The following is a 52,754-nucleotide window of genomic DNA, read 5'->3' as shown; positions in this document are numbered from 1 at the left end:
CTGTACGTGGGCGGTGCCCTACCCCGTGACGGCACCGCCCACGACTCCCCCCGCGGGTGCGGCGGCCATCAGCGCACCACCGTCCCGGCGCCGGCCCCGTCGGCGCGGGCCCGGTCCCGGATCTCCTCCGCGAGCGGGTCGATCGCACGCTCGGAGAAACGGCCGAACGCCCAGGCGAGCACGAACGTGAGAAGGAACTGCCCGATTCCCATGACCAGTGCCACGTTGACCGAATCGACGATCTCGATACTCATGAAACCGCGGGCGTACGCGGACAGGACCAGATAGGACAGATAGCTGAGAAGGAACGACGACACCAGCAGAACCGACTGGAGTGCGAATCTCCTTCGGAGCCTCACGAAGCGCGGATCGACCGAGATGCGCTCGAACGTGTGTGCCGTATTCGCGCGCGCACGGCGCCGACCCGCCTCCGACCTGCCCTCCCTCTCCCCGAAGGCCTCCCCCCGGCCTCCGCCGCCACGCCTTCTGTACGTGCCCTCCATGTACTCGACCACGATGCTCCCCGCTCCTCGACCGGGCCCCGATCCCCACGGCGCCCGCCATTCACCGGTGCGCCCTGACGGGCTCCCCTCACCGGATTGTCCGGAACGGATCGCCGCCACTCGGCGCTTCGTCCCGGATTGGCAACACCCTAGCCACGCCCACCACTGCGCGTTCACCGAATTCGCACATCGACTTCCGGAATTTCGGAACACCGGCCCGGGGAAACGGACGAAGAAGAGGGAAGTCGATCACGCGGCCCCATATCACCCCGACGCCATTTCGCACGGAGCCGCGGCGGATCCGGAACCGCCCCGCGCCACGGGCGACCGGAATCACAGCCGGTTCCACCCCCTCGCGGACCCGCTGGTCATCAGGGGCACACGGGTCACGCGTTGGCGCATGTGTCGCCGGTCTTCGCTAGGCTTCGGGGCGACCCCGAACCCATGACGGAACCCCGGCGTTCAGCCGGTTTCCGCGTTCGTACAGGTGTATGATTAAGGGGTCCGCACATTCACGCGATACCGAAGGGAAATCCCCGCCGTGGTCACCGAGGTCTTCACGCGCAAGTACTGCGATCCCCACGCCGTCCGCGAGGAGAAGGTCGAGGCGAGTGAGGTCATCCAGTTCGCCTGGGACGGCGCCGTCCGCGAGGTCGACGCCTGCGGCGAGTGCTTCCAGGAGCACGAGTCCCGCATGGAGCCCCTCGTCGACTACTCGCGTCCGGTGAAGAAGCGCCGCGTCACCAAGAAGTCCTCCGCCTCCTCCGCCTCCTCCACCGAGGACGCCGGGAACGGCGACGACGCCGCGGACGACGAGTAGCACCAGGAGACTTCCGGGGGACGGGCTCCCGTGCCCCAGGAGAGGCCTCATCGCGTCAACCGCGAGCGGGGGCGGCGACACCCCCAGTGGTCGCCGCCCCCGCGTCCTTGTGGCGCCCCTCCCCGGGCGCGCCCCCTCACCGCGGTCCGCGCGGCCCGAGCGCGTCGGCGCCCTCAGTCCTGCCCCATCAGCCGGGCGACCCTGCCGCCGCGCCTGGCGGGTCCGCCCGGTCCGCCCTGCAGCGCCTCGGCGACCGGCACCCGGGCGTGCACGTACGAGCCGCCCTCCCCCTGGAACCGTACGGACGCGCCGAGACCGCGCATGATCCGCATCATCCCCGCGTTGGCCAGCGTGGTCTCCGCCCGCACCTCGGCCAGGCCCCAGTCCGCGGCGATCACGGTCAGCGCGCGGGCCAGGGCGGTTCCCACCCCGCACCCCTGCCAGGCGTCCTCCACCAGGAAGGCGATCTCGCCGACCCCCGGGTCGAGGGTGTACATCAGGTGTCCGAGGGCGACGGGCTCCTCCTCGCCCCGGGGGCGCACCGCCAGGGTGAGCCCGCGCCCGGGGTCGCAGAACACCCGCAGCATGTGGGGGCTCAGCTCCGCCATCCCCGCGAAGTAGCGGTTGCGCACGGTCTCCGCCGAGCAGCGCCGGTGGAGGTCGCTCAGCGCGGGCGCGTCGATCTCGCGCACCTGGCGCAGGGACAGCCCGGCGCCCTCGGCCGTACGGATGGTCCGGTCCGTGGGGACCGGACCCGTCGAGGGCATCACCGAGCGCACCAGCGCGTCGGCCCGGCTCGACTCGGTCCAGGTGAAGGCGTGCGACCGCCGGCGCACGAGGACGCCGCGGAGCGGTCCGACGGGCACCAGCATGGTGGTGCCCGGGTCCGCGTCGGCGGTGCCCTCCACACGGGTCAGGTTGGTCCAGCGGGCCTCGTCCGCGAGCAGCAGCTCGGCCAGCGCCTCGGGAAGCCGGTTGGGGTGCGCCCGCAGCCGCGCGGTGAGCAGGAGGGCACGGGTGACGTCGTCACCGACCTCCCGCCTCTGGGCGGGGACGGCCGTGACCGTGCCGGTGGGGCAGTGCTCCCGGAGCGCGCGGACCGCGGGGCCGTGGTCGCCCGGGATGTCGACGACGAACTCGTCGACCACGCCGGACACGTCCGTGTGGAGGGAGAGCCCGACGATGTTCCCGCCGCACCGCGCGAGGGCGTCGACCACCCCGGCGAGTCCGCCCGGCCGGTCCTCGACAGCCGTCCTGATCCGCCAAAGGCTCACTGCGACCCTCCCTGGGAGAAGGTGCGCCCGCCGCCGCGGAACGACGCTGTTCCGCGACGGCGGGACGCGCACCGACGTGACTCCAGTGTGGGCGGCGAAGGTTTCGCGGACGTTAGCCGCCGGTTGAGTTCGGTGTCCGGTTCGCGGGGCGCCGGCGGCCTCCGCGTCCTACGCCGTCATCCGGCGCGGGCCCGGGTCAGGGCCGCCCGGCGACCAGTGCCCCGTCCTTCCAGACCGCCGCGACCTGCGGGACACCGGGACGGTAGGCCAGGTAGATGTGGTTGGGGGCGTCGAGCAGGGTGAGGTCCGCGCGCGCACCCGGGGCGAGGTGGCCGACGTCGGTGCGCCGCAGGGCCCGCGCGCCCCCCGCCGTCGCCGCCCACACCGCCTCGTCCGGGGTCATGCCCATGTCGCGGACGGCGAGGGCTATGCAGAAGGCCAGGCTGGAGGTGAAGCACGAACCCGGGTTGCAGTCGCCGGCCAGGGCGACGACCGCCCCGGCGTCGATGAGGGCGCGGGCGTCCGGGTAGGGCTGGCGGGTGGAGAAGTCCACACCCGGCAGCAGGGTGGCGACCGTGGGCCGCGGACGCCGGGCCGCCTCGGCCAGGGCGTCCACGTCGGCGGAGGAGAGGTGGGTGCAGTGGTCCACGGAGGCGGCGCCGAGCTCGACGCCCAGCCGGACGCCGGGCCCCTCCCCCAGCTGGTTCCCGTGCACCCGGGGCAGCAGTCCGCGCTCCATCCCGGCGGTGAGGACGCGCCGGGAGGCGTCCTCGTCGAAGGCGCCGCGCTCGCAGAAGACGTCGACCCACCTCGCGTGGGGCGCGCACGCGTCCAGCATGGGACCGGTGACCAGGTCGAGGTAGCCGTCGGGGTCGTCCGCGTACTCGGGGGCGACCACGTGCGCGCCGAGGAAGGTCACCTCGTCGGTGACCCTGGCGGCGACGGCCAGGCTGCGCTCCTCGTCGCGAATGGTGAGGCCGTACCCGGACTTGACCTCCAGGGTGGTCGTGCCCTGGGCGCGGGCCTCGCCCACGAGCCGTTCGGCCCCCACGAGCAGGTCGGCGTCGGAGGCCTCACGTGTGGCGGCGACGGTGGTGCGGATGCCGCCCGCGGAGTAGGGGCGCCCGCTCATCCGCGCGGCGAACTCGCGGCTGCGGTCCCCCGCGAACACGATGTGGGAGTGGCTGTCCACGAACCCGGGGAGGACGCAGCGCCCCGCCGCGTCGACCCTCGCGTCGGCGTCGGGCGCCTGTGCGCGGGGGCCGGCCCAGGCCACCCGGCCGCCCTCGACCACCAGGGCGGCGTCCGGGATCTCGCCCACCGCGCCACGGCCCCGGGACGGGTCGTTGGTGACCAGGGTGGCGATGTCGTCGATGAGGATGCTCTCCGGCGCGTCGGCCATCAGTGGATCTCCTTGATCACCGTGTCGAGTTCGTGCGCGGTGTCGGGCACGAGTGTGTGGACGCCGTCGCGGACGGTCCACCGGCCGTCGGCCATCACGTGGCGCACGTCGGCGGCGGAGGCGGCGAAGACCACGGCGTCGGTGGCGCGCGCCGGGTCGGCCCCGGCCAGCCGCACGCCGCCCAGGGGGACGTTGACCAGGTCGGCCCGCGCCCCGGTACACAGCGTGCCCGCGTCCGCCCAGCCCAGGGAGGCGTGCCCGTGGGCGGTGGCCGCGCGCAGGAGCGCCCCGGTGCCCAGGGTGCCGCGCCGGTGGGTGCGCAGGCGCTCGTGGAGTTCGACCGCCCGGGCCTCCTCGAACAGGTCGGTCTGGACGTGCTGGTCGGTGCCCAGGCTGAGCGGGGCGGGCAGCAGGTCGCCGGTGCGGGGCAGCCCGTCGGCCAGATCCCGCTCCGTGGTGGGGCACAGGCACACGGTGGCCCCGGAGAGCCGGACGTCCTCGACGTCGTCGTCGGTGAGGTGGGTGGCATGGACGAGGCTGGTGCGCGGGGTGAGCGCCCCCGCGTCGGACAGCACCCGGGTGGGGGTGCGGCCGTAGGCGCCCAGGCAGGCCGTGTTCTCGGCCGGCTGCTCGGACACGTGGACGTGCAGGGGCGCGGCGCGGTCGGCGGCGAACGCGGCGACGTCGGGCAGCTGCGCGGCCGGGACGGCCCGGACCGAGTGGGCTGCCGCGCCCACCAGCACGTGCTCCCCGCCCGGGGCGAACCGGGCGACCCTGTCGGCCCACCGGTCGGCGTCGCCGTCGCCGAAACGCCTCTGGGGTCCCTCCAGCGGCTGGTGGACCCCGCGGGCGTCCGGTCCGCCGGACAGGTAGCACACGTCCAGCAGGGTGATCCGGACCCCGGCGTCGGCCGCCGCCCCGGCCAGGGCCGCACCCATGGCGTTGGGGTCGGCGTAGCGGGCGCCGCCGGGGGCGTGGTGGAGGTAGTGGAACTCGCCCACACAGGTGACGCCCGCCAGGGCCATCTCGGCGTAGGCGGCCCTGGCCAGCCGCAAGTAGGTGTCGGGGTCGAGCCGGTCGGCGACGCGGTACATGGCCTCGCGCCAGGTCCAGAAGGATCCGCCGCCGGTGTGGGTGCGTCCGCGCAGCGCCCTGTGGAAGGCGTGTGAGTGGGCGTTGGCCAACCCGGGCAGGGTGAGCCCGGTGAGGGTCTCGGCGTCGGCGGGCGCCCGGGTGCCGGCGGCCACGGAGGTGATCCGCCCGTGGGAGATCTCGACGAGCACCCCGTGGGCGGGGGCCCCGTCCCCGGTGCCGGTCCACGCCCACTCGCACCACACGCGGCGCGGCGCGGGACCGCGCCCCGCGCCGGAGGGGCGGTCCGCCGCGGCTCCCCCGCCGGTCACCCTGCACCGACCGTGCGGACGGGGTCGGCGAGGAGGTCCTGGAGGACGTCGGCCAGGGCGAGCACACCGGCGTGGCAGTCGTCGGGCCGGGCGTACTCCCGCGGGGAGTGGGACACCCCGGTCGGGTTGCGCACGTACAGCATCGCGGTGGGCACGTGCGCGGCGAGCACACCCGCGTCGTGCCCGGCACCGGTGGGGAGCACCGGTACGCGCGGGTCCGGGGCCCGGGTGGCGACCACGGCGGCCAGGCGGTCGCGCAGACCGCGGGCGAACCCGACCAGGGGGGTGAGGGACTCACCGGTCATCGCGTAGCCCACGCCGTGGTCGCGTGCGGCGCCCGCCGCCGCCTCGCGGACCCCGGCCACGACGGCGTCCAGCGTCCCGGGGTCGGCGGCTCGGGCGTCCAGCCACGCGCTGACAGCGGACGGAATGGCGTTGGTCCCGTTGGGGGCGATCAGGCCCCGGGCGACGGTGGCACGGGCGCCGTGCTCCTCGGCGAGGGAACGGGCGGCCAGGATCGCGTGCGCGAACGGCAGCATGGGGTCGCTGCGGTCCTCCAGCCGCGTGGTCCCGGCGTGGTCGGCGCGACCGGTGAAGTCCATGCGCCAGCGCCCGTGCGGCCAGATCGCGCCCGCCACGCCCACCGGGTGCGCGGTGTCCTCCAGGGCGCGCCCCTGTTCGACGTGCAGCTCCACGAACACGTCCAGGTCGGCGAGCGCCCCGGGGTCGGCGCCGAGCGCCAGCGGGTCGTGCCCGGCGGCCTCCATCGCCTGCCCCCAGGTGACGCCGGACGCGTCGGTGAGGCCGCGGGCGCGTTCGGGGGAGATCTCCCCGGCGCTCAGCCTGCTGCCGAGGCAGGGGACGCCGAACCGGCCGCCCTCCTCCTCGGCGAACACCGTGACCGCCAGCGGCCGGGCCGGCGTGATCCCGCGCCGGCGCAGCTCGTCGACGGCGGCCAGCGCGGCGGCCACCCCGAGCGGCCCGTCGAAGGCTCCTCCGTCGGGTACCGAGTCCAGGTGGGACCCGGTGGCCACGGCCCCCGGCCCGGGGGTGCCCCACCAGGCCCAGAGGTTGCCGTTGCGGTCGGCGCGCACGTCGAGCCCGCGCGCGGTCGCGGCCTCCGTGAACCAGGCGCGGGCGTCGGTGTCGGCGCCGGCCCAGGTGTGGCGGTGGTAGCCGCCGCTGCCGGCGTCGCGTCCCACGGGCGCCAGGTCGGCCCACAAGCGGTCGAAGCTCACTCGCCCTCCTTCATGGGGACTCGGATGCCGTGTGCGGCGGCGACGCGCTCGGCCTCCACGTACCCGGCGTCCACGTGGCGGACGATCCCCGTGGCCGGGTCGTTGGTGAGCACCCGCTCCAGTTTGGCCGCGGCCAGTTCCGTGCCGTCGGCGACGCTGACCTGTCCCGCGTGGAGGGATCGGCCCATGCCCACGCCTCCGCCTTGGTGGACGGACACCCAGGAGGCGCCGGAGGAGGTGTTGACGAGGGCGTTGAGGAGCGGCCAGTCGGCGATGGCGTCGGAGCCGTCCCTCATGGCCTCGGTCTCGCGGTAGGGGGAGGCCACGGAGCCCGTGTCCAGGTGGTCCCGGCCGATGGCCAGCGGAGCGGAGATCTCGCCGGAGGCGACCAGCTCGTTGAACCGCTGCCCGGCGGCGGCGCGCTCGCCCTGGCCGAGCCAGCAGATGCGGGCGGGGAGCCCCTGGAAGGCGACCCGCTCCCCCGCCAGGCGGATCCACCGGGCCAGGTGCTCGTTGTCGGGGAACAGGTCGAGGACGGCCCGGTCGGTGCGCGCGATGTCGGCGGGGTCGCCGGACAGCGCCGCCCAGCGGAACGGTCCGCGGCCCTCACAGAAGAGCGGCCGGATGTAGGCGGGCACGAACCCGGGGAAGTCGAACGCCCGGGTGAACCCGCCCTCACGCGCCTCGTCGCGGATGGAGTTGCCGTAGTCGAACACCTCGGCGCCGGCGTCGAGGAAGCCGACCATGGCCTCCACGTGGGCGGCCATGGACTCGCGCGCCCGGAGGGTGAACTCCTCGGGCTTCGCGGACGCCAGGGCCTTCCAGTCGTCGACGCGGACGCCCACGGGCAGGTAGGAGAGCGGGTCGTGGGCGGAGGTCTGGTCGGTGACGATGTCGATCGGGGCGCCGCGGGCGAGCAGTTCGGGGAACACCTCGGCGGCGTTGCCGAGCACGCCGATCGACAGCGGGCGGCGCTCGTCCCGCGCCCGTACGGCGAGGTCGAGGGCGTGGTCGAGGCTGTCGGCGCGCACGTCGAGGTAGCGGTGCTCGATACGGCGGTCGATGCGGCTGCCGTCGCACTCGACCACGATCGCCACGCCCTCGTTCATGGTGACGGCGAGCGGCTGGGCGCCTCCCATTCCGCCGAGGCCCGCGGTGAGGGTGATCGTGCCGGCGAGCGTGCCGCCGCTGCCGCCGGCCGCGCCGCCGAGCTTGGCGGCGACCGCGGCGAAGGTCTCGTAGGTGCCCTGGAGGATGCCCTGGGTACCGATGTAGATCCACGAGCCGGCGGTCATCTGCCCGTACATGGTCAGGCCCCTGGCCTCCAGGCGGCGGAACTCGGGCCAGTTCGCCCAGTCCCCCACGAGGTTGCTGTTGGCGATCAGCACGCGCGGCGCCCACTCGTGCGTGCGCATGATGCCGACCGGTCGCCCGGACTGCACGAGGAGTGTCTCGTCCCCCTCCAGGTCGCGCAGGGAGGCGGTGATGCGGTCGAAGCTGCGCCAGTCCCGCGCGGCCTTGCCCGTACCGCCGTAGACCACCAGCTCCTCGGGGTGCTCGGCGACCTCGGGGTCGAGGTTGTTGTGGAACATGCGCAGGGCGGCCTCCTGGGGCCAGCCCTTCGCGGACAGGGTGGTGCCGCGTGCGGCGCGGACGGTGCGCGGGGTGCTCATGCGGGGCTCCTCGTTCGTGGTGGGCCGGCGGCCCGGGGCTGTACCCGCCCCGGGGTCAGACGAGCGTGGTGACGGACTCCGCTGCCCCGACCGCGGAGCCGTCGGCGACCATGGCCGTGGCCGCGGCGATCTCCGGGGCCAGGTGGCGGTCGGGGCCGGGGCCGTCGACCCTCTCCCGGAGGGCGCGCAGGACGGCGCCGGTGGCCGGGCCGGGCTCCAGGGGCGAACGCAGGTCCAGTGCGCGGGCGGCGGTGAGCAGCTCCACCGCGAGCACGCTGGTCAGGCCGTCCACGGCGCGACGCAGCTTGCGGGCGGCCGACCAGCCCATGGACACGTGGTCCTCCTGCATGGCGGAGCTGGGGATGGAGTCGACGCTGGCGGGCACGGCCAGGCGCTTGAGTTCGGAGACGATGGCGGCCTGCGTGTACTGGGCGATCATGTGGCCGGAGTCCACGCCGGGGTCGTCGGCGAGGAAGGCGGGCAGCCCGTGGGACCGGGACACGTCGAGCATGCGGTCGGTGCGCCGCTCCGCGATGGACGCGGTGTCGGCGACCGCGATGGCCAGGAAGTCGAGCACGTAGGCCACGGGCGCGCCGTGGAAGTTGCCGTTGGACTCGATCCGCCCGTCGTCGAGCACGACCGGGTTGTCGATGACGCTGTCGAGTTCGCGCCCGGCCACGAGGAGGGCGTGGGCGAGGGTGTCGCGGGCCGCTCCCGCCACCTGGGGGGCGCAGCGCAGCGAGTAGGCGTCCTGGACCCGGTTGCAGTCGGGGCCGCGGTGGGAGGCGACGATCGGGGAGCCGGCGAGCATGGCGCGCAGGTTGGCGGCGGAGGCGGCCTGTCCGGGGTGCGGGCGCAGCCGCTGGAGCTCGTCGGCGAACACCCGGTCGGTGCCCAGCAGTGCCTCGACGCTCATCGCGGCGGTGATGTCGGCGACCTTGAGCAGCCGTTCCAGGTCCAGGCAGGCCATGACGAGCATGCCGAGCATGCCGTCGGTGCCGTTGATGAGCGCCAGGCCCTCCTTGGCCCCCAGCTCCACCGGTCGGATCCCGGCCTCGTGCAGGGCGGTGAAGGCGGGTTTGGCCTCCCCGGCGGCGTCGTGCACGGTGCCCTCGCCCATCAGGGCGAGAGCGACGTGCGCCAGCGGCGCCAGGTCTCCGGAACAGCCCAGGCTGCCGTACTCGTGGACGACCGGGGTGATCCCGGCGTTGAGCAGGGCGGCGAGGGTCTCGACGGTGGCGGTCCCGACGCCGGTGCTGCCGGAGGCCAGGGTGCGCAGGCGCAGGAGCATGAGGGCGCGTGTGACCTCGCGCTCGACCTCGGGCCCGGTTCCCGCCGCGTGGGAGCGGATGAGCGACCGCTGGAGGCGGGCCCGCAGGTCGGGGGCGATGTGGCGTGTGGCGAGCGCGCCGAACCCCGTGCTGACCCCGTAGGCGGGGACCTCACCGCGGGCGAGGGACTCGACCCGTTCGCGGCCGTGCCTGACGGCCTTGCGGGACTCCTCGGAGAGGGTGACGCGGGCGCCGTGGCGCGCGACGTCGAGGACCTGGGCCGGGGTGAGAGGGGCACCACCGACGACGACGGAAGGGACTGGCGTGGACATGCACCCATTGGACCCCTCGGGAGGCCGCCGGTGAAGCGCTGACACGGCGGTTCCGTCTGGTATGTCAGACTGCGCGGCACCGGCCCCCTCCGCTGCGGACGGCGACGCCGGCGGGGCCGCCCCCACGCGGCCCGGCTCCTGCGGCTGCGGATGTGCTCGACCGGCGCCCGTGGGGGCCGCGTGGCACAATCGGCGCATGAGCCTCGTTCCGGCGGCGACCCGCGCCCTGCGGCTGCTCCGCTTCCTGGCGACGCGCCCCGGGCCGGTGTCGGCCGCGGCGATCGCCGCCGAGCTCGGTGTCCCGCGCTCCAGCGTCTACCAGCTGCTGGAGGCCATGGCGGAGGAGGGGTTCGTGACCCACCTCCCGGAGGAGCGCCGCTGGGGCCTCGGGGTGGCGGCCTTCGAGATCGGCTCGGCCTACCTGCGCCACGACGGCGTGGAGCGGCTGGCGCGCCCCCTCCTGCACCAGCTCACCGAGAGCACCGGTGCGACCGCCCACCTGGGCGTGCTGCACGGTGCCGACACCCTGTACCTGCTCAAGGAGCAGCCCCCGCACGCCGCGCCGCTGATCACCGGGGTGGGGGTGCGCCTCCCCGCGCACCTGACCGCGTCGGGGCGGGCGATGCTGGCGCGCCTGCCCCGTGCCCAGGTGCGTGCCCTCTACCCGGACACGGCGGCGTTCACCGACCGCACCGGGCGCGGGCCCGCCACCCCCGGGGAGCTGCGCCGGGTCCTGGAGGAGGAGCGGCGCCAGGGCTGGTCCATCGAGGACGGCCAGGTCACCGAGGGGTTCGTGTCGGTGGCCGCGGCGGCCTCGGACCACAACGGCCGCCCCGCCGCGGCGATCAGCCTGACGGTGCCCGGTGCGCGGCCCGTCACCCCGCAGGCCCTCGCGGGGAGGGCGCGCGACGCGGCCGCGGAACTGACCCGGCGGCTGGACGGGCGCGCCTCACACTAGTGCGGTGACCGGAAGGGTTCGCGGCCCCGCCCCTCACGCCATACCGGCAACGTTTCCGGTCAGCCCACCAGCGGCGGGGTCCGCACCACGACCGAGGGCAGCGGCGCGGTGCGCTCCACCATCCTCAGGATTTTCTCCTTGTGCTCCGCGGGCACCTGCACGTAGAACTGCGTGGGCGCGGCCACCGGTTCCAGTCCGAGGCTCTCGGCGGTCTCGGCCCAGCTCGGGAGCTCGGTTTCGGTGCGGTGGGTGTCCAGCACGAACTCGATGAAGTACGTCAGCCGGCGTCCACCGGTGTGCACCTCGCGGACGCGGCGGATCTCCGGCCACGCGATGAACGTCCCCTCGCCCGGGAACCACCACTTGCGCTCCTGGAGGACCGTGACGCCGTCGCTGTCGGCGCTGATGCCCTGGCGGGTGATGCGCTGGGGCAGCCCCCGTACCAGGAGGAGGTTGCTGCCGGGGCCGATGAAAAGCATGGTCAGGCCCGCGGCCGCCCACAGGGAGACCGAGCCGACGGTCGCCTCCTCGCGCAGCACGTGCCAGAGCATGGACCCCAGGACCACCAGGAAGCCCAGGGTGAGGGCGCCCGAGAAGTACGCCGCGGTCATCCACATCCGCGTGTTGGGGCCGCGCAGGCTGACGTACCGGCGCAGGTGCGATACGCCGCCGGAGGGCTGTGTCAGGTCCGAGGGGACGCCCGGCACGGGAGCGGGGACGTCCGCGTTTTCGGGGGAGGCCATCCCCCCATTCTTCCAACTCTTTCGTGTGCTCGGTGCGGCGGTACCCCTGGGGTTCCGACGGTGGCCGCGCCCGGCCAATCCCGCCAAAGTCCGGACGACCGGGGCAGCCGCCCGCTACAGTCCGGTTCATGAGGCCGAACGCGAACGAGTACGAGACCGAGCTGCGGCTCAACGGCGAGATCATCGTTCTCGACGGCATGTCCTACCAGGGTCGCACCGTGCTTCCGGAGGGGCCGGAGCAGTTCGCTCCCCTGGAGCGCTGGGCCAAGGGGGTGGCCGAGACGCTGGGAGAGCCGGTGACCTGGCGCGCCATGGAGAAGGGCGGGCTCGCCGGGCGCGGAACCGTGCAGCCCGGCCCCGGGGCTCAGAACCGCCGGGCGCTCTGAGCTCCGCACTTGGCGCACTCGAACTTGCGATCGTCGCCGAGAATCCAGTCGTGGTCCCCACCGCTAGGGCACGCTGACATCGACACCATCTCCTCAAGGGGGTTCGGGGGTGTGCGTGCCGATCACTTTATGCCTCACCAGCCACATCAGTCCCGCGATTGAGAGAGTTCGTACCCTTCTTCATGTATGAGAGGGGGTTTTCGCCACCGCGCCCCGAAAATCGGCACTCTCTGCTTTTTCGCGCACGCCTTCGGTGATGTCCGGCAGCCTGCGCGCGCGGGGGGCGTCGGCCCGCCCCCGGCCCCCGGGGAGGTCCCCGTAGATGCCGGAAGGGGCCCGTCGCGACGGGCCCCTTCCAGAAGGTCTTCGGGACCCCTAGTTCTGTGCGGCGGCCCTCATGTGGGCCTCGACCGCGGCGCGGTCGGCACGCAGCTTGGCGAGGGCCTCGTTCAGGATGAGCTTGCCCTCCTCCTCGCTGCGGCGCTCCTTCACGTACGCCAGGTGGGTCTTGTAGGGCTCGGTGCGCGGCGGTGACGGGGGGTTCGCCTTGTCCTTGCCCGCGGGGAAGCCGCAACGCGGGCAGTCCCACTCGTCGGGAACCAGAGCTTCGCTCGCGAAACTGGGCACGACCTCGTGCAGGTTCGCGCAGTAGAACGGAACCCGCACGCGCGGGGCTGCCTCGCCCCGCTCCGCCTCGCCCATCGGGCCGGCTCCGACACGGCTGCCACGGATGGCACTGCCACTACCCACGAAAAACTCCTTCAGCGAACTGGCCCACCGGATGATCGGGCGAGCTTGACTGTGGACTGGGGGCGCTCCGCGGGTCGCGGATCACATTCCCCGGTTGATCAGCAGGCCGAGGACGACGATCGAGAGGATCCACGCCACCGAGATGACGATGGTCATCCGGTCCAGGTTGCGTTCGACCACCGAGGATCCGCCGAGCGAGGACGTGACGCCACCGCCGAACATGTCGGAGAGGCCGCCGCCCTTGCCCTTGTGCAGGAGCACCAGGAGGATCAACAGCACGCTGAGAAGCATCACGAAGATGGACAGACCGAGGATCACACGCTCACCCGTAGCTCGACCCCGCAGCGGGGGGATGGAAACCTCGATCCCCCATTTCCCACCCACACCAGCGGCGGTACCGCGGCACCGGGCCTGTGCGGAGAAGGGGAAGGAGGAGACCGGGGACAATTTCGGATTTTACCGTGCCCAGGCGGCACGGGTGGGGAAACCGCGAGGCACGGAGAGCCCCACAGCGAAGTCTAGCCCGACCCGGGGACCTGTCGGGCACTCCGCCCGTCACCATTCGACATCGAAGGGTGACGGGCGGGACGGCACGAGACGATCGGCGACTACTTGTCGCCGAAGCGGATCACCTTGACGAACTCGTCGGCCTTGAGGCACGCGCCGCCGACCAGGGCGCCGTCGACGTCGTCCTTGGCCATGATGCCGGGAGCGTTGTCGCCCTTGACCGAACCGCCGTAGAGCACGCGCACGGCGCCCGCGACCTCGGGCGAGTACAGCTCCGCCAGACGGGTGCGGATCGCCGAGCACACCTCCTGGGCGTCCTCTGGGGTGGCGACCTCACCGGTGCCGATGGCCCACACCGGCTCGTACGCGACCACGATCCGCTCGGCCTGCTCCGCCGTGACCTCCTTGAGGGCGCCGTCCAGCTGGGCCAGGACGTGCTCGACCTGACGGCCCGCCTTGCGGACCTCCAGGCCCTCCCCCACGCACAGGATCGGCACGATGCCGTGCCGGTAGGCGGCCTTCACCTTGGCGTTGACCAGGGCGTCGTCCTCGTTGTGGTACTCGCGGCGCTCGGAGTGGCCGGCCAGCACGTAGGAGCAGTCCAGCTTGGCCAGCATCGAACCGGAGATCTCCCCGGTGTAGGCGCCCTTGTCGTGCGCGGAGACGTCCTGCGCGCCGTACCCGATCTTGAGCTTGTCGCCGTCGACGAGGGTCTGGACGCTGCGCAGGTCGGTGAACGGCGCGAGGACGACGACCTCGGCGTTGTCGTAGTCCTTGTCGTTCAGCCCGAACGCCAGCTTCTGGACGAGCGCGATGGCCTCCAGGTGGTTGTTGTTCATCTTCCAGTTGCCGGCGATGAGCGGCAGGCGCTTGGCCATGTTCGTTCTTCCTGTCTGGGAGAGGTCGGGGGTCGGTGGACGACCGGGGCGCCCCGGGGCTTTTCCGGGCCCCGGTCCTACCTGAGCGCGTCGATACCGGGAAGGTCCTTGCCCTCCAGGTACTCCAGGCTGGCGCCTCCGCCGGTGGAGATGTGGCCGAAGGCGGCCTCGTCGAATCCGAGCGCGCGCACGGCCGCCGCGGAGTCACCGCCGCCGACCACGGTGAACGCGCCGGAGTCGATCAGGGCCTGGGCCAGGGCACGGGTGCCGTCGGCGTAGGGCTGCATCTCGAAGACCCCCATGGGGCCGTTCCAGAACACGGTCCTGGCGTCGGCCAGCTTCCCGGCGAAGAGCTCCTGGCTCCTCGGGCCGATGTCCAGGCCCATCCGGTCGGCGGGGATGGCCTCGACGTCGACCGGGGCGTGCGGGGCGTCGGCGGCGAACTTCTCGGCGGCGACGACGTCGACGGGCAGGACGATCTCCACGCCCTCGCGCTCGGCGCGCTCCAGGTAGCCGCGCACGGTGTCGAGCTGGTCGGCCTCCAGCAGGCTGGACCCGACCTCGTAGCCCTTGGCCTTGAGGAACGTGAAGACCATCCCGCCGCCGATGAGGATGCGGTCGGCAGCGCCCAGGAGGTTGTCGATGACGCCGAGCTTGTCGGAGACCTTGGAGCCGCCCAGGACCACGGCGTAGGGGCGCTGGGGGTCCGCGGTGAGCTTGCGCAGGACCTCGACCTCGGTCAGGACGAGCCCGCCGACGGCGTGGGGGAGCTTGCCGGGGAGGTCGTAGACGCTGGCGTGCTTGCGGTGCACGGCACCGAAGGCGTCGCCGACGTACAGGTCGGCCAGGCGTGCGAAGCGGTCGGCGAGATCGCCGCGCTCGGCGTCGTCCTTGCTGGTCTCCCCCGGCTCGAAGCGCACGTTCTCCAGCAGGGCGACCTGGCCGTCCGCGAGGGAGTCGGCGGTCGCCCGGGCGGACTCGCCGGCGGTGTCGGCGGCGAAGGCCACCTCGGTGCCGAGCAGTTCGCCCAGGCGGGCGGCGACCGGGCGCAGGGAGTAGCGGGGGTCCGGGGCGCCCTTGGGGCGGCCCAGGTGGGCGGCGACGATGACGCGGGCGCCGCGCTCACGGAGCTTGTCGATGGTCGGCAGGGCCGCGCGGATGCGACCGTCGTCGGTGATGCGGTCGCCGTCCAGGGGCACGTTCAGGTCGGCCCGGACGAACACGCGTTTACCGGAGACGTCGAGGTCGTCGATCGTCCGCATGCTGGTCTCCTCGTTGGGGTGTGGGTCTGCTCTGTCCCGGACGGTGACCCGGGCGGCGCTCACGACGGCACCCCTCCGCGCGCACTGCGGGCGAAGGGGTGCCGTCTCACGCGCCGGTGGCCATGGGGCCGTGGCGTTACAGGCTGGAGCCGACCAGCTTGGCCAGGTCGGCCAGGCGGTTGGAGTAGCCCCACTCGTTGTCGTACCAGCCGAGGATCTTGACCTGGTTGCCCGCGACCAGCGTCATCTTCGAGTCGAAGGTGCAGGAGGGCGCGGTGCCGACGATGTCGGAGGAGACGATCTCGTCCTCGGTGTAGACCAGGACGTCCTTGAGGGGGCCCTCGGCGGCGGCCTTGAACGCGGCGTTGACCTCGTCCTTGGTGGCCGGGCGCTCCAGGGTGACGACCAGGTCGGTGGCGGAGCCGTCCGGGACGGGGACGCGCATGGCGATGCCGTCCAGCTTGCCGGCGAGCTCGGGGATCACCAGGGCGGTGGCCTTGGCGGCACCGGTGGTGGTCGGGATGATGTTCTGCGCGGCGGCGCGGGCGCGGCGCAGGTCCGAGTGCGGGAAGTCCAGGATGACCTGGTCGTTGGTGTACGCGTGCACCGTGGTCATCAGGCCCTGGACGATGCCGAAGCTGTCCAGGAGGACCTTCGCCATGGGCGCCACGCAGTTGGTGGTGCAGGAGGCGTTGGAGATGACGTGGTGGCTCGCGGGGTCGTACTTGTCGTCGTTGACGCCCATCACCACGGTCAGGTCCTCGCCCTTGGCGGGCGCGGAGATGATGACCTTCTTGGCACCGGCGGCGATGTGCTTCTTCGCGTCCTCGGCCTTGGTGAAGCGGCCGGTGGACTCGATGACGACGTCCACACCGAGGTCGGACCAGGGCAGCTGGGCCGGGTCGCGCTCGGCGAGGACCTTGATGTTCTTGTCGCCGACGCGGATGAAGCCGTCACCGACCTCGACGTCGCCGTCGAGGGTGCCGAGCACGGTGTCGTACTTGAGCAGGTGCGCGAGCGTCTTGGTGTCGGTGAGGTCGTTGACCGCGACGATTTCGATGTCGCTGCCGCCGGCGGCGACCGCGCGCCAGAAGTTGCGGCCGATCCGACCGAAGCCGTTGACGCCTACACGGATGGTCACGGAACCAATCTCCTCATATGTCGCACATCATTTCACCCGCGCGTTCCACACTCCGGGGAATACGGGCTGGTACAGCCCGATCCAACCGTGTTGAACAGCGTGAACGCATAACAGGTGTTCACAAAGAGCCTAGCGGAATGTCGACGGGGAGCCGTTCCGACCCCGCGTCCAGCGACCCGCCGCCCCTCGCGGGTTCGCGACCATCCTGACACCGCAAAGCCAAGAGGTCTATACCATTTTCGGAAGTTATCCGGGAGTTTTCCCAGTTAACAAAGCCGAACATCCCTGTTGCGGGCCTGTTGCTTCCCCTTGCGGCCCCGCCCGCCGGTCAGGGGACGAGCATGTCCGGAGTGAGGTTGGCCTCGGTGCCCTCGATGCCCAGGTCGCCGGCCCGCTTGTCGGCCATCGCCAGGAGCCTGCGGATGCGGCCGGCGATGGCGTCCTTGGTCAGCGGGGGCACGGACAGCTGGCCCAGCTCCTCCAGCGACGCCTGCTTGTGCGCCAGGCGCAGCTGGCCCGCGGCGACGAGGTGCTTGGGCGCCTCCTCCCCCAGGATCTCCAGGGCCCGCTCCACGCGCGCTCCGGCCGCGACCGCCGCCCGCGCGCTGCGCCGCAGGTTGGCGTCGTCGAAGTTGGCCAGGCGGTTCGCGGTCGCCCGCACCTCCCGGCGCATCCGGCGCTCCTCCCACGCCAGCACGCTCTGGTGCGCGCCCAGCAGCGTCAGCAGGGCACCGATGGAGTCGCCGTCGCGGACCACCACCCGGTCCACACCGCGCACCTCCCGCGCCTTGGCGTGCACCTTGAGGCGCCGTGCGGCGCCCACCAGCGCCAGCGCGGCCTCCGGCCCGGGGCAGGTGACCTCCAGGGACATCGACCGCCCCGGCTCGGTCAGCGAGCCGTGCGCGATGAACGCGCCCCGCCACGCCGACTCGGAGTCACAGGCCCCGCCGGCCACCACGTGCCGGGGCAGGCCGCGCACCGGGCGGCCGTTGTTGTCCACCAGGCCCGTCTGCCGGGCCAGGGACTCGCCTTCCTTGATCACCCGCACCACGTACCGGTTGCCCTTGCGCAGTCCGCTCGGGGACAGCACGACCACCTCGGACTCGTGGCCGAACACCTCCGAGATGTCCTTGCGCAGGCGCCGTGCGGCCGCACCCGTGTCGAGTTCGGCCTCGATCACGATCCGCCCGCCCACCAGGTGCAGTCCCCCGGTGAAACGCAGGATGGTGGACACCTCCGCCTTGCGGCAGCATGGCTTGAGAATGGCCAGACGGCTCAACTCATCCTTCACCACGCCGGTCATCGCCATCGCTGCGATCCTCCCCCTTGGAACAACCCGGCCCGGCACCGCGCGCTCGGTACCGGGGTGCGTCCCTCGAGGCCTGGCCACGGGGGACTTTCTCCGAGGCAGACTACGTTACGCGACGCTCGGTACCGACCCCCGGACGGCGTGTCGCCCCTTCACCCTGGCCCCGGGGCGCGGCGCTGTCTGCGTTCGTGCGGGTGTGCGGTCAATTGCCCCCCGCCCCTGGTCGGAGCGCCTCCTCCAGGTGGTCGCGCAGGACGACGGCGTGGTTGTGCTCGCTGTCCTTCGCGGCGTACAGGAGGGTGACCGGGCCGCGGCGGGCGGCGTCGAGGAGGGGTGAGAGCGCCTCCGGCCGGGAGTCCAGCTCCGCCCGGTAGCGCTCGGCGAACTCGCGGAAGCGCGCCGGGTCGTGGCCGAACCACGTGCGCAGCCCGGGGCTCGGCGCGGCCTCCTTCACCCACCGGACGCCCTCCATGGACTCCTTGCCCACCCCGCGCGGCCACAGGCGGTCCACGAGGAAGCGGGTTCCCGGCGGCGGCTCCTGTGCGTCCTGCGCTCCCCGCGCCCGCACCTCGTCGTAGACGCGTTCGAGGTACACGTTCTGATCAGCCATGACGCCGGTCTTCCCCGGTGCGTGCCGCGGCGAACCCGTCAGTCGACCAGGATCCGCTCGAAGGCCTCCGCCAGCCGCTCGGCGTCGTGGCGCGGGCTGCCGTCGGAGCACGACAGGTCACCCAGTTCCAGGCGCCCGCCCAGCTCCCTCGTGGCCGCCCGCAGCGGTGCGGCGTCCTCCACGGTGCCCCGGTCGGCCAGGACCACGTCCACCCCCAGCTTGGGGGCGTGCTCGTGCAGGACCTCCAGGTAGGTCTCGGGACGGAAGTCGTCGGTCTCGCCGCGCTGCGGCGACAGGTTGAGGGTCACCAGGCGCCGGGCACGGGTGGTGACCAGGGCGTGGGCCAGGTCGGGGACCAGCAGGTGCGGGAGCACGCTGGTGAACCACGAACCGGGGCCGAACACGATCCAGTCGGCCTCGCGCACCGCCTTGACCGCCTGCGGGCTCGCGGGCGGGCACTCGGGGATCAGGGAGATGGAGCGCACCCGGCCGCTGGTGCTGGCGCACGCCACCTGGCCGCGCACGGTCGTCAGCTCGTCGGGGCGTTCCGGGTCCACCCCCGACACCTCGGCGGCGATGTCGAGCGGCACCGACGACATCGGCAGGACGCGACCGTGGGCGCCGAGCAGCTGGCCGACCCAGTCCAGTCCGGCCACGGAGTCGCCCAGGAGTTCCCACAGGGCCACGATGAGCAGGTTGCCGACGGCGTGGCCGTGCAGATCGCCCTCCGAGCTGAACCGGTGCTGGAGCACCTGACTCCAGGTGTGGCCCCACTCGTCGTCCCCGCACAGGGCGGCGAGCGCCATGCGCAGGTCACCGGGGGGGAGGACGCCCAGCTCCTGCCGGAGCCGACCGCTGGAACCACCGTCGTCGGCGACCGTGACGACCGCCGTCACGTCGGTGGTCACCCTTCGCAGAGCGGAGAGGGAGGCGTGCAGGCCGTGCCCTCCGCCCAGCGCGACCACCCGGGGTGGGCGCTGCGCCTCCCCGTCCGGCCCGGTGCTTCTCGCCATGGCTGTGGCCTGCCCCCTCGTCCCGACTGCAGCGGACGCGCCGGACCGTGCCGCCGAGGACGGCGGGCAGCAGGTCCTCACACGCCCCCGGTCCGCCGGCGCCCCGCCCGTGTGGGGAGCGGCGCCAGCGGTGACCGGGCCAATCTAGGGGAAGACGCCCCTCTTGGCGATTCGGTTGACCCCGCCCGCCCACCCGGGCGGGCGACCGGCCCGGTTCCGGTCCCCCGGCGTCCCCTCGCACCGCGGGGGACGGCGGCCGTCCAGTCCTGTGCGTGTCGCGTCCGCCTACTCGCGGCCCACGTCGCGGTGGACGACGTGCACGTCCACCCCCTGGCCGCGCAGCCGCTCGGCGAACTGCTCGGCCATGGCCACGCTCCGGTGCCTGCCACCGGTACAGCCCACCGCGAGGGTCATGTAGTGCTTCCCCTCGCGCTGGTATCCGGCGATGGTCAGCCGGAGGACCTCGGAGTAGGCCTCCAGCATCTCCTTGGCCCCGTCCTGGGACAGGACGTAGTCGCTCACCGGCTCGTCGCGGCCGTTCATGGGCCTGAGTTCCGGCACCCAGTGGGGGTTGGGGAGGAAGCGGCAGTCGAGGACGAGGTCGGCGTCGACCGGGAGCCCGTGCTTGAACCCGAAGGACACCACGTTGGCGCGCGGCCGGGCCTCGTCGCTCTCACCGAAGAACCCGATCACCCGAGCCTTGAGCTGGTGCACGTTGAGCTGGGAGGTGTCGATGACCAGGTCCGCCTCGCCGCGGATGGCGCGCAGGGTCTCGCGCTCGCGGTCGATGCCGTTGGTCAGGCGGCCCTCGCCCTGGAGCGGGTGCGGCCTGCGCACCCCCTCGAACCGGCGTACCAGGGCGTCGTCCCCCGCCTCCAGGTAGAGCACCCGGGCGACGATGTCCCGCTTGCGCAGCTCCTCCACCGTGGACAGCAGGTCCTCGGTGAACGCCAGGGAGCGCACGTCCACGACCACCGCGACCCTGGGGACCGCTCCGTGCGTGCGTCCGGCCAGTTCGATCATGGTGGGCAGCAGACCCGGTGGCAGGTTGTCCACCACGAACCAGTCCAGGTCCTCCAGGGCCCTGGCCGCCGTGCTGCGGCCCGCACCGGACATTCCGGTGACGATGACCACCTCGGGCGGTAGCTCCCCGCCCAGTTCGACCGTCATGTGTCTCCTTTCCCGTCAGTGGTGTCTCGTGTTGTGGCCCCGTCACCCTTCCCGTCCCGTCCGGCGGGGCCGCCGGACAGGTGCGCGTGCACGGTCTCGGCCAGTCTGGGGCCGATACCGGGCACGTTCGCCATCTCCTCGACCGAGGCCGAGGCAAGTCGTTTCACCGAGCCGAACTCCTTGATCAGGGCGGTTCTGCGCGCCGGACCCAGCCCGGGGAGTTCGTCCAGGCTGCTGCCGGTGAGCGCCTTGGCTCGCTTGTTCCGGTGGTAGGCGATGGCGAAGCGGTGCGCCTCGTCGCGCAGGCGCTGGAGCAGGTACAGGCCCTCGCCGGCGCGCGGCAGGATCACCGGGTCCTCGTCACCGGGCAACCACACCTCCTCCAGACGCTTGGCCAGACCGCACACGGCGACGTCCTCGATGCCGAGCTCGTCCAGCGCGCGGCGCGCCGCCTCGGCCTGGGGCCGGGCCCCGTCCACCACCACCAGGTTAGGCGGGTAGGCGAACTTACCGGGTGAAGGCTCGTCGTCGGTCCGGTGACCGCCGTGGTCGCCGGTCTCGCCCATACGGGCGACCTCGCCGCTCCTGGAGCTCTCCTCCAGGTAGCGGCGGAACCGCCGTCGGACGACCTCGTACATGGCGGCGACGTCGTGCTGCTCGCGGTCGCCCTCGCCGCTGCCCCGGATGGAGAAGCGGCGGTACTCGGACTTGCGGGCCAGCCCGTCCTCGAACACCACCATGGAGGCCACCACGTGTTCGCCCTGGAGGTTGGAGATGTCGTAGCACTCGATGCGCAGCGGGGCCTCGGCCAGGCCGAGGGCGTCCTGGATCTCGTTGAGGGCGCGGCTGCGGGTGCTCAGGTCCCCCGCCCGGTGGGTCTTGTGCCGGGCGAGCGCCTCCCGGGCGTTCTTCTCGACCGTCTCCATGAGGGACTTCTTGTCGCCCCGCTGGGGCACCCTCAGGTCCACGGAGGAGCCGCGGTGCTCCGACAGCCAGGCGGCCAGCGCCTCGGGGTCCGCGGGCTCGTGGGAGACCAGGACCTCGCGCGGGACGGCGGTACCGGTGCCCGCGCTCTCGTCGGTGCCGTCGGCGGCCCCGTAGAGCTGCCCGAGGAAGGTCCGCATCAGCTCCGCGGGCCCGGCGTCGGTCACCTTGTCCACCACGTAGCCGCGCCGGCCCCGGATACGGCCGCCGCGGACGTGGAAGATCTGCGCCGCCGCCTCCAGCGGGTCGTCGGCCATGGCGATGACGTCGCAGTCGGTGGAGTCGGGCAGGACGACCGCCTGCTTCTCCAGGGCTGCGCGCAGGGCCTCGATGTCGTCGCGGATGCGGGCCGCGCGCTCGTACTCCATCTCCCCGGCGGCCTCCCTCATCCGCCCCTCCAGTTCGCGGATGAAGCGTCCGGTGTCCCCGGCGAGGAAGGAGCAGAAGTCGTCGGCGAGTTCGCGGTGCTCCTCCGGGGTCGCCTTTCCCACACACGGCGCGACGCACTTGCCGATGTAGCCGAGCAGGCAGGGGCGGCCGCTGTTGCGGGCGCCGCGGAACACCCCCGCCGAGCAGGTGCGCACCGGGAAGACCCGCAGCAGCAGGTCGACGGTCTCGCGGATGGCCCAGGCATGGGAGTAGGGGCCGAAGTAGCGCACCCCCTTGCGTTTGGCACCGCGCATGACCTGGACGCGGGGGAACTCCTCGTTGAGGGTGACCGCCAGGTAGGGGTAGCTCTTGTCGTCGCGGTACTTGACGTTGAACCGGGGGCTGTACTGCTTGATCCAGGAGTACTCCAGCTGGAGCGCCTCCACCTCGGTGCCGACGATCGTCCAGTCGACGTCGGCGGCGGTGGAGACCATCTGCTGGGTGCGCGGGTGCAGTCCGGCGAAGTCCCGGAAGTAGGAGGAGAGCCGGGAGCGGAGGTTCTTGGCCTTGCCGACGTAGATGACCTGCCCCGACGCGTCCCTGAACCGGTACACGCCCGGCGAGGTCGGGATGGATCCGGGTGCGGGACGCAGGTGAGGAGTCACAGCCATACCCCCATTCTGATAGGTCGGGGGGACAGACGGCCACTCGTGACCCGTCCGTCGCCGCCGTGGCGAGGTTCACGCCGGCCCGTAGGGCCCCCGGTGTTCCCGCAGCGGGCGGGTTCCGCGCGCGGTCCCGGCCCCGAAGGTCTGCTCCATGTCATGCAAACGTCACGATTGCGCATCTGCATGGTCTAGGTTGGGCGGGTACAGACGAACTTCCGGACATGAACGACAAGGAGGACCCCCGTCGTGGACCCCTCCCAATGGATCGCGATCGGTATCGCCGTCACCCTCGCGCTGCTGCTGGTGTTCGCCGTCAGGTGGGTACTCAAGAACAAGCTGGCCAAGGCCTGGCGCGTCGCGGACTACGTGGTCGCGCGGACCGCCTTCTCCGGCTACACGGCGGCCGCGGTGGTCGGCGCCAACCTCGCGCTGCCCGAGGAGTCGGACGTGCCCTGGAGCACGTACCAGGTCATCGAGCACGCGATGCAGATCCTCATGATCGGGTCGCTGACCGCGCTGGGCATCAGCCTGGCGCACGCCGTCACCGACATGGTCCTCGCGCGCCTGTCGGTCGCCAACGGTGACGCCGACCGCAAGGCCAGGCGCCTGCAGACCCAGGTGCGGCTGCTGCGCAGGGTCATCACCTCGGTCATCGTGGTCCTGGCCATCGCGTCGATCCTCTTCACGTTCGACTCCGTGCGGGCACTGGGCGCCGGACTCCTGGCCTCCGCGGGCATCATCGGCATCGTCGCCGGTGTCGCGGCCCAGTCGACCCTGAGCAACCTGTTCGCCGGGCTCCAGCTCGCCTTCAGCGACGCGCTGCGCATCGGCGACGTGGTCGTGGTCGAGGGTGAGTGGGGACGGATCGAGGAGCTGAGCCTGGTCAACGTCACCATCAAGATCTGGGACGAGCGCCGCCTGGTCGTGCCGGTCGCCAACTTCACCACGACCAGCTTCGAGAACTGGACCAAGCAGGGCACGGCGATCACCGCCAAGGTCATGCTCCCCCTGGACTGGGAGGTCCCGATCGCGGAACTGCGCGAGGAGGCCGGGCGCCTGATCACGTCCAGCAGGAACTGGGACGGCCGCAGCTGGTCGTGCCAGGTCGTGGACGTCACCGCGACCGGTGACGTGATGGTGCGCGTGGTGGCGACCGCCGCCGACACGGGAGCCCAGTGGGACATCGCCTGCGAGATCCGCGAGCACCTGATCGGGTGGCTGGTCGCGCACTACCCGGAGTCCCTGCCGCGCAGCCGCACCGAGTTCGTCTCCGGCGACGACGACGTCTCGTACGCCACGCAGTTCCCCACCTCGGCGTTCCGGCGCCGTGAGCCGAACGGCGTCACCGGCCCTCCCGGAGGCGACCCCGGCGAGGCCTGAGCCGACGCGGACGGCGCCCGGAGCGATGTGCTCCGGGCGCCGTCGCGTGCGCGGTACCGTGCGCCCCGCCGGAGGCGCTCCCTCCGGGCCCGGTCAGTCCAGGATGATGTCCCCGCCGTCGATGGTGACGGTGAACCCCTCCAGCGGCTCCTGAGCCGGTCCGGTGACCACCTCGCCGGTGGAGATGTCGAACTCGCTGCCGTGGCACAGGCACCGGATGACGTCGTCGACCTCCTGGACCGTGCAGCCCCCGTGCGTGCACGAGGCGCTGAACGCCCGGTAGTCGTCCTTCTCGGGCTGGGTCACCACCAGTTTGCTGTTGTGGAAGACCGCTCCCGCACCCTCGGGGACGTCACTGGTCTGGCCGACCACGTGGCCGCGGCGCACGTCCTGCGGCCGGGGCGGTTCGCCGCCGCAGGCGCTCACGGCCGTGACGGCCGCCGCCGCTCCCGCCGTTCCGAGCAGGCCCCGCCTGCTCACCCCGCACCCGCACGTCCTCTTACCGGCCACGACCGAACGCTCCCTCACCTGCGCGAAAAGTATGCACTACACAATGTAGTAGGCGTGGAGGGGTGCCCTGCTCCGGGGCCCCTCCGGGAGGCGCCGGGCTACACGGGTGGGCGGTGTGCCTGCGGCTCGGCGACGTCGAGCACCACGGTGCCCGCGATCTTGTCGTGCAGGCCCTGGCGGTTGGGCCTGTTCCAGGCGGCCATGCCGCCGGTGAGCACGGCCATGACGATGACCAGCAGCCACCAGAACCAGTCGAAGGTGAACAGCAGCAGGTACAGGAACAGGAAGGGCAGCGCCAGCAGGGCCGCGCGTACCGTCAGCGCCGACAGGCGCACGGGGCCCAGGCTGCCCGTGCCGGCGACCGGCGCCACCTTCAGGCCGAGTCTGCGCTTGCCCAGGGTCTGGCGCCAGCGGGAGAGGGCGAAGGTCTCGTAGCCGGTGTAGAGCACGAACCAGATCACCGACAGGAAGACCGGGTACCGGCCCTGGATGCCCTGGGTCGACCCGTTGGAGACCTCCTGGACGCCGACCCAGGCCAGGGTCACGAACAGGGCCAGGAGCAGGGCCGGCAGGGCGACCAGGACGAGGTCGAAGAGCCTGGCCAGGACCCGGGTCCGCCAACCCGCCAGCGGGTACAGCTGCTGCGGTCCCGCCGCGGCCGGGGGCTCCGCGCGTCCGTCCCCGTACACGGCGGTCGCGGCGGGATCGACTGGGGCGCCCCGGTGGCCGAACCCGTACACCTCGTGGTGGGGCGGGGCCGGGTGGCCCTCCGGCTGCGGTCCCCCGGTGGGGTCGGGACGTGGAGGGGGAGCGTACATGGCGGTGGCCGACCTCCTGGCGGTCAAGGGGGCGCGCGGGGCGGGGCGCTGCGCGACAAGACGCGCGGACATGCCCGACCTTACCGGCGACACCTGCCGTGAACGAGCCGCCCCGGTGGGGGCGGGCCCTCCCCGGACGCGAGGGGCCCGCCCCCACCGCCAGGACCCGAGCGGGTTCACAGCGTGGGACGGGCCCCTTCGGCGCTCGGATGTCAGAGCATCTTGGCGAGGAACCGGCCGGTGTAGGACTCGGCGACCGCCGCGATCTCCTCCGGGGTGCCCTCCGCGATCACGGTGCCGCCGCCCGCACCGCCCTCGGGTCCCATGTCGATGACATGGTCGGCGGTCTTGATGACGTCGAGGTTGTGCTCGATGACGATCACCGTGTTGCCGGTGTCGGCCAGCCGGTTGAGCACGCCCAGCAGCTTGCGGATGTCCTCGAAGTGCAGACCCGTGGTCGGCTCGTCCAGCACGTAGACCGTGCGGCCGGTGGAGCGGCGCTGGAGCTCGGCCGCGAGCTTGACGCGCTGCGCCTCACCGCCCGACAGGGTCGTGGCGGGCTGCCCGAGCCGGACGTACCCCAGGCCGACGTCGTCCAGGGTCTGGAGGTGGCGGCGGATGGCGTTGATCGGCTCGAAGAACTCCAGGGCCTCGGAGATGGGCATGTTGAGCACCTCCGAGATGCTCTTGCCCTTGTAGTGCACCTGGAGGGTCTCCCGGTTGTACCGGGCCCCGTGGCAGACCTCGCAGGGCACGTAGACGTCGGGCAGGAACTGCATCTCGATCTTGAGCGTGCCGTCACCGGCGCAGGCCTCGCAGCGCCCGCCCTTGACGTTGAAGGAGAACCGGCCCGGCTGGTAGCCGCGCGTCTTGGCGTCGGTGGTCTGCGCGAACAGCTTGCGGATGTGGTCGAAGACCCCGGAGTACGTGGCCGGGTTGGAGCGCGGGGTGCGGCCGATCGGGCTCTGGTCGACGTGCACGACCTTGTCGACCTTGTTCACGCCGTTGACCCGCAGGTGACGGCCGGGCACGTCGCGCGCCCCGTTGAGCTCCTTGGCCAGCGCCTTGTACAGGATCTCGTTGACCAGGGTGGACTTGCCCGAACCGGACACTCCCGTGACGGCGGTGAACACCCCCAGCGGGAAGGCGACGTCGATGCCGTGGAGGTTGTTCTCCCTGGCGCCCTTGACCACCAGTTCGTGCCCCCTGGTGAGGGGCCGCCGCCCTTCCGGGAGCGCGATGGCGCGTCGGCCCGACAGGTACTCGCCGGTCAGCGACTTCTCGGAGGTGAGGAGTTCGTCCACGCTCCCGGACACCACGACGTGGCCGCCGTGCTCGCCCGCACCGGGGCCGATGTCGACGACCCAGTCGGCGGCGCGGATGGTGTCCTCGTCGTGCTCGACCACGATGAGCGTGTTGCCGATGTCGCGCAGCCGCTGGAGGGTCTCCAGCAGGCGGGCGTTGTCGCGCTGGTGCAGGCCGATGGACGGCTCGTCGAGCACGTACAGCACGCCGACCAGGCCGGAGCCGATCTGTGTGGCCAGCCTGATGCGCTGGGCCTCACCGCCGGAGAGCGACCCGGACGAACGGGCCAGGCTCAGGTAGTCCAGGCCCACGTCGAGCAGGAAGCCCAGCCGTGCGTTGATCTCCTTGAGCACCTGGGCCGCGATGACCATGTCGCGGTCGGAGAGCCGGAGCCCGGCGAGGAAGTCCGCACTGTCGGTGAGCGACATCTGGGCGACCTCGGCGATGGACCGGCCGCCGACGGTCACGGCCAGTACGACCGGCTTGAGGCGGGTCCCCTCACAGGTGGGGCAGGGCACGGTGCGCATGTACCCCTCCAGCCGCTCGCGACCGTAGTCGCTCTCGGTCTCGGAGTGGCGGCGCTTCACCCAGGGGATGACGCCCTCGAAGTCGGTGTAGTAGGAGCGGTTGCGCCCGTACCTGTTGCGGTAGGTGACGTGGACCTGGGTGTCGTGCCCCTCCAGCAGCGCCTTGCGCGCGCGGCGCGGCAGCTTCTCCCAGGACGTGTCCAGGTCGAACCCGACGGCCTCGCCGACCGCGGTCAGGATGCGCTCCCAGTAACCGCTGTTGGGCCCGCCCGACCAGGGGCCGATGGCGCCCTCGGCCAACGTCCTCTCCGGGTCCGGGACCAGCAGGTCGGCGTCGACCTCCATACGGGTGCCCAGGCCCGAGCAGTCGGGGCAGGCGCCGTAGGGGGCGTTGAAGGAGAAGGAGCGGGGTTCGAGCTGCTCGAAGGACAGGTCGTCGTAGGGGCAGTACAGGTGCTCGGAGAACACCTTCTCGCGCTCGGTGTCGTCGGCGTCCAGGTCCACGAAGTCCAGGACGATGGTGCCGCCCGCGAGCTTGAGCGCCGTCTCGACGGAGTCGTTGAGGCGTCCGCGCGCCCCCTCCTTGACGGAGAGCCGGTCCACGACCACGGCGATGTCGTGCTTGTCGTAGCGGCCCAGCTTGGGAGTTTCGTCGAGGCGCACCGCCTCGCCGTCCACGACCGCGCGGGTGTAGCCCTTGGACTGGAGGTCCTTGAAGAGTTCGGTGTACTCGCCCTTGCGCCCGCGCACGACCGGGGCGAGCACCTGGAAGCGGGTGCCCTCGGTCATCTCCAGGACGCGGTCGACGATCTGCTGCGGCGTCTGCCGCGCGATCTCGCGGTGGCACTCGGGACAGTGCGGCACCCCCACACGCGCCCACAGCAGGCGCAGGTAGTCGTACACCTCGGTGATGGTGCCGACCGTGGAGCGCGGGTTGCGGCTGGTGGACTTCTGGTCGATGGACACCGCCGGGGACAGTCCCTCGATGAAGTCCACGTCCGGCTTGTCCATCTGGCCGAGGAACTGGCGCGCGTACGCCGAGAGGGACTCGACGTAGCGGCGCTGCCCCTCGGCGAAGATCGTGTCGAAGGCCAGCGAGGACTTCCCCGACCCGGACAGGCCGGTGAACACGATCATGGAGTCACGCGGCAGGTCCAGCGAGACGTCCTTGAGGTTGTGCTCTCGGGCTCCCCGGACTACCAGTTGTTCGACCATCGAGTGAGACATCCTTCGGCATAGGCGCACAGGGTGCTGACCGCGTCGGATGACAGCGGCTGACCCGTGTGTGGCTTCGCGGCGTGGCGGTCGAACGGCCCCAGGCGACCACCTCGGCCTCGGAATCGGGCCGGTGAGGGGATGCGGGAAGGGCGTAGGCCTCCCCGTCCGTCAAGACTAACGATCGCCGACGACGGTTTCTTCCACAACGGAGAAGTGGTGGTGCCCCGACGCTCCAGCGTCAGGACACCACCACTATAGACGAACAGTTGTTCGAGAAAGGTCGTTTCGCGTGAGGTCCGCGAGCGGGGCGGAGACCGCCCGCCCGGTATCAGGACCTGTCGGCCGTGACGTCCTTTTCTCCCTCGACGGCGGGCTTGTTGCGCTCGTCGATCCTGGACTTGACCAGGCTTCCGACGATGGTGATCGTCATGATGCCCAGGATCACGGTCAGCGAGGCGCCGATGCCGATGTCCACGATGTGGATGCCGTTCTCGTGCAGCGCGTGGAAGATCATCTTCACACCGATGAACAGCATGATCGCCGACAGGCCCCAGCTGATGTAGGCCAGGCGGTCCATGAGTCCGGCCAGCAGGAAGTACAGCTGGCGCAGGCCCAGCAGCGCGAAGGCGTTGGCGGTGAAGACGATGTAGGCGTCCTGGGTCAGGCCGAAGATCGCCGGGATGGAGTCGACGGCGAAGACCAGGTCGATGACGCCGATCGCGAGGATGACCAGGAGCATGGGCGTGACGTGCCGCCTGCCGTCGAGCTTCACGGTCAGCTTGGCACCGTGGTAGTCGTCACTGACCGGCCAGAAGCGCTTGACCAGGCGGACCACGGGGGTCTGCGTGAAGTCCTTCTCCTCCTCGTCGGCCTTGACGTGGTCCCGGATGATCTTGTAACCGGTGTAGATCAGGAAGGCGCCGAAGAGGTAGAAGACCTCGCTCCAGGCGTTGATGACCTGGGCGCCGAGGACGATGAAGATGCCGCGCATGATGAGCGCGATGACGATGCCGACGAGCAGGACCTCGTGCTGGTACTTCCTGGGCACGGCGAAGGAGCCCATGAGGAGGTAGAACACGAAGAGGTTGTCGATGCTCAGGCTCTTCTCGGTGACGAAGCCCGCGAAGTACTCCGCGCCGGCCGCACCACCGCCGTAGTACCAGACCCCGAAACCGAAGAGGATGGCGATACCGATGTAGAAGACCGCCCACCAGGCGGCCTGCTTGATCCCGAACTCCTGGGGACCCTTCTTCTTACTCCACGGGTGGTCGACGATGGCCAGGTCGATCACCAAAATGGCGATCATGCCACCGATCGTCGCGGCCCATACCCACAAGGGAACGTTCACGGACGGATTCTCCTCCGGTTGGTGCGCGCGAGCGGAGTGCGCACACGGCGAATTACCGGAGGTCTCTCCCGCTCACGTCCTGCGAACGTGAACCGACGGCACCGGGAGAACGACTCTGTACTCCGTGATGACGACACCGCCGCGACAGGGATACTCCCCTCACGTGAAACCAAGGATACCGGTCGTACGCACACCGTGACCCACACAGTGACGCACACAGGTCCCTGGACCAGGATGACATCTTCGGCGTCTTCGGGGAAGTCGCTGCGAGGGTGGTGTTTCCCGCTCCGCGGGGTCACACCATCCGATCCCCCGGGATACCGCCCGCCCCGGCGGCGGAACCGACGGCCCACGACGCCGCGGAACCCGTCCGTGTTCAGCGGCGCAGCACCGACTTGTACACGCAGGCGGCGGCCTCCACTGCGTCCTCCTCGCTCGGCAGGGCCAGGGCGGCCTCCCGCGAACGGGCCCTCAGGTCATCCGCCAGCACGGGGTCGTCCAGGACGCGTCCCACCGCGGCCGCGAACGCCGCCGTGTCCCCCGGCGGCACCATCAGCACCGTCCCCGAGTACAGGTCGGGGATGCCCCCCACCCGGGTGGAGACCACGGGGAGCCCCGACCGCAACGCCTCCATGATCACCAGTGACGGCCCCTCCCACTGGCTCGTCAGGCAGAACACGTCCGCCGCGGCGAGCAGGTCCGCCACGTCCGACCGGTGGCCCAGCATGCGCACGTCGGCGTCCATCTCGGCCGCCGTGTCGTGCAGGCGGCCCCACAGGGGACCGTCCCCGGCGATCGCGATCACCGGCTCGGGGGTGCGGTCGGCGATGGCGGGCGCCGCCTCCAGCAGCATGTGCAGCCCCTTCTGCTCCGCCAGACGGCCGATGGTCAGCAGGAGGGGCCGTTCGGGGAGGACCGCCAGGTCGGCACGGGTGGCCTCGCGGCCGTTCAGCGGCGCCCCGGTCTCCGGCGCGGCCACCACCGCCAGGCGGGCCTCCCTCGCCCCGAGGACGCGCATCCTGCGCACCAGGTCCCCGGACACGCCCAGCACCGCGTCCGCGCGGCGGGCCACGATCCGCTCCAGGACCGGATAGGCCAGGGCCAGTGCGCCACCGACCGGTGGCGGCGCGTTGTGGGCGGTCACCACCAGCGGGCCGGCGCCCGCCAGCGCGCACAGCGCACCGGCACGCATCCCGTGCGCGTGGACCACGTCCGCGCCTCTTGTCAGTGCGCGCAGCAGCAGCACCGATCCGGGGTCTGCCGGTGAGGGCGCCCGGCCGATGGGCACCGGGCAGAAGCGCAGGCCCGCCGAGGTGAACCCGAACTCGCGCTCGGCCGCGGCCGGTCCGAGCACCGCCACCTGGTACCCGCGGGCGCGCAGACCCGCGCCCAGTGAGCGGACGTGGCGGCCCACCCCTCCTGTGCTGGTACCGACGACCAGCGCGATCCTGGCTTTCACCGTTTCCCCCTCCTGCGTCCGAGTACGGTCCTGGCCCGGCCGGCGACGGCCCGCACCGCCGCGCGGTCCGCCAGCGCCGCGACCGCGGCGTAGACCGCCAGCCCCGCGGCACCCGCCGCGGCGGCGGCCCCCACCGCCTGCCACACACCGTCGGCGGGCAGGAGCCCGGCGACCGTGCGCCCCACCGTCCAGCCCGCGGCACCGCCGAGGGCCGCGGCGAGCACCGAGCGCGCCACCCCGGACAGGGCGCCGCGCCCGTGGGCGCGTGCCACCCCCGCGCACAGCAGGGCGGCGGCCAGCGACAGGCCGACCGTACTGGCCGCGCCCAGCCCGGCGATGGACCACCCGGAGGGCAGGAACGACACCAGGACCACCGCGCACACCATCACCACGAGCCAACCCACCACCTGGGCTGCGGCGGCCGACCTCCCGTGGTGGGAGGCGTACAGGGTCCGGCTGAACAGGGCCACCAGGCCGAATCCGACCACACCGGGAGCGTAGGCGAGCAGAGCGCGTTCCAGGGTCTGCGGGTCCTGCTGGGCGAAGACCCCGGCCACCGGGGCCGCGGCCGCAGCCAGAGCCGTGCCGACCCCGGCGGTGACCACCACGCAGGCGCGGGCACTGCCCGAGGCGAGCCTGGCGAAACCCTCTTCGTCGTGTTCGGCGTGGGCGACCGCGAGGGCGGTGAAGGCGCTGGTCGCGATGGGGACCGCGATCACCCCGTAGGGAAGGGTGAACAGGGCCCACGCATAGGTGTACAGCACGGCCGCCCCGGCGCCCCCTCCCCAGTTGGCCAGGGCCACCGACAGCAGGAGGCACACCTGCATGGCCACCAGGGGCGTCAGTGACGCCACCGCCAGGGACCGCACCCGCTCCCCCACCCCCGCGGGGAAGGTCAGGCGCGGCCGGGGCCGCACCCTCAGCCTCCCGGCGGGGCCGAGCACCGTCAGGAACAGGGCGGCAGCCCCCGCGGTGGTGCCCAGGGACAGGGTGAGCTCGGCCGCCGCGGGCAGCCCCTCGACGTCCTGGCGGTGGTCTGCGCCCAACGGGACGAACACCAGGCAGGCGGCGATCACCACCAGGCTGGACAGCAGGGGCGCCAGGGCGGGGGCCAGGAACCGGCGGTGGGACTGGAGGACGCCGTACAGGACCGAGGCCAGGCCGTAGAAGACGATCTGGGGCGCGAAGACCACGAGCATCCGGGAGGACAGGGCGAGCAGGGACCGTCCGTCGCAGCCGGCGCCCGCACCGAGCATCAGCGCCATCACCGGGGGCGCGGCGAGGGCGAGCAGGGCGGACAGGGGGACCGACAGGAGCAGGACCCAGGTGAGGAGCGCGGACGCGGTGCGGCGCACCTGCTCGTGGTCGCCGCGGGCGGCGGCCGCCGCCATGACCGGGACGACCACGGCGGTGAGCGCCCCGCCGATGACGATCTCGAAAAGGACCGCGGGGACCTGGTTCGCGGTGACGTAGGCGGTGCCCAGGCACGTGTCGCCGACCGTCTGCGAGAAGACCACGGTGCGGCCGAACCCCGCCAGTCGTGCGCCCACGGTGGCCACCGCGATGAGCGCCGCCGCGGCGCCGACACCGCTCGTCACGCCGTGGACGGCGTTGGACACCGCGGGCCCCTCACGCGTGCCTGCCCGCCCGTCACCCTCCACCGCCCCCGACCGACGGCCCCGGGCCGGAACACCTGCCCCACTGGTCGAGGCGGCGCAGGGCGGGGACCCGGTCGATGACCGCGGAGAAGCTGATGACCTCGCTGGCCAGGGTGAGGGCGGCCACCGCGCCGAACAGCGCGAGGCGTACCGCGCGCGGCGCCCGGGCGACGGCGGCGGCGCCCAGGGCGGCACCCAGGGCGTTGGCCCCCGCGTCCCCGAGCATGGAGCGTTCGGCGAGGTCGTCGGGGAGCAGCGCGGAGCAGGCGCCCACCACGGGGCCGAACAGGGGCGCCGCGGGTGAGACCAGGGCGGGCGCCGAGACGAGCAGGGCGAACTTGGCGGCCCGGCCGGGGCGCAGGTCGAACAGGTTGAGCAGGTTGGCGCCGGCCGCGATGAGGGCGCCGTCCACCAGGGTGTCCGCCGGGCTCCGGCGCAGCAGGGACGCGGCTGCGACCCCGGTGGCACCGATGCCGACCATCTTGACCAGGCCGGTCGTGACCTGGCCGCGCGCGAGTGCGGACAGGTGTCCGCGCAGGCCCCTGGCCTGGCCGTTGCCGGACAGGTCGTCGTAGGCTCCGAACGCCGCCGCCCCCGCGGCGGCCAGGGCCGAGGCGGCGCGCACACGCGGAGCCTGTCCGGGGACGAGGAAGCTGGCGGCGCACACCCCCACTGCCAGGGCGGGCCCCTCCTGGAGGGTGACGACGCGTCCCCGGAAGTTGCGGCGCAGCCAGGCTGCGGGGGCGTCCGCGCCGGAGGTCCCCGCTCGTGGGGCACCGGTCGCACGGTACACCCCCGGCCGGGCCGGACCGGCGAGGGCGCGGGCGTGCTCGGGCAGCGTCAGCACGGCGTAGGCGGCGCGGGCGGCGACGGCACCGACCGCGGCGCCGGCCAGGCCCTGGACCAGGGAGCGGACGGGCGACGGCACGGCAGGGGCTCCCCGTCCGGGCCGCCCCGCCACCGGCAGGCGCACGGCGTGCGGGAGCACCGGCGTCACTCCCCGCCCCGGACGGTGCGGCGGGACTCGTCGACACGGCCCCCCTCGTCGGACACCGCGTCCTCGGCGCTCCCGGAGGCCTGGTCCTCGACATCGCGCGCGGAGGGCAGCGGGTCGGGCAGGAAGCCGCGGACGCCCTCACCGATCCCGTACGCGCCCGCGCCCCCGGCCAGGTTCTCGGCCAGTGCCAGGACGGCGATGATGTCGCCCATGGGCCGCCCGGTCACGTCCGCGGTGGCGAACTCCGGCTCCGCCGCACGGGCCTGTGCGAGCATCCCGTCACCACGGGAGGAGGGCCCGTCACCGGCCAGGACGACGGCGCCGACCTCGCGGTGCAGTGCGGTGGTGATGGTGGTGAGCACAGCGTTGGCGGCCTCGCGGTCGGCGCCGTCGGCGGTCCCCGCCGCGGGTGCGAGCACGACCAGGGCGTCGGCGGACACGGCCGGTTCGCCCTCGACCTGGATCAGCCCGCCCTCGGAGAAGGCGTCCAGGACGGCCTCGGCGTCGTGGTCGCCGTCGCGGTCCCGCGCCGCAGCGTCCTCGCCGTCCTTCGTCTCCTCCGCGGTCCCGCCCCCGGTCCCGGCCTCCCCTGCGGCGTCGGTCTCGGCGTCGGTCTCGGTCTCGGCGTCGGCGGTCGCCAGAGCTCGTCCGAGCTCCGTCCCCGCCTTCTCGTAGGGCCCTCCGGTGAGGTCGTCGGGGTCCGGGGAGACCTGGATCGACAGCTCGTCGACGAAGGTGGCGTTCCCCGCGTCCACGAGGGCGTCGGCGAGGGCGATCCGGCCGACGACCTCGCCGCCCGCCTCCTCGACCCGTTCGGCGAGCCCGTCGGCCACCTCGTGGTTCGCTCCCGGCGAGGTCACCACGACCACGCCGAGGTCGGTGAGGCGGCCGGCGAGCATGTCCGAGGACACCGCCTCGGCCATCTCGTCGGCTCCGGCGTTGACCTTGTCCGCGACGTCGCGCTCGGAGCGCAGGTCCTCGCTCTGGCCGCGCAGGTCCGAGGTCTCGGACTGGAGGGTGTTGAGCAGCGGGTCCTGGAGCATGGTGGTCCCCAGGACCAGTCCCACGGTGAGCGCGAGGAACACCGCGACGATGGAGACCAGGTGGTAGCGGAAATCGATCACGTCAGCAGTCCCGTCAGCCAGTAGGAGAACCCGTCCCAGCGCGCCGCGAGAAAGGTGAGGTAGACCTGTCCCGCAGGTGAGCTGTAGGCGGCGACCACGATGGTGAGCAGAGATGCGGCGACCAGCCCGAGCAGCGCCCAGGGCGAGATGCGCGAGCGGTACAGGCGGCTGACGCCCTTGGCGTCCACGAGCTTTCCGCCCACGCGGAGCCTGGTCAGGAAGGTGCTCGCCATGCCGGAGCGGCCCTTGTCGAGGAACTCCTCCAGGGTGGCGTGCGTGCCCACCGCCACGATGAGGGCGGCGCCCGAGCCGTCGGCCAGCATCATCGCCACGTCCTCGCTGGTACCGGTCGCGGGGAAGACCACCGCGTCGTACCCCAGGTCCGTGAGCCGGGACAGCCCGGGGGCCCTGCCGTCCCTGTAGGCGTGCACGACGAGTTCGGCGCCGCTCGCCAGGGCCTGGTCCGACACCGAGTCGAAGTCGCCGACGATGATGTCGGGGCGGTACCCGCCCTCCATCACCGCGTCCGCGCCGCCGTCCACGGCGATGATGACCGGCCGGAACTCGCGGATGTAGGGGCGCAGGGCGGCGATGTCCTCGCGGTAGTGGTAGCCGCGCACCACGATGAGGACGTGGCGCCCCTCCATACCGGTCTCGATGTCGGGGATGCCGACACCGTCCAAAAGCAGGTCCCGCTCGTGCTGGAGGTAGGCCATGGTGTTGGCGGCGAAGGCCTCCAACTGGGTGGCGAGCCCGGCACGCGCCTCGGCCATGGCCGCGCTCACCGTCACCGTGTCCTGGAGGGTCCCGCGGGCGACCGCCTCGTCACCGCGGTACAGGGTCGCTCCCTCCAACCGGAGGCGCTCGCCGTCGCGGACCCGTGTGAAGACCTCGGGGTCGACGTCGTCGAGCAGGGGGATGCCCGCCGCGACGATCATCTCGGGCCCCTGGTTGGGATAGCGGCCGCTGATGCTCTTGGCGACGTTGAGCACCGCGGAGACCCCGCAGCCGACCAGGGCCTCGGCGCTGACCCTGTCCAGATCGACGTGGTCGATGACGGCGATGTCGCCGGGGCGGAGGCGTTTGGTCAGGTTCTTGGTGCGGCGGTCCGAGCGGACGGGCGCGACCAGCCCCGTGGGAGCGTCCGCCCGGGATCGGCGGAACCGCATGACTGTGGCGCTGAGCGCATCCGATACCTTCATCGCTGGCATACTGTCAGAACTCGGCTACGGTGAGTTATCACAGCTGGAAGATCGGCGTGTTCGGGGCAGGACCGGCGTCACCACCCCATCGGGGACGTTGACGACGGTCCTGCCCCGAGCCCGCAGGCGGACGCGCCCCGCTCGGCGGACCCGGGTTCCCCGCTCAGGCGGCGGGGTAGGCGCGCTCCGGGTCGGCGTTGGTGAGCAGCTCCTCCGCGTGGGCGCGACCCAGCTCGGAGTCCTCCAGGCCGGCGAGCATCCGCGACAGCTCACGGACCCTGCCCGGACGGTCCAACCGCACCACGCCGCTCTCCGTGACCAGGCCCTCGGTGGACTTCTCCACCACCAGGTGGGCGTCGGCGAACGCCGCGACCTGCGGAAGGTGGGTGACCACGATGACCTGGGAGCGCTGCGCGAGCCTGGCCAGACGGCGGCCGATCTCCACCGCCGCCTTGCCACCCACCCCCGCGTCGACCTCGTCGAAGACGAACGTGGGCACCGGGTCGGCTCCCGCGAACACCACCTCGATGGCCAGCATCACCCGGGAGAGCTCACCGCCCGAGGCACCCTTGTGCAGGGCCAGCGGCGGCGAACTGGGGTGCGGGGCCAACAGGACCTCGACCTCGTCGCGGCCGTACTGGCCCAACTCCTCACCCGTGGTGATCCGCACGCTCACGCGGGCGTGCGGCATGGCCAGAGCGGTCAGCTCCTCGGTCACGGCCGCACCGAACCGGTCGGCCGCCTCGGTGCGGATGCGCGTCAGTTCCGTGGCGGACCGGTCCAGACCCTCGTACAGGTCGTCGGCCTCCGCGCGCAGGGCCTCGATGCGCTCGTCGTCGTTGTCCAGGTCCGCCAGCCGCTTTCCCGCGTTCGAGGCCCAGTTCAGCACCTCGTCCGTGGTCTCGCCGTACTTGCGGGACAGCGAGGTCAGGAGCGCGCGGCGCTCCTGCACCTGGGCCAGACGACCGGGGTCGGCGTCCACGGACTCGGCGTAGGAGGCGAGCTCGGTGGCCGCGTCGGTCAGGATGTAGGACGCCTCGTCCAGACGGTCGCCGATGGCGGCCAGCTCGGTGTCGTGCTCGCGCACCGCCGCCACCGCCTGGCGGGCCGCGGACAGCAGCGCCGCCACGTCGACCTCCACGTCGGAGGCGGGGTCCCCGGCCAGGGCCTCGTGCGCGGTGGTCGCCGCCACGCGCAGGCCGTCGGCGTGCGCCAACCGGGTCTCCTCGGCCAGGAGTTCGGCGTCCTCGCCGGGCAGCGGCTCGGCCGCGGCGATCTCCTCCGCCCCGAAGCGGAGCATGTCGGCCTCCTGGGCGCGCTCACGCGCCCGTTCCACCAGCTCCTCCAGCTCGGAGGTCACCTCGCGGTGGCGGCGGTACGCCAGGGTGTACTGCTTCGCCGCCCTGGCGAGCTGCTCGCCGGCGAACCGGTCCAGCGAGGAGCGCTGCCGGTCGGTCCGCAACAGCCTCTGCTGGTCCGACTGCCCGTGCACCGCGACCAGGTCGTCGGCGAGGTAGGCGAGCAGGCTGACGGGTGCGGAGCGCCCGCCCATCGTGGCGCGCGACCGGCCCTCGGCCGACACCGCGCGGGTGAGGATGAGGACGTCGTCGTCGATGTCGCCGCCGGCCTCCAGCACACGCTCGGCCACACGGCCGCCGGCGGGAACGGTCAACCGTCCCTCCACCACCGCCCGGTCGGCTCCGGGCCGTACACGCTGGGGGTCGGCGCGCCCACCGAAGAGCAGCCCGAGCCCGGTGACGACCATGGTCTTTCCCGCGCCGGTCTCACCCGTGACGACGGTCAGCCCCGGTGACAACTCCAAAACGGCGTCGTCAATGACCCCGAGTCCCTGGATGCGGACTTCTTCGAGCACCGATCCCTCTCCTGTGGTTGACTCCACTTCCTTGCACGCGCACACGCGAACGCGGCGCCGGAACGCGCTCCGCGGTCAGTGGCCGTGCTCGACCCGCCCGCGCCAACCCGCGACCGGAAGGCCGAACTTGGCCACCAGCCGGTCGGTGAACGGTGCCCGGTGCAACCGGGCCAGCCGCACCGGGGTCGCGGCACGGGTGATCTCGATTCGCGCCCCCGCGGGCAGTTCGACCATACGTCGTCCATCACACCAGAGCACCCCGGGCGCCGTGTCCGGAAGCACCTCGAAGGCGATCGTCGCGTGCGGGCCCACGACCAGGGGCCGCGCGAACAGGGCGTGCGCGCTGAGCGGCACGACCAGGAGCGCGTCGACGTCCGGCCACACCACCGGTCCCCCCGCGGAGAACGCGTGCGCGGTGGACCCCGTAGGAGTGGCGCACACCACCCCGTCGCAGGCCCAGCGGGACAACGGCCGGCCGTCGATCTCCAGAACGGCCTCCAGGATGCGCCGCGACTCGCCCTTCTCCAGGGTGGCGTCGTTGAGCGCCCAGGAGCGCACGGACGGCGTGCCGTTGTTGCGTCCCCCGTTGAAGACCGCGACCTCCAGGGTCATGCGCTCCTCGACGTCGTAGTCGCGGTTGACGACGTTGCGCACGGTGGCGCTCAGGTCCTCGCGCTCGGCCTCGGCGAGGAAGCCCACGTGCCCCAGGTTCACACCGAGGAGCGGCGCTCCGGCGGGGCGCGCCATCTCGGCGGCCCGCAGCAGCGTGCCGTCGCCCCCGAGCACCATGACCACCTCCGCGCCCTCGGCCGCGTCGGCGGGCTCGACGACCTCGATCGGTGAGAGCACGCAGCCCGCCGCGGCCAGTTCCTCGAATTCGGCCTTGAGCATGCGCACGGTCAACCCGGCTCGACTGAGGCTCTCGTGGACCAGTTGCGCACTGCGCACGGCCGCGGGCCGACCGGTATGGGCCAGCAGGAGAACACTGCGTCCGCTGGTCATCGCCGTCCCCTTACGTTCGCTCCCCACCAGGGGAGCCCGAGTACCGACCGGGAGCGTTCGACCCGGCCGGGTCACGTTACCGGACACCTGCGACACGGTGCCATGCCCCTCAGCTCGGCCCCTCCTCCACGGCCCGGTCCAGGTCGGCCGGGTCCAGGGGCGGGGCGTCGGCGCGCAACCACAGGAAGTACTCGACGTTGCCGGAGGGGCCGGGAAGCGGGCTGGCGGTCACACCGACCACGCCCAGGCCCAGTGTGAGGGCGTGGGCCGCGACGTCGGAGACCGCCTCTGCGCGCAGTGCGGGCTCGCGGACCACTCCCCCCGCCCCGACCTTGTTCTTGCCGACCTCGAACTGGGGTTTGACCATGAGCACGAAGTCGGCGTCGGAGGTCACGCAGTCCTTGAGCGGCCCCAGGACCAGCTTCAGCGAGATGAACGACAGATCACCGACGACCAGGTCGGGCCGGGGGTCGCCGATCATCTCGGGGGTGAGCTCGCGGACGTTGACCCGCTCCATCACCCGCACCCGGTCGTTGCTGCGCAGCGCCCAGGCGAGCTGGCCGTAGCCGACGTCGACAGCGGTGACGTGGGCTGCCGTGCGGCGGAGCAGCACGTCGGTGAACCCGCCGGTGGAGGCGCCGGCGTCCAGCGCGCGGCGGTCCGTGACGTCGAGGGCGAACGCGTCGAGGGCACCGATGAGTTTGTGGGCGCCCCGGGACACGTAGGGGGGTTCGTCGGAGGGGGCCCGGACCACGATGGGCTGGTCCTGGCCGACCTGGGTCGCGGCCTTGGAGGCCACGATCCCGGCCACCTTGACGAAGCCGCCGTCGATGATCTCGGCGGCGTGGCCCCGGGAGCGTGCGTGCCCGCGTCGGACCAGTTCCGCGTCGAGCCGAGTTCGTTTTGCCATGGTTACCTACGATACCGAGGGTGAGCGGGGGGTGTTCGCGTTCTGGTCGAGCGCACCGAGTACACCGGACAGCTCCTGGTGCAGGGTGTCGAAGACCGCGACGTGCTCGGCGGTGGGACGGGAACCCAGTGCTCCCAGCCGCTCCCTGGTACTGCTGAGAGTCTGCTCGGCCAGGACCTCGGCCTGTTCCTTGGGGTCCATGGTTCTCCCGGTGATCGTGTTCGCCCGACTCTACTTCTTCGCCGCGCCCTTGCCCTTGGGGGTGCGCTTGGCGGTGGAACGTGCCCGGGTGGTCTTGGCCGGGGTCCGCGGTCTGTTCCTGGCCGCGGATCCGGCCGCCCCGGGCGCCGCGTCCTCGTCGGCGGAGTCCTCACCGGAGGAGTCCTGGGCCCCGTCCCGCGCGACGGCCCCGGCATCTGCGGGCTCCTCGGAAGCGGTGGCCTCCGCCGTGACCGCTCGGACCCGCGATGCCTCCCCTGCGGCGTCCTCGCGCGTGCGCTGGGGGGCGTCCGGGCGTCCGGCGGCGCCGCCGGACGCCCCGCCGCCCTGCTCTGCGGGCTCCGCCACCGCCCCGGCGGGTCCGGTGGCGGCCGGGGCCACCGGGGAGGGCGCCCCGTCGGGCTCCGGGGCCAGGACCCTCTCCACCGCGTGGCGGGAGGCCAGACGGCGTTCCAGCTCGGCGACCCTGCGCACCAGCCGCTCGTGCTCACCGCGCGGGACGACGTCCATCCTCTCCAGCTGACGCTCGACCTCCGCGCGGACCAGGTCCGCGATGGCGGACCGGTTCGACTGGCTGGTCGCGATCAGTTCGCCCGCCAGGGCCTGGATGCTCTGTCCCACCCGCGGCGGCGGGTCGTCGGTGCCGCCCGTCCCGGGGACGGCGGGGCCCCCGGCCCCGTTCGCCCTCAGCAGGGTCTTGGCTGCGGCGACGGCCTGCTTGCGCGAGAGTTCGGTGAGGCCATTGGCGGCATCCAGGTAGGTGCGTACCGCGTCGACGACCATGATTCACGTGCTCCTTGATGGGACCGCGGGAGAAAAGGGGAAGGGCGCAGGAAGAGGGGGTCCACTACGCAGCGGGGGCCCTCCCCACGCTACCCGCGCGGAGCCGCCGTTGACACGCGATCCCGGCAGGCCATCCCATTCGTCCCGTGGGAACCAGAAGGATTCCGGGCGCCCCCCGGTAGGGCATGATGTCGCCATGAGCAGCATCGACTCCTGTCTCGTCGGAATCGAGAAGATCAACCAGCGCATTCTCGCCGAACCCGAGGAGGAGCGCCGCAAGCACATCCGCGAGCGCTCGGTCAGCGTGGTCGTCCCCGACCTGGCGACCGCGTTCGACATGCGCCTCACCCTCGACGGCCTGGCCGACGTGGCCCACCGGTCCCTCGCCCTGCCCTCCCCGAAACCCCAAGTCCGGATCACCGTCGACAGCGACGGCCTGGTCGCGCTGGCCGAGGGCCGTCTGGACGCCACCCACGCCCTCCTCACCCGCAGGGTCAGGGTGGAGGCCGCCGTCGGCGACCTCCTGCGCATGCGCCGCCTCCTCTGACCCGCCGCGGCCGCGGACCCGACGGCCGCCCCGCGGCGGGTACCTTGCTGGGATGCCACGCCACGCTCTCGAACTGGCCCCCTTCCGCGGTCTGCGCTACACGAACCCGGACGTGGACCGGTTCATCGACGGGGACTTCGACATCTCGCGTCTCCTGGCCCCGCCCTACGACATCCCCGACGCCGAGGAGGCGCGGAAGCTCCAACGGTCCGACCCCCACAACGCGGCACGGGTCACCCTGCCCTACGCACTGGTCCGACAGGCCCCGGACAGCGCCGTGCCGCACCGCTACCGCGCCGCAGCCGACCTCCTGCACAGCTGGATCGACGACGGGGTGCTCGCGCTGGACGGCGAACCCGCCCTGTACGTGTACGAGCAGGTCACAGCGGACGGCCGGCGCCAGCGCGGGCTGGTGGGCAACCTGCGTCTGCCCGAGGACGGCGCCGGGTCGGCGGTACGCCCGCACGAGGCCGTGGCGGCCCCTCCGGTGCGCGACCGGTTCACACTGATGGGTCTGGCCCGGGCCAACCTCGAACCGATCTTCCTCGTCTACCGGGGCGGCGGCGGGGCCGCCAGCACCGCCACCGAGGCCGTGACGACGGAGGCCCCACTGGTCTCCACCCGCACCCGCGACGGCTCAGAACACCGGCTGTGGGCCGTCACCGCCCCCGCGGAACTGCGGAGGATCGCGGCCGACCTGGCCGACCGGTCCGCCCTGATCGCCGACGGGCACCACCGCTACGCCGCCTACCGGTGCCTCCACAGCGAGTACGCCGACCCGGGCTGGGCGTACGGACTGGCCCTGCTGGTGGACAGCGACACCCATCCTCCCCGGTTGGGCGCCATCCACCGGGTCCTTCCCGGGCTGGACACCGACACCGCGGTCCGGGCGGTCCGGGCGGTGGCCTCCGTGGAACCGCTCGGCGCGGCCTCACCCGACGTCCTGGCCACGATGGCGGCCAGGGCGGGGGCGGAGTCCCCCGTCCTGCTGCTGGTGTCGGCCGAAGGGAACGCCCACCTGGTGCACGGCTTCGACGCAGGGGTGTTGGAGCGGGCGATGCCCGGCCGGTCACCCGCCTGGCGCCACCTGTCCACGGCTGTCCTCCACGAGGTGCTCGTGCCCCTGTGGGAGGTGCCGGAGGAGCGGGTGCGGATGGTGCACGACGACCCCGCCGAGGCGGTCGCCGCCGCCCGTGACGAGAAGGGGACGGCCGTCGTCGTACCCGCCCTGGGTGTGGACCAGGTGTACGCGGTGGCCGACCGCGGCGAACTGACCCCGCGCAAGTCCACCTCGTTCGGCCCCAAACCGCGCACCGGCCTGGTCATGAGGGTCCTGGACTGAGCTTCCGGGCGTTGCGCCCCGACGCGGAACGCCCGGACCCGCCCGGCCGCCCGCACGGCACGGACGCGCTCAGCCCCGCGACCGGCTCCCGCGGACCCACCGGACCGCCCGCGCCGCGTACACCGCGGCGAAGGCCAGTGCGGCGGTGACCAGGAGGGCCACGGCCGTGGGTGCGGTGTAGAGGCTCTGGAACCAGGTGAGGTCACGGCCCTGGGCGAGTGCCGCCACCAACCGGTGCGGGACCGCGGCGGCGGCGATCACGGCCAGGCCGGGCACCAGCCGGATCGCGGTGCGCCGCCGGCCCCGTCCCCGAGCGGCGGCGACCCACGCCCCGGAGCCGCGCACCCCCCGGTAGGCCAGGAAGCAGGCCGACACGGTCAGGGCCACCAGAACCGCGTCCACCCCCAGCAGGACCGGCCCCATCGCCGAGGCGGGCCGGTCCCCGTCGGCCAGGGCGACCAGACCGTACGCCAGTGCGGAGGCGTCGGCGCTGCCCAGCCCGGTGTTGGCCATCACCGCGATCCCGTACCCGCTCTCCGGTAGGAGGACCTGGTGGGCCGTGTAGGTGAACTGGATGCCGCCGTGCGAGACCATCGGCGACCCGGCGGGGGTCTCGCCCGCGTCCCAGCCCAGCCCCTTCCGCTCTCCCGGCCCGACACCGCCCAGCGGGGTGTGGGTGGCGGCAACACCCTCCTGCGAGAGGATCCGCGCCCCGTTCGCACCCTTCCCGCCGTTGTTCTGCGCGACGAGCCACCGGGACATGTCCGCGGCAGTGGTGGCCATGCCGCCCGCGCCGTTGACGTAGCTCTCGGGTTCGGCGACGGGCACCGCGTGCCCCAGCACACCGATGTGGCCCGTGGCCACACCCGCGTCGAAGACCTCGCCGACGGTGTCGACGGTGACCGTGTCGTCCATGCCCAGGGGCCCGAACGTGCGCCGTTCCAGGAACTCGCCGAAGGACTGGCCGCTGACGGCCTCGACCATGCGTGCCGCCACGTGGTAGTTGGGGTTGTGGTAGTGCTCCTCGGTGCCGGGTTCCGCGGCCAGGCCGGCCCCCGCCAGCCGGGCGACCGCGCCCGCCAGGTCCTCGGGGGCGGGCTCGCTCTTCTCACGGAAGGCCGTGTCGGACATCCCCGAGGTCTGGGTGAGCAGCTGGCGCACGGTGATGTCCGCGCCGCGCGGATCGGCGGTGGTGAACTCGGGCAGCAGCTCGACCACCGGGTCGTCGAGGCCGACCTCGCCGTCCTCCACGAGCTGCATCACCGCCAGCGCGGTGAACGCCTTGCTCACCGAGGCCGCGCCCATCGGTGTGTCGGCGGTGATCGGCTCGCCCCCGGAGTCGGTGCCGTAACCCGCGACGTGCACCACCTCGGTGCCCCGGGTGACGGCGACCGCGGCCCCCGGCAGTGGCGAGGACTCCAGGTAGCCGTCCAGATAGGCGTCGACGGCAGCGGGCGTCAGCTGCCGGTCCACCGGGTCTTCCACCTCAGCGGCGGCCGGGCTTCCGACAAGGAGGATGGAGACGGCGAGCAGCGCCGCGGGGGCTCGTACGGAGAACATGGGTCCATGGTGTTGCTCCGCGCGCTCCGAAACCATGGCGCCGACCGTAGGGACGCCCTGGGGTCTTCCGCACCCGTTCCGTGGCGCCGACCCCACGGAACGCTCGACCTCCCGTGCCCGTCGGGCTCCTCCCCAGCGCCCGACCACAGACTCCGGCCCCGGCCATCCGGTGGCCGAAGAGTGTGCCGACTGCGAGCATGGCCCCTCTTCCCCCGTTCCCTCCCTGCCCGGTTCCCGAGGAGCCCACCGCCGTGGCCGTCCAGGCGCAGGCCTCCCGCCGACCGCAGACCCGTGTGTCCCTCTGACCCAGGCCCCGCCGACCGGCCCCTCCTCTGCCGGGGCGCGTGCCCGCGCCCCGGCAGAGGAGGCGGTGCGCCGCCCTCCCCGTGCGGATCCGCCCCCTTGTCCCGCGCCGCGAACGGCCGGCCCGACCCGTACGACGCTGGGCACCCCCCTTTCCGGGGGTGCGCGGTCCCGGCGGTGGAAGGTCAGGCCATAGCCTGAACACCGACCATGCCCACCGCACGGAACAGGTTCCCCGAGATGTCCCTGCTCGCCGCAGACCGTCCCCTGAACACGCTCTACGACGCGATGCTCCTGGACCTGGACGGGGTCGTGTACATCGGCCCGGACTCGGTGCCCTCGGCCCCGGAAGCGGTGGGCAAGGCGCGGGCCGCCGGTGCCAGGGTGGCGTTCGTGACCAACAACGCCGGTCGTACACCCGCCCGGATCGCGGAGCACCTCACCCAGTTGGGGGTGGCCGCGGCACCCGGGGACGTCGTGACTTCTGCCGAGGCCGCCGCCCGGCTGGTGAGCGAACGCCACCCGGCGGGATCCGACGTACTCGTGGTGGGCGACACCGGCCTGCGCCAGGCGGTCCGGAAGATGGGGCTGCGCCCCGTGACGGTGGCCTCGGAGTCGGTGGTGGCCGTGGTCCAGGGGTACGCGCGGGGCATGAGCCGCGACCTGCTCGACCAGGGGACGCTCGCGGTGTCGCGCGGTGCGTTGTACGTGGCCAGCAACGCCGACGCCACCGCCCCCACCGAGTGGGGGGTCACCCCGGCCAACGGGTCCTTCGTCCGGGTGATCGCGCACGCCACCGGGGTCGAACCCGTCATCGCGGGGAAGCCGATGCGTCCTCTGCACGAGGAGGGCATCCGCCGCACGGGCGCCCGCAACCCGCTCATCGTCGGCGACCGGCTCGACACCGACATCGAGGGGGCCACGGTGCACGGTGCCGCGAGCCTGCTGGTGCTGTCCGGGGTGACCACGCCCGCGGACGCCCTCGCGGCACCCGAACACCAGCGGCCCACCTACCTGTCGTGGGACGTGTCGGGGATGAACGACACGCACCCCGAGGTGGCGCGTGCCGGTGACCGGACCCGCTGCGGAGGGTGGACGGTGACCGTCACCGAGGGCGCACCGGCGATCGAGGGGGCGGGTGACCGGTTGGACGGCCTCCGTGCCCTGTGCGTGGCCGTGTGGGCGGACGGAACGGTGAACCCTGCCGGTCCGGCCGCACTCGGCGTTCTGGCCCATCTGGGCTGGTGAGCACGCGCGCCGCGGCCTCACCGCCCCGTCGCCTTCCGCTCGACGGCCCCCGTCCCGACCGCACGGAGCAGGGTCGCGGTCCTGGCCTCCACCTCGCAGACACTGCGCACCCCCTCGCGTCCGCGCCAGGTCCGACGGCGCAGCTCGCCGCTCATCCGGACCACGTCACCCAGCCGCCAGGCGCGGATCCCCTCGTGCAGGTCGTGGTCGAAGCTGGCACAGGTGATCGAATCGAACCCGCGCCCCGCGTACCTGGTGTCGGTCGGCCTGGCCACGCATATCCGCCAGGTGGCGACCCGGTCCCCGCTGGGAAGCTCGCGCACGAGGGGTTCTGCGGTGATCCGCCCCGCCACCACGATCTCGTTGCGGTGGTCCGCCTCGTGACGGGGACCGGGCCCGGCGGTGCCGTCCGGTGCGTCCCGGAGGCCGGGCCCGTTCGGCCCCGTCAGGGTGCGCGGGTCCGTGTCGGTGCGGGGGCGGTCGGTCGGGGGGCGGGCTGTGGCGGGCGGTCGGGCGACCGTCGTCTCCTGGCGCATGCGTCCTCCTGGGCTGGTGGGCGAGGGAACGGGCGCGACGCGGCGGAGAGCGCGGGCGACACCGAGGGTACGGCGGTCCGCGAGCGGTGGGGCGTCTGCCCTGATCTCCAGGATCACCCGCCCGCGCCCGGTAGAGAAGGCCCGGGCCCAACCTGTGGACAACTCCCGGCGACGCCCGGCGAACGCCCTCCCCCACCAGGGGCCACAGCCGGGAGGGATGACCGCCGTCCCCCTACTCCGCCCCCGATCCCACCTGTCACGACGCCCTTGTCCTAGAGTCGGATTCGGTCCGGGACAGTTCCTCCGTACCGCACGACGACCGAGGAAGCAGGGGTGCTTGCAGTGCACGACGACGTGGACGTGAGCGGTCTGCCCGAGGGGATCACCCCCCTGGGCGACGACATCTTCGCCATCGACACGATGCTCGCCGGATACCCGGGGGTCGTGTCGAGCTACCTCATCCGTTCCGAACGGCCCTGCGTCGTCGAGGTCGGAACCGCCACCTCGGCACGCGTCCTGCACGACGCCGTCGCACGCCTGGGCGTCGCACCCGCGGACCTGGCCACCATCGTCGTCACCCACATCCACCTGGACCACGCGGGCGGCACCGGTGACATGGCCGCGCTGTTCCCCAACGCCGAGATCGTCGTACACGAGCGCGGCGCCCGCCATCTGGCCGACCCGAGCCGGCTGATGGCCAGCGCCGCCCTGGTGTGGGGTGACCGGTTGGAGACCCTGTTCGGACACATGAGCCCCACCGAGGCGACGCGCATCCGCGCCGTGGGCGAAACCGGGGAGATCGACCTGGGCGGAGGCCGCCGGCTCGTGTCGCACTACGCGCCCGGTCACGCCAAACACCACATGGGCCTGGTGGACTCCCTCACCGGAGACCTCTACGTCGGCGACGCTCTGGGCGTGTACAGGCCGCTCACCGGGGACATCAGCCCCGCCACGCCACCCCCGGACTTCGACCTGGAGGCGTGCCTGCGCACCCTCCGGCTGTTCGGGGACATCGGCGCCCAGAGGCTGATGTTCTCCCACTTCGGTGCGGTCACCGCGGTTCCGGAGACCCTGGACAAGGCCGAGGCGGAACTACGGCTGTGGGTGGAGACGGTGCGCGAGGCCCACGGGAGCACGGGGGACCTCGACCACGCCATCGCCATGGTCCGGGACAAGGTGGTCTCCAGGTACCGCCCGTTCCCCGCCGACGCGCCGCCGGAGTCCGCGGCGGTCCTCGACATCCTCGCCGGTCCGGAGACCAACGTGTCCGGCATCGTGCACTGGCTGGACCGGCTCGCCCAGGAGCAGGCCGAGGCCAGGCGCAAGGCGGACGAGGAGCGCTCCTGACCCTTCGGGGGGGCGGACAAGATACGCCGGACAGGGACAACGGGCAGGTGGGGCCCGGGGGATGGTTTCGGCGACCCTCCCCCAAGGGGCCCAGACCGGCAGGCTCGCGTATCCGAGCAGCGCTGTTCGAGACCGGACCCCTGCCGAATCTTCACGGAGAGTCGCGGTCAGGGGCGTAGCGGATCCAGGGGCCACCCGCGTCTGCAGTGACTCGGGTGGTGGTCACGTCATGGAAACCCCGCGAGCGGGCGATGACGAGGGCGGGCGCCTGGAGGACGAGCTGCCGCAGGGCCGCGGTTCGTGCGGCCTGGGCCGGGATACCCGAACGTCCATCCGGCCCCGGGCCCGACTCTCTCCTCAGCCGATGATGCCGTGGTGGGCGATGACCTTGGCAGGACGGAGCCGGACGACGACCTAGCTCCGAGCGCCGGCGGTCCCGGACCCGACGGGGCGGCGGGGCCGGGGCAGGTTGTTCACCACGAGCCGGTAGGACTCGGTCACCAGTTCCCGGATCAGCTTCTTGTCGAGCGAGCCGCCGGGAGCGAGGGTGATCCAGTGTCTCTTGTTCATGTGGTAGCCCGGCGTGATGTCGGCGTGGGTCTTGCGCAGGGCTTCGGCCTCACCGGGGTCGGACTTGAGGATCACGACCGACTTGCCGGGGACCTCGGTCATCAGCATGAACACCTTGCCCTGGACCTTGAAGACCTCCCAGTCGGGTCCGAAGGGGTGCTCCAACCCGGCCTCCGCCAGGGACTCGGCGTGCTTGTGGGCCGTGTCCTGCAGAGTCTTGCCGTCCATCACCGCTCCTTTTCCTCGGGCGCTGAGGTCGCGGGTGCGCATTGTTCACGCTCGGTCGCTTCCTTCCTCTTCTACCCTAGTCGGCCGACTCACACAGGTCGTTGGACTGCGTGAACACAAGCCGATCGGTGACGCACCGTGATCGCGTGTCCGGTTGGGTCACCACAGGGCCGATCCGGAGCTCAGCGCTCATCCGCAGTGGCGTTCGCGCAGGTCAGAGAGTAGACCAATCCGGTCGTTCGGAGTGGCCCACCCGACCCGCGCCCGAGGCGACCACGGTCGGCCACTGGGGGCTCGGCCTGCTCAGGGGGCGGACCAAGTACACCGGAAAGCGGCGATGGGCTGGTCAACGGGCAGGTAGAGGACATGGGCAAGCACCCCGAGATGGACAAGGACGCCGCGGCCCGCCATCCGGAGTCGGACACGGCACAGAGCGGGTTCGACTCCCGGGAGCAGTCGGCGGCCGTCCGGCACCAGAAGGAGGACGATCAGCACGATGAAGACGACTGACCGCAGCCGGGCCGCGCACGTCCTTCGACAAACCAAGGTGCTCGGTGTCGGTCCGGGGACGCTGTACGGCCACACCCCGGACCTGAAAGAGCTGCGGGCCGCTGTGGCGGCCCGCTCCGTAGACGAGGAGCGGCCGGCGCCGGGCCCCTGACCCCGTCGTGCTCCACGACGCGGGCCCGGGCCCGCGTGATCGACGGCCGCCGAGCGGCCGCGCTGAGGCGTCAGATCCAGGTGGGCGTTTGCCCCTCGGCGTAGCGGGCGCCGAACCCGCCTGCGGGCAGGATGTGGTCGATGGCGGCCAGGTCGGCGTCGGTCAGAGTGACCTGGGCGGCGCGCGTGTTCTCCTCCACCCGCTCGGGGCTGCGGGTGCCCGGAATCGGGACGATGTGCTCTCCCTGGGCCAGAAGCCAGGCCAGGGCCACCTGGGAGACGGTGGCGTCCTTGGCCGCGGCCAACTCACGGAGCCGGTCCACCGCTTCGACGTTCTTCTCGAAGTTGCCCGGCTGCCAGCGCGGGTCGGCGTTGCGCATGTCGGTGGGGTCGTACTCCCCGGCGGGCCTGGCCGTGCCGGTGATGAACCCGCGCCCCAGCGGAGAGTAGGCCACGAAGCCGATACCCAGCTCCTCCAGGACGGGGAAGAGCCGCTCGACGTCGCGCTCGAACAGCGAGTACTCGGTCTGCAGGACCGAGACCGGCTGCACCGCGTGCGCCCGGCGGATCGTGTCGGGCCCGGCCTCGGACAGGCCGAAGTACCTCACCTTGCCGGCCTCGATCAGCTCCTCGACGGCGCCCGCGACATCCTCGATGGGCACGTCGGGGTCCACACGGTGCTGGTACAGGACGTCGATGTGGTCCACGCCCAGGTAGCGCAGGCTGTTGTCGGTGACCGTGCGGATGTTGTCGGGGCGGCTGTCGAGGGCGCCGGTGAAGTGGTCCGTGGAGAAGTCGTAGCCGAACTTGGTGGCGATCACCACCTCGTCGCGGAAATCCTTCACGGCCTGGCCGACGAGCTTCTCGTTGGAGCCGGTTCCCATGCCGTAGAGCTCGGCGGTGTCGAAGTGGGTGACGCCGAGCTCGTGGGCACGGCGGATCGAGGCGAGGCCCTGCTGTTCGTCGCCCGGCCCGTAGGCCATCGTCAGTCCCATGGTGCCGTAGCCGATCGCCGAGCTGATCAGGCCCTGACCGCCCAGTGTGCGGTGCTGCATGGCGCACTCCCTTGATCAAACCAAACTGTTCGGTTTGATTGTATGCCGCTTGGGTGATCGGGCCAAACCGGACGGTTCGGTAATCTGGGGGGATGACTCCCTCAGCCGGCGCCGATTCGACCCACGACCGCATCCTCGCCGCGGCCACGGCCGAGTTCTCCCGGCACGGGATCGCCGGGGCGCGCATCGACCGCATCGCCAAGGCCGCCCGCACCAGCAAGGAACGCGTCTACGCCTACTTCAGCAGCAAGGAGGCCCTGTACCGGGTGGCCTCCGCCCGCGAGCTCGCGGCGGTGGCCGAGGCCACCCGGTTGGATCCCACCGACCTTCCCGGCTACGCGGGCCGCGTTCACGACTACTTCGCCGCCCACCCCGACCGCTACCGCCTGATGATGTGGGGTCAGCTGGAGCTGGATCCGACGCGGACACCCAAGGACGACCCGGTGCGAGAGTCCATGGCCTACAAGATCCAACAACTGCGCCGGGCCCAGGATGAGGGACACCTGGACCCGGCCTGGGAACCCGTCGACGTTCTGGTCCTGGTCAACCAGATCGCCACGGCCTGGGCAGGCAGGACCGACCTGGGCGAGGGCACCGACCGCCAGGACCGCGACCGGTTCCTGGCACAGCGCCGGGCGGCCGCCGTGGCCGCGGTCCAGCAACTCTTCCCCGCAGCAGCGGTCAGAAGCCGCTGACCCTTTCATGTGCGGGATCGCCGGCCGGGCCCGGGTCTCCACCTGGCCGCAGGGCCTTCTCAGGCGGCCAGGCCCAGGACGGTGAAGTCGACTTCGTTCAGGGCGGGGTTGAACGCCTCAGACCCGATGCCCAGCACGTCGGTGGCACAGGTGCCGAACCGGGTGGTGTGCGGCGTCACGTCTCAGCGGAGGGTGGGGGCGCTGGTCTGCCCGTTGCCCCTTTCCGGCCTCCGCCAGATCCGCCCCCGCCTTCGGCGGTCCAGCGCCGGAAAAGGGGGTGCCGTCACGGTCGCGGTCGCCTAGCCTCGCCGCATGACGATCGCCATCCGTTCCCTCCGGCGGGCCGACATACCCCCGGTCCTCGCCCTCCTGCACCGCACCAACCCGTGTCGGGTCCTGACGGAGGAGGGCATGCTCTGGCGGCTCGACCACCCCTCGGCCGGGTTCGACGAGACCGGTCTCGTCGCCGTGGAGGAGGGCGGTGGCGTGGTCGGCCACCTCCGGTCAAGGCTCCAGCGTGCGGGGAACCCCTCTCCGACGGGGAGGATCGGCATGTCCGTCCTCGCCGCCGTCGCCGAGACCCACCTGCACACCGACGTGGCCTCCCGTCTCCTGCAGGAGTCCGAACGCCTTCTGGTCCAGCGGGGGGCGGAGGTCCTGCGGGCCGAGGCCGCGGGGGACGACGTCCAGATCGGCGGGGAGAGCTTCGCCCTCCTGCTGTCGGAACGCGGTTACCGTGCGGTCGGGAGCCACCACATCCTGGGTCTGGACCTCACAGCCGTACCGAGTGCCCCGCCCGCTCCGGCAGGGGTGGAACTGCGGCCCTTCGAGGCGTTCGTGGACGACGCCCGGCCCCTCTACGAGATCGACAGGGTGGCCACGGCGGACGAGCCAGGCGCGGACACCGACGGCCGGTTCATGCCCTACGAGGACTGGCGCTCCACCGTGTGGGCGCACCCCGTCAACGACCTCTCCCTGAGCCTGGCGATCCTGGTCGACGGCTCCCCGGTCGGCATGACCTGTTACGCGTCCGACAGGGGCACCCGGATGGAGTCGGCGATGACGGGAGTCCTCCGCGAGTACCGGGGCCGGGGCCTGGCGGGCTACGCGAAGACCGTGGCCCTGCACCTCGCGAGGGACAGGGGCATCCGGCGCGCGTACACCGGCAACCACGAGGACAACGCGCCGATGCTGGCCATCAACAGGCGGCTCGGGTACGAGCTGGTCGCCGTGGAGACCACCTACTCCAGGACCGTCGGGGGCTGAGGGCCGGGGGCTCCGGGCAATCCCAGCGCCCGCAGGAGGTGGGCGTAGACGCCGTCCGCCCAGGAGAGCTCGTCGTCGGACGGCAGAACGTCGAAGGCGCGCACACCGACGGTCTCGAAGTCCCCGGCCAGGGGCTCCAGCAGGGTCACCCGCGCATGGGTGACGACCGTGACGTGCCCGCTCGCGAGAACGTAGTGGCCCAGGGTTGCGACCTCGGCCAGGGTGGCGCCGGCCTCCTCCCTCGCCTCCCGTCGTGCGGTGTCCTCGACCGACTCACCCGGCTCGGTGTGGCCTCCGGGGAACTCCCAGCCGCGGTCCCGGTGGCGGACGAGCAGGGGTCGGTCACCGTCGTAGGTCAGGCACACCACCGAGTCGTGCGCCTCGGGGAGAACCCCCAGGC

General features: G+C 72.5%; 49 protein-coding genes. 12 read left to right on the top strand and 37 right to left on the bottom strand.

Going from position 1 to position 52,754, the window contains the following annotated elements; all coding sequences use genetic code 11:
• Positions 1-68 precede the first annotated feature (68 nt).
• The gene (locus ACFWTE_RS15870) at positions 69-515 is read right to left on the bottom strand and encodes a DUF485 domain-containing protein (protein ID WP_378780145.1); all 447 of its coding nucleotides are present in this window, start codon (positions 513-515) and stop codon (positions 69-71) included.
• 529 nt (positions 516-1,044) lie between these two features.
• Here ACFWTE_RS15870 and ACFWTE_RS15865 point away from each other — a divergent pair.
• The gene (locus tag ACFWTE_RS15865) at positions 1,045-1,323 is read left to right on the top strand and encodes a hypothetical protein (RefSeq protein WP_378780143.1); all 279 of its coding nucleotides are present in this window, start codon (positions 1,045-1,047) and stop codon (positions 1,321-1,323) included.
• 173 nt (positions 1,324-1,496) lie between these two features.
• Here ACFWTE_RS15865 and ACFWTE_RS15860 read toward each other — a convergent pair whose 3' ends face one another.
• From ACFWTE_RS15860 to hutH, 6 genes are all read right to left on the bottom strand, one after another.
• Positions 1,497-2,597, bottom strand: a complete 1,101-nt coding sequence (locus ACFWTE_RS15860) for a GNAT family N-acetyltransferase (RefSeq protein ID WP_378780142.1) — start codon at positions 2,595-2,597, stop codon at positions 1,497-1,499.
• A gap of 196 nt (positions 2,598-2,793) precedes the next feature.
• Positions 2,794-3,999, bottom strand: coding sequence for an imidazolonepropionase (gene hutI / locus ACFWTE_RS15855; RefSeq protein WP_378780140.1), 1,206 nt, complete (start codon positions 3,997-3,999; stop codon positions 2,794-2,796).
• Positions 3,999-5,402 carry a formimidoylglutamate deiminase gene (locus ACFWTE_RS15850; RefSeq protein WP_378780139.1) on the bottom strand — a complete coding sequence of 468 codons (1,404 nt, stop codon included), beginning with the start codon at positions 5,400-5,402 and terminating at the stop codon, positions 3,999-4,001. Before ACFWTE_RS15850 ends, hutI begins: the two co-directional genes overlap by 1 nt.
• On the bottom strand, positions 5,399-6,640 hold the full coding sequence (locus ACFWTE_RS15845; RefSeq protein ID WP_378780138.1) for an allantoate amidohydrolase: 1,242 nt from the start codon (positions 6,638-6,640) through the stop codon (positions 5,399-5,401). The genes ACFWTE_RS15850 and ACFWTE_RS15845 overlap by 4 nt, the downstream gene beginning before the upstream one ends.
• The gene (gene hutU / locus ACFWTE_RS15840) at positions 6,637-8,313 is read right to left on the bottom strand and encodes a urocanate hydratase (protein ID WP_378780136.1); all 1,677 of its coding nucleotides are present in this window, start codon (positions 8,311-8,313) and stop codon (positions 6,637-6,639) included. The genes ACFWTE_RS15845 and hutU overlap by 4 nt, the downstream gene beginning before the upstream one ends.
• Positions 8,314-8,368: 55 nt before the next feature.
• Positions 8,369-9,916, bottom strand: coding sequence for a histidine ammonia-lyase (hutH, locus tag ACFWTE_RS15835; RefSeq protein ID WP_378780135.1), 1,548 nt, complete (start codon positions 9,914-9,916; stop codon positions 8,369-8,371).
• A 196-nt stretch (positions 9,917-10,112) separates the two neighbouring features.
• Here hutH and ACFWTE_RS15830 point away from each other — a divergent pair, with 196 nt between their 5' ends.
• Positions 10,113-10,874, top strand: a complete 762-nt coding sequence (locus ACFWTE_RS15830; RefSeq protein WP_378780133.1) for an IclR family transcriptional regulator — start codon at positions 10,113-10,115, stop codon at positions 10,872-10,874.
• A gap of 59 nt (positions 10,875-10,933) precedes the next feature.
• On the opposite strand, the gene ACFWTE_RS15825 is transcribed toward ACFWTE_RS15830, so the two are convergent.
• Complete coding sequence (locus ACFWTE_RS15825) at positions 10,934-11,617, bottom strand: hypothetical protein (protein WP_378780132.1); 684 nt, start codon at positions 11,615-11,617, stop codon at positions 10,934-10,936.
• A 128-nt stretch (positions 11,618-11,745) separates the two neighbouring features.
• Between ACFWTE_RS15825 and ACFWTE_RS15820 the strand changes: the two genes are divergently transcribed.
• Positions 11,746-12,003 carry a hypothetical protein gene (locus tag ACFWTE_RS15820; protein ID WP_378780131.1) on the top strand — a complete coding sequence of 86 codons (258 nt, stop codon included), beginning with the start codon at positions 11,746-11,748 and terminating at the stop codon, positions 12,001-12,003.
• Positions 12,004-12,378: 375 nt separating this feature from the next.
• On the opposite strand, the gene ACFWTE_RS15815 is transcribed toward ACFWTE_RS15820, so the two are convergent.
• The 10 genes from ACFWTE_RS15815 to uvrC form a co-directional block, all read right to left on the bottom strand.
• On the bottom strand, positions 12,379-12,753 hold the full coding sequence (locus ACFWTE_RS15815) for an RNA polymerase-binding protein RbpA (RefSeq protein ID WP_267948989.1): 375 nt from the start codon (positions 12,751-12,753) through the stop codon (positions 12,379-12,381).
• Between the two features lie 81 nt (positions 12,754-12,834).
• Positions 12,835-13,071 (bottom strand): preprotein translocase subunit SecG, encoded by a 237-nt coding sequence (gene secG / locus ACFWTE_RS15810; protein WP_378780130.1) that lies wholly within the window; start codon positions 13,069-13,071, stop codon positions 12,835-12,837.
• Positions 13,072-13,361: 290 nt separating this feature from the next.
• Positions 13,362-14,138 (bottom strand): triose-phosphate isomerase, encoded by a 777-nt coding sequence (tpiA, locus tag ACFWTE_RS15805; RefSeq protein WP_378780129.1) that lies wholly within the window; start codon positions 14,136-14,138, stop codon positions 13,362-13,364.
• 77 nt (positions 14,139-14,215) lie between these two features.
• Entirely contained in the window at positions 14,216-15,400 is a 1,185-nt protein-coding gene (locus ACFWTE_RS15800; RefSeq protein WP_378780128.1) for a phosphoglycerate kinase, read from the bottom strand.
• Positions 15,401-15,536: 136 nt separating this feature from the next.
• Complete coding sequence (gap, locus tag ACFWTE_RS15795; protein WP_378780127.1) at positions 15,537-16,541, bottom strand: type I glyceraldehyde-3-phosphate dehydrogenase; 1,005 nt, start codon at positions 16,539-16,541, stop codon at positions 15,537-15,539.
• A gap of 328 nt (positions 16,542-16,869) precedes the next feature.
• On the bottom strand, positions 16,870-17,850 hold the full coding sequence (whiA, locus tag ACFWTE_RS15790; RefSeq protein WP_378780126.1) for a DNA-binding protein WhiA: 981 nt from the start codon (positions 17,848-17,850) through the stop codon (positions 16,870-16,872).
• Positions 17,851-18,052: 202 nt separating this feature from the next.
• Positions 18,053-18,460, bottom strand: coding sequence for a DUF488 domain-containing protein (locus ACFWTE_RS15785; protein ID WP_378780125.1), 408 nt, complete (start codon positions 18,458-18,460; stop codon positions 18,053-18,055).
• A 38-nt stretch (positions 18,461-18,498) separates the two neighbouring features.
• The gene (yvcK, locus tag ACFWTE_RS15780) at positions 18,499-19,473 is read right to left on the bottom strand and encodes a uridine diphosphate-N-acetylglucosamine-binding protein YvcK (RefSeq protein ID WP_378780124.1); all 975 of its coding nucleotides are present in this window, start codon (positions 19,471-19,473) and stop codon (positions 18,499-18,501) included.
• A 285-nt stretch (positions 19,474-19,758) separates the two neighbouring features.
• Positions 19,759-20,643: an RNase adapter RapZ gene (rapZ, locus tag ACFWTE_RS15775; RefSeq protein WP_378780123.1), complete on the bottom strand. Its 885-nt coding sequence runs from the start codon at positions 20,641-20,643 to the stop codon at positions 19,759-19,761.
• Positions 20,640-22,667 (bottom strand): excinuclease ABC subunit UvrC, encoded by a 2,028-nt coding sequence (gene uvrC / locus ACFWTE_RS15770; protein ID WP_378780121.1) that lies wholly within the window; start codon positions 22,665-22,667, stop codon positions 20,640-20,642. The genes rapZ and uvrC overlap by 4 nt, the downstream gene beginning before the upstream one ends.
• Positions 22,668-22,910: 243 nt before the next feature.
• On the opposite strand from uvrC, the gene ACFWTE_RS15765 reads away from it, so the two are divergent.
• Positions 22,911-24,044 (top strand): mechanosensitive ion channel family protein, encoded by a 1,134-nt coding sequence (locus ACFWTE_RS15765; protein ID WP_378780120.1) that lies wholly within the window; start codon positions 22,911-22,913, stop codon positions 24,042-24,044.
• A 93-nt stretch (positions 24,045-24,137) separates the two neighbouring features.
• Here the strand turns inward: ACFWTE_RS15765 and ACFWTE_RS15760 are convergent, their stop codons facing one another.
• From ACFWTE_RS15760 to ACFWTE_RS15695, 14 genes are all read right to left on the bottom strand, one after another.
• The gene (locus ACFWTE_RS15760; RefSeq protein ID WP_330095246.1) at positions 24,138-24,524 is read right to left on the bottom strand and encodes a Rieske (2Fe-2S) protein; all 387 of its coding nucleotides are present in this window, start codon (positions 24,522-24,524) and stop codon (positions 24,138-24,140) included.
• A gap of 128 nt (positions 24,525-24,652) precedes the next feature.
• Positions 24,653-25,444 carry an RDD family protein gene (locus tag ACFWTE_RS15755; protein WP_378780119.1) on the bottom strand — a complete coding sequence of 264 codons (792 nt, stop codon included), beginning with the start codon at positions 25,442-25,444 and terminating at the stop codon, positions 24,653-24,655.
• A gap of 140 nt (positions 25,445-25,584) precedes the next feature.
• Positions 25,585-28,419 carry an excinuclease ABC subunit UvrA gene (gene uvrA, locus ACFWTE_RS15750; protein WP_378780118.1) on the bottom strand — a complete coding sequence of 945 codons (2,835 nt, stop codon included), beginning with the start codon at positions 28,417-28,419 and terminating at the stop codon, positions 25,585-25,587.
• 331 nt (positions 28,420-28,750) lie between these two features.
• On the bottom strand, positions 28,751-29,770 hold the full coding sequence (locus ACFWTE_RS15745; protein WP_378780117.1) for a TerC family protein: 1,020 nt from the start codon (positions 29,768-29,770) through the stop codon (positions 28,751-28,753).
• Positions 29,771-30,146: 376 nt separating this feature from the next.
• On the bottom strand, positions 30,147-31,229 hold the full coding sequence (locus tag ACFWTE_RS15740; protein WP_378780116.1) for a glycosyltransferase family 4 protein: 1,083 nt from the start codon (positions 31,227-31,229) through the stop codon (positions 30,147-30,149).
• The gene (gene murJ, locus ACFWTE_RS15735) at positions 31,226-32,848 is read right to left on the bottom strand and encodes a murein biosynthesis integral membrane protein MurJ (protein ID WP_378780115.1); all 1,623 of its coding nucleotides are present in this window, start codon (positions 32,846-32,848) and stop codon (positions 31,226-31,228) included. Before murJ ends, ACFWTE_RS15740 begins: the two co-directional genes overlap by 4 nt.
• Positions 32,849-32,879: 31 nt before the next feature.
• Positions 32,880-33,815 carry a hypothetical protein gene (locus ACFWTE_RS15730; protein WP_378780114.1) on the bottom strand — a complete coding sequence of 312 codons (936 nt, stop codon included), beginning with the start codon at positions 33,813-33,815 and terminating at the stop codon, positions 32,880-32,882.
• Positions 33,816-33,880: 65 nt separating this feature from the next.
• Positions 33,881-35,008: a copper transporter gene (locus tag ACFWTE_RS15725; RefSeq protein WP_378780113.1), complete on the bottom strand. Its 1,128-nt coding sequence runs from the start codon at positions 35,006-35,008 to the stop codon at positions 33,881-33,883.
• Positions 35,005-36,177: a putative cytokinetic ring protein SteA gene (steA, locus tag ACFWTE_RS15720; RefSeq protein ID WP_378780149.1), complete on the bottom strand. Its 1,173-nt coding sequence runs from the start codon at positions 36,175-36,177 to the stop codon at positions 35,005-35,007. Before steA ends, ACFWTE_RS15725 begins: the two co-directional genes overlap by 4 nt.
• 196 nt (positions 36,178-36,373) lie before the next feature.
• On the bottom strand, positions 36,374-38,083 hold the full coding sequence (recN, locus tag ACFWTE_RS15715) for a DNA repair protein RecN (protein WP_378780111.1): 1,710 nt from the start codon (positions 38,081-38,083) through the stop codon (positions 36,374-36,376).
• A gap of 75 nt (positions 38,084-38,158) precedes the next feature.
• Entirely contained in the window at positions 38,159-39,085 is a 927-nt protein-coding gene (locus tag ACFWTE_RS15710; RefSeq protein WP_378780110.1) for an NAD kinase, read from the bottom strand.
• Positions 39,086-39,194: 109 nt separating this feature from the next.
• A complete protein-coding gene (locus ACFWTE_RS15705; RefSeq protein WP_378780109.1) occupies positions 39,195-39,995 on the bottom strand; it encodes a TlyA family RNA methyltransferase in 801 nt (266 codons plus the stop codon).
• Positions 39,996-40,001: 6 nt separating this feature from the next.
• Entirely contained in the window at positions 40,002-40,196 is a 195-nt protein-coding gene (locus ACFWTE_RS15700; RefSeq protein ID WP_378780108.1) for a hypothetical protein, read from the bottom strand.
• 30 nt (positions 40,197-40,226) lie between these two features.
• The gene (locus ACFWTE_RS15695) at positions 40,227-40,997 is read right to left on the bottom strand and encodes a membrane fusogenic activity family protein (RefSeq protein ID WP_378780107.1); all 771 of its coding nucleotides are present in this window, start codon (positions 40,995-40,997) and stop codon (positions 40,227-40,229) included.
• 196 nt (positions 40,998-41,193) lie between these two features.
• On the opposite strand from ACFWTE_RS15695, the gene ACFWTE_RS15690 reads away from it, so the two are divergent.
• Both ACFWTE_RS15690 and ACFWTE_RS15685 read left to right on the top strand, forming a co-directional pair.
• Positions 41,194-41,544, top strand: a complete 351-nt coding sequence (locus ACFWTE_RS15690; RefSeq protein WP_378780106.1) for an SCP2 sterol-binding domain-containing protein — start codon at positions 41,194-41,196, stop codon at positions 41,542-41,544.
• Positions 41,545-41,596: 52 nt separating this feature from the next.
• Positions 41,597-42,886 carry a DUF1015 family protein gene (locus ACFWTE_RS15685; RefSeq protein ID WP_378780104.1) on the top strand — a complete coding sequence of 430 codons (1,290 nt, stop codon included), beginning with the start codon at positions 41,597-41,599 and terminating at the stop codon, positions 42,884-42,886.
• A gap of 69 nt (positions 42,887-42,955) precedes the next feature.
• Here the strand turns inward: ACFWTE_RS15685 and ACFWTE_RS15680 are convergent, their stop codons facing one another.
• Positions 42,956-44,446: a serine hydrolase domain-containing protein gene (locus tag ACFWTE_RS15680; protein WP_378780103.1), complete on the bottom strand. Its 1,491-nt coding sequence runs from the start codon at positions 44,444-44,446 to the stop codon at positions 42,956-42,958.
• 543 nt (positions 44,447-44,989) lie between these two features.
• On the opposite strand from ACFWTE_RS15680, the gene ACFWTE_RS15675 reads away from it, so the two are divergent.
• On the top strand, positions 44,990-45,997 hold the full coding sequence (locus ACFWTE_RS15675) for an HAD-IIA family hydrolase (protein WP_378780148.1): 1,008 nt from the start codon (positions 44,990-44,992) through the stop codon (positions 45,995-45,997).
• Positions 45,998-46,014: 17 nt separating this feature from the next.
• Here ACFWTE_RS15675 and ACFWTE_RS15670 read toward each other — a convergent pair whose 3' ends face one another.
• On the bottom strand, positions 46,015-46,533 hold the full coding sequence (locus tag ACFWTE_RS15670) for a single-stranded DNA-binding protein (protein ID WP_378780102.1): 519 nt from the start codon (positions 46,531-46,533) through the stop codon (positions 46,015-46,017).
• Between the two features lie 342 nt (positions 46,534-46,875).
• Here ACFWTE_RS15670 and ACFWTE_RS15665 point away from each other — a divergent pair, with 342 nt between their 5' ends.
• Positions 46,876-47,880 (top strand): MBL fold metallo-hydrolase, encoded by a 1,005-nt coding sequence (locus ACFWTE_RS15665; RefSeq protein WP_378780146.1) that lies wholly within the window; start codon positions 46,876-46,878, stop codon positions 47,878-47,880.
• Between the two features lie 414 nt (positions 47,881-48,294).
• Here ACFWTE_RS15665 and ACFWTE_RS15660 read toward each other — a convergent pair whose 3' ends face one another.
• Positions 48,295-48,678 carry an MmcQ/YjbR family DNA-binding protein gene (locus tag ACFWTE_RS15660; protein ID WP_378780101.1) on the bottom strand — a complete coding sequence of 128 codons (384 nt, stop codon included), beginning with the start codon at positions 48,676-48,678 and terminating at the stop codon, positions 48,295-48,297.
• 366 nt (positions 48,679-49,044) lie between these two features.
• Here ACFWTE_RS15660 and ACFWTE_RS15655 point away from each other — a divergent pair, with 366 nt between their 5' ends.
• Complete coding sequence (locus tag ACFWTE_RS15655) at positions 49,045-49,188, top strand: hypothetical protein (RefSeq protein WP_378780099.1); 144 nt, start codon at positions 49,045-49,047, stop codon at positions 49,186-49,188.
• Positions 49,175-49,339 carry a hypothetical protein gene (locus ACFWTE_RS15650; protein ID WP_378780098.1) on the top strand — a complete coding sequence of 55 codons (165 nt, stop codon included), beginning with the start codon at positions 49,175-49,177 and terminating at the stop codon, positions 49,337-49,339. Before ACFWTE_RS15655 ends, ACFWTE_RS15650 begins: the two co-directional genes overlap by 14 nt.
• Before the next feature lie 70 nt (positions 49,340-49,409).
• Here ACFWTE_RS15650 and ACFWTE_RS15645 read toward each other — a convergent pair whose 3' ends face one another.
• Positions 49,410-50,393: an aldo/keto reductase gene (locus ACFWTE_RS15645; RefSeq protein ID WP_378780097.1), complete on the bottom strand. Its 984-nt coding sequence runs from the start codon at positions 50,391-50,393 to the stop codon at positions 49,410-49,412.
• Positions 50,394-50,485: 92 nt separating this feature from the next.
• Between ACFWTE_RS15645 and ACFWTE_RS15640 the strand changes: the two genes are divergently transcribed.
• Positions 50,486-51,088, top strand: a complete 603-nt coding sequence (locus tag ACFWTE_RS15640; RefSeq protein ID WP_378780096.1) for a TetR family transcriptional regulator — start codon at positions 50,486-50,488, stop codon at positions 51,086-51,088.
• A 312-nt stretch (positions 51,089-51,400) separates the two neighbouring features.
• A complete protein-coding gene (locus ACFWTE_RS15635) occupies positions 51,401-52,354 on the top strand; it encodes a GNAT family N-acetyltransferase (protein WP_378780095.1) in 954 nt (317 codons plus the stop codon).
• Here ACFWTE_RS15635 and ACFWTE_RS15630 read toward each other — a convergent pair.
• Positions 52,330-52,752, bottom strand: coding sequence for an NUDIX domain-containing protein (locus tag ACFWTE_RS15630; protein ID WP_378780094.1), 423 nt, complete (start codon positions 52,750-52,752; stop codon positions 52,330-52,332). The two genes, ACFWTE_RS15635 and ACFWTE_RS15630, sit on opposite strands and share 25 nt — an antisense overlap.
• Positions 52,753-52,754: the final 2 nt, after the last annotated feature.

Origin of the sequence: Nocardiopsis sp. NPDC058631 (assembly GCF_042716955.1) — a bacterium.
GTDB lineage: Bacteria > Actinomycetota > Actinomycetes > Streptosporangiales > Streptosporangiaceae > Nocardiopsis.
The sequence above is the reverse complement of the archived record's forward strand: the minus strand, read 5'-3'. Positions and strand labels throughout refer to the sequence as shown.

Coding starts and splice junctions, on each gene's coding strand:
- ACFWTE_RS15640 (WP_378780096.1), top strand. CDS start 50,486: ATGACTCCCTCAGCCGGCGCCGATTCGACCCACGACCGCATCCTCGCC.
- ACFWTE_RS15820 (WP_378780131.1), top strand. CDS start 11,746: ATGAGGCCGAACGCGAACGAGTACGAGACCGAGCTGCGGCTCAACGGC.
- ACFWTE_RS15705 (WP_378780109.1), bottom strand. CDS start 39,995: ATGGCAAAACGAACTCGGCTCGACGCGGAACTGGTCCGACGCGGGCAC.
- ACFWTE_RS15660 (WP_378780101.1), bottom strand. CDS start 48,678: ATGGACGGCAAGACTCTGCAGGACACGGCCCACAAGCACGCCGAGTCC.
- ACFWTE_RS15785 (WP_378780125.1), bottom strand. CDS start 18,460: ATGGCTGATCAGAACGTGTACCTCGAACGCGTCTACGACGAGGTGCGG.
- hutI (WP_378780140.1), bottom strand. CDS start 3,999: ATGGCCGACGCGCCGGAGAGCATCCTCATCGACGACATCGCCACCCTG.
- rapZ (WP_378780123.1), bottom strand. CDS start 20,643: ATGACGGTCGAACTGGGCGGGGAGCTACCGCCCGAGGTGGTCATCGTC.
- ACFWTE_RS15655 (WP_378780099.1), top strand. CDS start 49,045: ATGGGCAAGCACCCCGAGATGGACAAGGACGCCGCGGCCCGCCATCCG.
- ACFWTE_RS15700 (WP_378780108.1), bottom strand. CDS start 40,196: ATGGACCCCAAGGAACAGGCCGAGGTCCTGGCCGAGCAGACTCTCAGC.
- ACFWTE_RS15695 (WP_378780107.1), bottom strand. CDS start 40,997: ATGGTCGTCGACGCGGTACGCACCTACCTGGATGCCGCCAATGGCCTC.
- ACFWTE_RS15710 (WP_378780110.1), bottom strand. CDS start 39,085: ATGACCAGCGGACGCAGTGTTCTCCTGCTGGCCCATACCGGTCGGCCC.
- uvrA (WP_378780118.1), bottom strand. CDS start 28,419: ATGGTCGAACAACTGGTAGTCCGGGGAGCCCGAGAGCACAACCTCAAG.
- ACFWTE_RS15635 (WP_378780095.1), top strand. CDS start 51,401: ATGACGATCGCCATCCGTTCCCTCCGGCGGGCCGACATACCCCCGGTC.
- tpiA (WP_378780129.1), bottom strand. CDS start 14,138: ATGGCCAAGCGCCTGCCGCTCATCGCCGGCAACTGGAAGATGAACAAC.
- ACFWTE_RS15755 (WP_378780119.1), bottom strand. CDS start 25,444: ATGTCCGCGCGTCTTGTCGCGCAGCGCCCCGCCCCGCGCGCCCCCTTG.
- ACFWTE_RS15680 (WP_378780103.1), bottom strand. CDS start 44,446: ATGTTCTCCGTACGAGCCCCCGCGGCGCTGCTCGCCGTCTCCATCCTC.
- ACFWTE_RS15670 (WP_378780102.1), bottom strand. CDS start 46,533: ATGCGCCAGGAGACGACGGTCGCCCGACCGCCCGCCACAGCCCGCCCC.
- yvcK (WP_378780124.1), bottom strand. CDS start 19,473: ATGGCGAGAAGCACCGGGCCGGACGGGGAGGCGCAGCGCCCACCCCGG.
- ACFWTE_RS15675 (WP_378780148.1), top strand. CDS start 44,990: ATGTCCCTGCTCGCCGCAGACCGTCCCCTGAACACGCTCTACGACGCG.
- uvrC (WP_378780121.1), bottom strand. CDS start 22,667: ATGGCTGTGACTCCTCACCTGCGTCCCGCACCCGGATCCATCCCGACC.
- ACFWTE_RS15830 (WP_378780133.1), top strand. CDS start 10,113: ATGAGCCTCGTTCCGGCGGCGACCCGCGCCCTGCGGCTGCTCCGCTTC.
- ACFWTE_RS15690 (WP_378780106.1), top strand. CDS start 41,194: ATGAGCAGCATCGACTCCTGTCTCGTCGGAATCGAGAAGATCAACCAG.
- ACFWTE_RS15650 (WP_378780098.1), top strand. CDS start 49,175: ATGAAGACGACTGACCGCAGCCGGGCCGCGCACGTCCTTCGACAAACC.
- steA (WP_378780149.1), bottom strand. CDS start 36,177: ATGCGGTTCCGCCGATCCCGGGCGGACGCTCCCACGGGGCTGGTCGCG.
- ACFWTE_RS15685 (WP_378780104.1), top strand. CDS start 41,597: ATGCCACGCCACGCTCTCGAACTGGCCCCCTTCCGCGGTCTGCGCTAC.
- hutH (WP_378780135.1), bottom strand. CDS start 9,916: ATGTCCACGCCAGTCCCTTCCGTCGTCGTCGGTGGTGCCCCTCTCACC.
- hutU (WP_378780136.1), bottom strand. CDS start 8,313: ATGAGCACCCCGCGCACCGTCCGCGCCGCACGCGGCACCACCCTGTCC.
- ACFWTE_RS15800 (WP_378780128.1), bottom strand. CDS start 15,400: ATGCGGACGATCGACGACCTCGACGTCTCCGGTAAACGCGTGTTCGTC.
- ACFWTE_RS15645 (WP_378780097.1), bottom strand. CDS start 50,393: ATGCAGCACCGCACACTGGGCGGTCAGGGCCTGATCAGCTCGGCGATC.
- ACFWTE_RS15825 (WP_378780132.1), bottom strand. CDS start 11,617: ATGGCCTCCCCCGAAAACGCGGACGTCCCCGCTCCCGTGCCGGGCGTC.
- whiA (WP_378780126.1), bottom strand. CDS start 17,850: ATGGCGATGACCGGCGTGGTGAAGGATGAGTTGAGCCGTCTGGCCATT.